This window comes from Altererythrobacter litoralis, assembly GCF_036324225.1.
In the GTDB taxonomy this organism is placed as follows: Bacteria; Pseudomonadota; Alphaproteobacteria; order Sphingomonadales; family Sphingomonadaceae; genus Erythrobacter; species Erythrobacter litoralis_A.
This window is the reverse complement of record NZ_JAZDQV010000007.1, coordinates 110861-153391: the sequence shown is the minus strand read 5'-3', so window position 1 is coordinate 153391 and position 42531 is coordinate 110861. Positions and strand designations below refer to the sequence as shown.

Sequence of the window (42531 nt, the reverse complement as noted above, 5' to 3'; positions counted from 1 at the left end):
ATTACGAGCAGTGTTGAGAAGACAGACCTGACCAGCAAATGCGCTTCGCGCGCTTCGCCCTCGTGGCTGAACCAGGCGATAAGGCCAATACCAATGATGGCGCTGACAAAGAGCGCAGCAAGGCCTCGCTGCCTCAACGTCAGGCCCCATACCTCGCGGCTTTTGTCAGACGTAGAGACAACAGGATAGGATATTAGAAGGGCAGATGCGGCTGCTAGTAGCGGACCTGGCCAAAACGTCTGCGTTCCGGCTATCAAGGCGACCTGGCTCGCTACGACTATCGCACCAATGCAGATCAGATATTGCCAGAAGAGACCAGGGTTCGCCAATCGTACCCAGAGAGCGGGAATAATAACGAGCATGATCAATGCTGTTACAAAGTTCGCTTGGGCAGGACCGACGCCAAAGTCAGGAAAGAGCAAATAGCGAAAACCGATTAAAGGATAATATCCAACGGTAAGCGCGAAAAAAGCGATCTTCGACAAGCGCTGCCACGCCTCGAGGCCGCTGCCTGCACGAGCCAAATCTGTTTGCAATCCCATGCTCGGAGCGTGGGCGACAGTCCAGAGCTTGTCAATAAATCAATCAAGCCTCTTGCTGCGCTCAGCCTTGGCCTCGAGCGTTTCTTGTCCGTGTCTATACTGCGGATGGTTTGCGCCCTTCCTGATCGTCTCAGGCTTTCTAGCGCCGTGATATCTGCAGGTCTTACACCCCCATGCGGCGGGGCTCTTGCAGCGTTCCTTGGTGCGCTTGGATTTGGCCTTACAGCGCGCAGTCCCTGAAAGCCAGCGGCTCACTTTCCACAACGTATGCCCCACCGTTAACCCGCCCCCCGGGGGGGGTTAAAGAGCGATAGGGTGGAGGGATAGATCGCCTTCTTCGGTGAGCGAGACCTCAAATCCCCAAGCGGTTAGACGGCTCGCCGAAGCGCAAACAACGGCTGACTGCGACACCCTATTTTACAGGATTTTTACAGGAAGAAGGCCGGTCTAGCGCCTAACTAATTGAAAAATTGGCGCACCCGACAGGATTCGAACCTGTGACCTCTGCCTTCGGAGGGCAGCGCTCTATCCAGCTGAGCTACGGGTGCGTGGCGCGGTCAGCGACAAGCGAGCGGCGCGCTTAGCAAAGCACCGTCCCACCTGCCAGCCGAAAATCGCGCGCCCTTACGGTTCGCGGTTAACGCAGCAGGCCCGCGCATCAGGGATTTGGCAATTCTGGCCCGCTAATCCGGCGGGGCCATGTCGGGAATCTACCACACCGAAACGACTGCAACAGCCCGCACCGAGGCACTTGCCGCGCGTTGGCAGGCCTTGCATGCCGCCGGACAGGAAATCGGCGCCATGGCCGTACTCGGGCCAGAGCCGTTCGATTGCGAACTTGAGAGCTTCCCGGCCCGGATCGAAGCCAGGGCGGTGTGCGGCTTGTGCTCGCCAGCGATGGCATTGCCGATCTCGACGCGATCCTCCGGCCGGGCCTCGTCTCGCTGCGCACGATCCGCGCCCGAGGCCAGGACGCCACCGCCCCAGCACTGGCGCTTTGGCGCGAATTCCATGCACTGCGCACGGGGCTGCTCAGCCTTGCAATAGAGACTGAACGCGAAACTGAGGCGGAAGCCGAAACCGCGAATCCGCAGGTCGCCGCCTGGCTCTTGACCGCGTTCGCGATCTGTTCCAGTCTGGCTCGATGCTGACGCCCCTGATCGCCAATCCCGATTCGCCACCATCGACGGTGCCTGACGCGGCAGCGGTCGCGCGCGGCGTGGGGCGGCTGTTCGCGCGCAACGACATCTGGTGCCTCACTGAAATGCCGCTGCGAAATGGCCGCCGCGCCGATTTGATGGGAGTCGATGCCAAGGGGCAGATCGTGATCGTGGAGATCAAGGTCGCGCGCGGCGATTTGCTGAGCGATGCGAAATGGGGCGAATATCTCGATTTCTGCGACCGGTTCTTCTGGGCCCTGCCCCCCTCGCTCGATCGCGCCCCGTTGGAAGGGGAGGCATTCCGCCCCGATTGCTGCGGCGTGATAGTGGCCGATGGCTATGATGCGGAGATATTACGCCCGGCCCCGCTGCAGCCGCTCAACGCTGCACGTCGGAACAAGGAGTTGCAGCGGCTCGCCCGTGCTGCGCTGCGCCGCCATGCCGGGCTGATCGATCCGCTCTGCGCGAAACTGTCCGGCGCACAATAAACCCTGCACCCGCGCCTTCTAACCCGTCGCCATTTGCGATCAGCGCGGCTAGAACGCCCTCATGCTGCTCGCGTTTGCCATTGCCGCGCTGTCGATGACTGCGATCGTCGCCTTGCGCTATTTCGCCAGCAGCGGGTTCTTCGCCTGGCTCACGGGACGCAAGCGCCCCGGCCAATATGCAGCGCTGGGCGCGCAGATCCGCCGCGAGATAGGCTGGTCGCTCGGCTCAGCAGCGATCTATGGCGTGCCCGCCGGGCTGGTGGCCTGGGCCTGGCAGAACCTTGGTTGGACGCAGATCTACAGCGACATTGGCGCCTACCCCCTGTGGTATCTGCCGCTTTCGCTGTTCATCTATCTCTTCGCGCACGACACGTGGTTCTATTGGACCCACCGCTGGATGCATGCGCCGCGGCTGTTCCGGCTGGCACATGCGGTCCATCATGCCAGCCGCCCGCCAACGGCATGGACCGCCATGAGTTTCCATCCACTCGAAGCGCTTACCGGCGCCGTCGTGATCCCCGCACTGGTATTCCTGGTGCCGATCCATCTGGGCGTGCTGGCGCTGGTACTGGCGATCATGACAGTGATGGGCGTCACCAACCACATGGGCTGGGAGATGTTTCCGCGCTGGCTCGTCCGCTCGCGCCTGGGAAACTGGCTCATCACGGCGAGCCATCACGAGCGCCATCATGAAGAATATCGCTGCAATTACGGCCTTTACTTCCGCTTCTGGGACCGCGTGTGCGGCACCGATCGCGGATTGACGGAGAAATTCGGATGAAACCTGTCGCCACACTCTGCCTTGCCGCCGCCTCTGCCGCCTTGCTGGTCGGAGCCACCCCACCCAAACCGGGCCAAGTCGCCGTTACGGTGACCGACCTGCGCTCCGCCAAGGGCGTGGTGCGCGCCTGCATGACCAGCAATGCCAAAGTCTTCCCCCGATGCCGCGAGGATCCGGCCTCGTATCGCGTCGTCGTTCCTGCGGGCACAAGGGTCGAACTGCTTTTCAGCGGTGTGAAGCCGGGTCGCTATGCTGTGGCCCTGCTCCATGACGAGAATGACAACGGCAAGGCCGACCGCACGCTGGGGATGATGCCGAAGGAAGGCTTCGGCTTTTCGCGCGACGCGAAGGTGCAGATGGGGCCGCCCAAGTTCGATAGCGCCGCCTTCGACTATGCAGGGGACGCGGCCACGCTGACGATCCGCATGCGCTACATGCTCTGACGCGGGCGGCTATAGGCGTGACGTCACGCCGCCGACAAACCGCGACATCATGCTTTTCTGCGCAACTTAACGGTAAGTTTACCATGTCGCGCCAAAACCCATGGCTGACTCACTAGTCAGGAGCATGATTGGGCCATGGATAGCTTGCGCGGCAGCTTCGATACGCCGGACTTTACCGACGTCTCGACTGATTTCGACCTCGCCGACGAGGATATCGCTCGCGACCTGCCGCCGGCAGCGATCGGCCAGGACGAGCGCCGCATGCAGGTGCGCGCCTATAATCATTGGGCGAGCCTGCTGGGCGAACGCAACTTCCCTTCGATCGAAGAGCTCGATCCAGAGAACCTGACCGATTTCGGCCCCTATAGCGTGCTGCTCGACTTCTCGACCGGGATCGAAGACCCGGCGATCCAGTTCCTGGGCGACCAGCTGGCGGCGGAATGCGGCGCAGAAGGGCGCATCGACAAGCTGTCGGACGTGCCCAGCCGCTCACTGCTGAGCCGCATCACCGACCATTATCTGCAGATCCTCGCCAACCAGGCACCGATCGGCTTCGAAGCCGAATTCGTGAACCAGCGTGGCGTGACGATCCTCTATCGCGGCATCCTGCTGCCCTACTCTTCCGACAATGACACGATCGATTTCATCTACGGCGTGATCAACTGGAAGGAGATGGCCGACCAGGCCGCTGCCGACGAGCTGCTGCTCGAAATCGACCAGGCTCTCGAAACCGAGGAAGACGAACTGGCCATGCGCGACAGCGACCCCGTGACCGACTGGGCCGATGGCCCGAGCGCCGACGATTCCGATGCCCCGGAGAGCGCGAGCGAAGCCAGCAATATCAGCGACATCGGCAATTTCGGCCAGTTTGGCGACGAAGACGAGGACGAGGATAGCTTCGAACTCCCCGAACCCGATTTCGGCCATTACGGCCTCGATGTCGATTACGAGGATGAGGAAGAGGACGAAGCGAATTACGATTTCGCCTCGCTCACCGATCACATCGCGCCGCCGACCAAGAAGGCACTGTCGCTCGACCTTGACGAGCTGGCGGCATTGCCGCCGCTGCCCGAAACCTCGGGCGAAATCGGCTATGACAGCAGCGCCTTCGATTCGGCGCCTGCCAACTTCTCATGGAGCGAAGAAGCGGATAGCGACGACAGTTCGTTCGACGAAGCTCCCGCCAGCCACTCCTGGAACGAGCAGGCCGAGAGTGACGCGGACAATGGCGCGGATAGCGGCAGTTTCGAAGCGGATGACGAGGACGAAGGGGACTTCGTCGCCGAACTTCCCGCAGACGCCGGCCTTTACGACTATCTCGCCGCCGCGCGCGAAGCCGCCAAAAGCGCCCGCAACAGCGAGGACCGCAGCCGCCATTCGCTCTATGTCGCAGTCGGCCAGGCCTATGACTTCTCGCTCGCGGCGCAGGAATCGCCAGAGGACTATGCCGAACTGCTCGACGAATGCGGCATCGCTGCGCAGGAACGCGCGCCGATGACGCCGGTGGTCAAGCTCGTGTTCGGCGCCGACTACGACAAGACCCGCCTCACCGAATATGCTGCGGCGCTCAGCTATGCGCACCGCGTCGGCATCGCGCATGGCGCGCTGTCGAGCTATCTCTCCGAGGCCGAAGGCGGCCTCAAGGGCGTGGTCAATGCCGAGCGCAAATGGCGCCGCGAGCAGGCCGGCAAGGAAGTCGAAGCCGCTGACGGCGTGCGCGAAGCGCTGGCGAAGAAGATGCGCGAACTCGAACCGCAGGATTTCGGCGACCTCGAGCCCGAAGGCGGCGAATTCGCACTGGTGATGATCCGCCGGACCGAAGACGGCGAGATCGTGGTGCTGGGCGAAGTCGAGCAGGACATCCCGCTGATCGAACGCGCTGCACGCAAGTTGCTCGGCTAAACAGCCGCCGCACACCGACGCGACGTCACTTCGCACTGGCCAGCCGTGCCGGTGCACGATAGGGCGCGCCAATGTCAGTTCGGACAAGGCGCGCGATGATCTGGATCCTTGGTACTCTGCTGGCGATTGCATGTTCGCTGGCCATCGCGCTGCTGATCGCGATCCGGATCAACGGAGCGGCAGTGCTCGACCGGGTCGACCGGATTGCCGGGGGCTCGCGCGAAGTGGAGCTGCTCGAACAGGCGCGCTTCGGGCCGGGCGGCACGCAAGTGCTCGACGTTTACGCAACCGCTGCCACCACATCCGAACCGAAGCCTGTGCTGCTGTTCCTCCACGGCGGCGGCTGGAACAGCGGCAACCCCGCAGATTACGGCTTCATCGGCCGCGCCTTCGCGCCCGAAGGCTTCGTGGTCGTCACCGCCGGATATCGCCTCCATCCCGAAGGCCTGTTCCCCGCCATGCTCGAGGATACCGCCAGAGCAATCGGCTGGACACGCGCCAATATCGCGCGGCTGGGCGGCGATCCGAACCGGATCGTGCTCGCGGGCCATTCGGCGGGCGCCTACAATGTGGTGATGAGCGTGCTCGACCGGCAATGGCTGGCGCGCGAGGGACTGGGGCCCGATGCAATCGCCGGGGTGATCGGCCTTGCCGGCCCGTATGACTTCTTCCCCTTCACCAGCGATTCCGCCCGCAACGCCTTCGGCCATGTTCCCGATGGCGAAACCACCCAGCCGATCCGGTTCGTGCGCCAGGGTGCCCCGCCGATGCTGCTGCTGCATGGCGACAAGGACACAGTCGTCCGCCCACGCAACAGCCATGCGCTTGCGGCGGAACTCGACGCGGCCGGCACAAGCGCCACTACGCGCATCTATCCGGGCATGGACCACACCGACGTGCTGGTTTCGCTCGCCAGCCCGTGGCGCAGCAAGCGCCCGGTGCTGAAAGACATGGTGGAATTCGCACGAACGGTGCGGGCTTCAGTTCCGGTTCAGGACAAAATCGGCTAGCTCTGCATCAACATGCGCCTGTTTTGCCATTTCGTCGCTTTCCTTGCCGCGTTGCTGCTGTCGGTCCATCCCGCCGCCGCACAATCTGTGCTGCGCGATGCGGAGACCGAAGCACTGCTTAACGACATGGCCGCACCGCTGGTGAAGGCAGCCGGGCTCGAACCAGGCAATGTCGACATCATTCTGATCAACGACCCGACGATCAATGCCTTCGTTGCCGGAGGGCAGGCCGTCTACATCCACAGCGGGCTGATCAACGCGGCCGACACCGCCAATGAAGTGCAAGGCGTGATCGCGCACGAGCTGGGCCACATCACCGGCGGCCATATCGTTCGTTTCGACGAAGGCATGGCCGCAGCCAGCAATATCTCGATCCTCAGCCTGCTGCTGGGAGTGGGCGCGGCGCTGGCCGGGGCAGGCGACGCCGCCATCGGCATCATGCAGGCCGGGCAGCGCGCGGCGCTGGGCAAGTTCCTCGCTTTCAGCCGCGTGCAGGAATCCTCGGCCGATGCGGCAGGTGCAGAATATCTTTCCAAGGCGGGCATTTCGGGCCGCGGATCGCTGGCTTTCTTCGGCAAATTGCAGAGCCTCGAATTCCGCTATGGCGTGAGCCAGGACGACGACGCCGCCTTCACCCGCACTCACCCGCTTTCGGGCGATCGCATCGCGCGATTGCGCGAGACCTATATCGTCGACCCGTCATGGAATGCACCCGACGACCCCAGGCTGCAGGCGCGCTTCGAACGGGTCAAGGCCAAGCTTTATGGCTATCTTGCCGAGCCGCAAAAGACGCTCTCGGCCTATCCCAAATACGACACCAGCATCCCCGCGCGCTACGCGCGCGCCTATGCCTATCACAAGAGCGCGCTGATCGATAACGCGATGAAAGAGGCCGAAGGCCTGCTCGCGACCGATCCGGAAAACCCCTATTTCCTCGAACTGGCCGGGCAAGTCCGGCTCGAATCGGGCGACCCGCAAGGTGCACTGCCCTATCTCCGCAAGGCCACCGACAACAGCGGCAGCCAGCCGCTGATCGCCGCCATGTTCGGCCATGCACTGATCGCGACCGAAGATCCGGCGCGCTTCGAGGAAGCTGAAAGGGTGCTCAAGTCCGCTGTCGCGCGCGACCGGCTCAACCCTTTCGCATGGTACCAGCTCGGCGTGGTCTACGCCGCGCGCGGCGACATGCCGCGAGCGCGGCTCGCCAGCGCCGAACAGCAGGTCATGAGCCGCCGCTATCCCGAGGCGCTGCGCAGCGCGCAGGCCGCCGAGATGGGGCTGGAGCGCGGCACGCCCGACTGGATTCGTGCGCAGGATATCGCACTGCAGGCACGCGCCGAGCTTGAGCGCATGCGCGACCGAAAGTGAGTTCGACCGGGGACAAGATGACCGACAATTTCAAGACTTTACTTCGCACCGCCGCGGTGGCGCTGGTATTCGGCTTCGCCGGAGCTGCAATCTGGTCCTATTCGGGCCTCGGCGACGCGCGCACCAAAAGCTACCTACTCGCCAATCCCGACATCCTGCCGCAGATGGCCGAAGCCTATCAGTCGCAGCAGGCGAAGGACCGGCTGGCAGGCATTTCAGAGCAGGTTATGACGCCGTTCCCGGGCGCGGTGCTGGGCAATCCCAACGGCTCGAAAGTGCTGGTCGAGTTCACCGACTACAATTGCCCTTATTGCGCGATGAGCCAGGCCGACGTGCACCGGCTGATCGAATCCGACCCCGAAGTGAAGATCGTGGTCCGCGAATGGTCGATCTTCCAAGGCAGCGAAGTCGCTTCGCAAATGGCGCTCGCCGCCGCGAAACAGGGCAAATACGCCGCCTTCCATGACGCCATGTTCCGGCTTGGCCCGGTCTCGCCCGAAAGCGTCGAGGCAGCCGCGCGCGAGGCCGGGCTCGACCTCGAGCGTGCCCGCGCCGACGCCGCCTCGGACGAAGTGGCGCAGGAACTGGCGCGTAATCAGGCGCTGGCCGGGCAGCTCGGCTTTTCGGGCACGCCCAGCTGGGTGACGAAGGATCGCGCCTTCGAAGGCGCAGTGGGATATGGCGCGCTCAAGGAGGCGCTTGAGCCCGGCGAGAGCTGATGGCTGGCAGGCCCAGCCTGGCCCTGATCGCTTCGGCCATGGTGCTGGCGCTCGCCGCGCCGAGCGGGGCGGCGGCACAGCAGGTCGGGTCCGCTCAGGCGCTGCAAATCTTCTCCGAACGGCAAGCGCTCGAACAAAGGCTGCAGGACATCGGCTGGAAACTTGCGGTCGCCAACGCCCCCTTTTGCGACAAGGCCATCCCCGCGGTGGGCCTGCAGCTGCACGACATGGCAAGCTATGGCGACCCGGAGACGATGCGCCGCCTGTTTGGCCTCACGCGCGATTTCGCGGTGCTGACGGTGGCATCGGGCTCGCCGGCGGCTGCGGCGGGATTGGCCCCGGGCAGCGAGATCGCCGCAATCGACGGGGAAGATCCCAATAGCTGGGAAATTTCCGGTTCGCGTGGCTGGCGGCGAACGGTCCGCGCGCACGATTTGATCGATGCGCGACTGGCGGAGCGCGGGACAGTCGTCGTGACGCCGAGTGGCGGCGCGCCAATCGCGCTCGCTCCGGTGATGGCCTGCGCCACGCGGTTCGAACTCGGCGGCAGCGGCAAGCGTGCAGTCGCAGAAGGATCGCGCGTGATCATCGACCGCGACTTTCCCGGCTTCGATTACGCCGAAGACGAGCTGGCCGCCGCAATCGCGCATGAGCTCGCGCACAATCTGCTCAGGCATCGCGCCTGGCTCGATAGCGAAGGCCGCAAGCAAAAGAATATCCGGCTGACCGAGCGCGAGGCCGACCGCCTGATGCCGTGGCTGCTTGCCAATGCCGGTTACGATCCCGGTGCCGCCATTCGCTTCATGCAGTTGTGGGGACCTCGCCATTCGGGCGGGATCCTGCGCAAGCGCAGCCATGACGGGTGGGACGAGCGCGCCGAAGCGATTGAGGCCGAGACGGCGCTGGTCCAGCAGCTGCAGCGCGATGAAGGCATTGCCGACTGGCGGGCGCACTTCCGCCGCGAGATCGAGCGCCGGTTAGGCGTCAATCCTCGGTGATCTTGGCGTACATCGAATTGATCGGCCGCTCCATCACCCGGCGCACCATCGGCTCGAAGAAGCTCAGCGGCGCGCTGTCGTAATTGGGGTCGAACGCCGCCTGGTCGTATTTCTCGCAGAAATGCGCGCAAGCTTCGAAATGCGGATGGCCGCGATATTGCTCGCGGATGTCGCGATCCATGCCGACGAGGTGGAAGTAATAATAGCCCTGGAAGGCGCCATGCTTCTCGCAGATCCAGTGATATTCCTCGGGCACGAAGGGCTTGATGATCGCTGCCGCCACATCGGGGTGGTTGTAGGTGCCAAGCGTGTCGCCAATGTCATGCAGCAGCGCCATCACCACATAGCGCTCGTCGCGCCCGTCGCGATGCGCACGCGTGGCGGTCTGCAGCGAATGTTCGAGCCGGCACACCGGGAAGCCGCCGAAATCGCCCTTGAGCAGCTTGAGGTGGTCGAGCACACGATCGGCGACGCCTTTCGCGAAATCGCGGTATTCGCGCCCGATGATCGCCCAATCCTCGGCAGTGCCTTCGGTCATGGCGGTGAATTTGGCGTGTTCGCCCGGATGTTCCAAAGTGGCCATCATACCTCTCCTTGCAGACGGACAGTGTAACCTGCGCGACGGCAAGCGGCAAAACAAACTGCACCCCGCCGCTCAAATCGGCTAAGGGATTAGCAATGGCCATGCTGCCTTTCCGCCCTACGCCCTTCTTCGCAAACAAGAATCGGGCATTCTGGAACCTCCAGCTCGCCGGCTGGGGAGGCGCATTCCTGCTGCGCGCGAGCGCGGCGATCGCCAACGGCCAGCCGTGGGACCTGGTGGCGGTGATTCTCGTCGCGACCATCACCGGCTTCTCGATCAGCCTGGTGCTGTCGGTGATCTATCGCCAGTTGATCAGCAAGCAGCCGCTTGTGACCTGGGGCACGACCGTGCTGGCGCTGATGGTGGCGGTGACGATCTATGCCTCGATCGACGCCTGGGTGCAGGGCATCTACTACGCAGGAATCCGGGAAACCACCTTCGCGCAGCGCTTCATCGGTCTCAGCTACATCCCGCTGACGCTGCTGGGCGGCTGGAGCGCGCTCTATTACGCGATCAACTACTTCCTCACCGTGGAGGAACAGGCCGACCGGCTCGAGCGGCTCGAAGCGCAGGCGACCAGCGCGCAGCTGGCCATGCTGCGTTACCAGCTCAACCCGCATTTCCTGTTCAACACGCTGAATTCGATCAGCACGCTGGTGCTGCTGAAGCAGACCGAACCGGCCAATGCCATGCTGTCGCGCCTGTCGGCCTTCCTACGCCACACGCTGATCATGGAACCCGGCAGCCAGGTGACTTTGGCGCAGGAGGTTGAAACGCTGCAGCTCTATCTCGATATCGAGCGCATGCGGTTCGAAGAACGGCTCAGGACCGAATTCAAGATCGATGACCCGGCGCGCGACGCGCTGCTGCCTTCGATGCTGCTCCAGCCGCTGGTGGAGAACGCCGTCAAATACGCCGTTTCCCCCCAAGAGGAAGGCGCGCGGATCTCGCTCAGCGCCCGCGTGCGGGGGCACCGCTTGCAGATCAAGGTCGAGGACACCGGCCCTGGGCTGGCAGGGCCGCGGCAGGGAGACATGCTGCGCATGCATGGCGTGCCGGGCCGCCCGACTTCGACCGGGGTCGGCCTCGCCAATATCCGCAACCGGCTGGCGCAAGCCTATGGCCCCAACCACCGGTTCGAAACCCGCTCCGGCGCGGGCGGCGGCTTCACCGTGGTGATCGAAATTCCTTACGAGACCGCTGCCGCCGAGCCACCCCAACCCGAAGCGGCACCCCCCACCCAGTCGGCATTGCCGGCCAAACAGACGCCCGCGGCAAGCCTTGCGCACGGGCGCAGTATGGAACCCAACGCATGACAATCCGCACCATCCTGGTCGATGACGAGAAACTGGCCATACAGGGCCTGCAGCTCCGGCTTGAACCCTTCGAGGACATCGAAGTGATCGCCACCTGTTCGAACGGGCGCGAAGCGATCCGCACGATCAAGACCGAGAAACCCGATCTGGTGTTCCTCGACATCCAGATGCCCGGCTTCGACGGCTTCGGCGTCGTCAAGGGCGTGATGGAGATCGAGCCGCCGCTGTTCGTGTTCGTCACTGCCTATGAAGAGCATGCGATCCGCGCGTTCGAAGCCAATGCGGTCAATTATTTGATGAAACCGGTCGACCCCGACAAGCTGGCCGACACGATCGAACGCGTGCGCCAGCGGCTGGCGGAAAAGAAGTCCGCCGAGGAAGCCGACAAGCTGATGAGCGTGCTGGCGGAAGTCGCGCCGGACAAGGCCGAGGAATTCTCAGCCGCCGACGGCGAAGCGAGCGACCGTTTCGAAAAGCTGATCAATGTAAAGGATCGCGGCCAGATTTTCCGCGTCGATGTCGACACGATCGAACGGATCGAAGCGGCCGGCGACTATATGTGCATCTACACTGCGGACAATTCGCTGATCCTGCGCGAGACGATGAAGGATCTCGAGCGGCGGCTCGATCCGCGCGTGTTCCAGCGCGTGCATCGCAGCTGGATCGTCAACCTCAACCTCGTGCGCCAGGTGCGCCCGCACACCAATGGCGAATGCTTCCTGGTGCTTGAGAGCGGAGCCGAGGTGAAGGTGAGTCGGTCCTACAGGGACGTGGTGGCGCGCTTCGTCCACTAAACCGTTCGCCCTGAGCTTGTCGAAGGGCTGCTTTTCCTGAAATGAAAGACAGGGCTTCGACAGGCTCAGCCCGAACGGAGCAAGAATGGCATTTGAACTTCCCGGTTTCGACCTCGCCGCATTCGTGCGCGACACGCTGGCCGAAGACCTCGGAACGGGCCTGCCCGGCGGGGGGCATGACGTCACATCCGAAAGCGTGATCCCGGCCGATGCGCGCTTTTCGGGCGTGATGGACAGCCGCGACGCGATCATGGTCGCGGGACTGCCGATTGCCGAAGCCTTCTTCCGTGCGCTCGACCCGGCGATGGAAATCGAAGTGCTGGTAGAGGAAGGCGCGCAGGTCAGCCCCGGCACAGACCTGATGCGCCTCAGCGGCAATGCCCGCGCCATGCTGACTGCGGAGCGCAGCGCGCTCAACACCGTGCAGCACCTCTCCGGCATCGCCACCTTGGTGCGCACCTATGTCGATGCGATGGACAATCCCCACTGCACCCTGCTCGACACGCGCAAGACAATCCCCGGCCTGCGCATGCTCGAGAAATACGCCGTGCGCATGGGCGGCGGCAGCAACCACCGCATGGGGCTGTGGGATGCAGCGATGATCAAGGACAACCACGTGCTTGTTGCCGGCTCGGTCGGCGAAGCGGTGAAGCGCGCGGTCGCAGCGGGCGTGACCGAGATCATCTGCGAGGTCGACCGGCTCGACCAGATCGAACCCGCGCTTGCAGCCGGGGCGACCCGCCTGCTGCTCGACAATATGGCCGCCGAAAAGCTGCGCGAGGCAGTGGGCATCGTTGCGGGCCGCGTCCCGACCGAGGCATCGGGCGGGATCAATCTCGACACGATCAAGGCCAAGGCTGCTAGCGGGGTGAATTACGTGTCCGTCGGGCGGCTGACGCAAAGCGCTCCCGCCGCCGATATCGGGCTGGACTTTACGCCCTTATGAATTCTCTCGCGGCAAATGGCCCAAAATTTTTTGGGGCCATTGCCTCCGAGGGGCGGCGCATAAGCGCCGACGCGCGGTTCGGGCCGAAAGACAGCACCCCCGCGAAGATCTGGCGAGGGTTGTAGGGAGAGTCCGGTATTGGGTGGAAAGCGGACAAGCGGCGGCAGAATCACAAGTGGTGACCGACAGGATCACAATCCGCGTGTAGCGGGTTTGAGCCCGTTCTCCACGCAGTTTGCGAAGCAATATCTACTATCGCTTGGCTAACCGCCCGATCGTTTCTTGCACCTGCTCTGGACGAGTGTCATGTCTGCCAATGCGATGGATCGAGTGAAGCGTTAGGGAGCGGACAATGTCCTGGATGGAGTGGTACAACAATCTTGTGAAGCCCTCGTGGACGCCTGATCCTGCCACGATCGGGATGGTTTGGCAGGTGCTTTACCCGATCATCCTCGCAACATTCTTTTTTGTCATGATACAGGCGGTGCGCAAGAAACTGCCATGGCGCGTTACTTGGCCATTCGTCATCAATCTGATCGCAAATTTTGCATTCACGCCAATCCAGTTCGGGCTTCAAAGCCTGATTTTGGCAGCACTAGATATCTTGTTGGTATGGGGATCGATAATCTGGATGATGGTTGCAATCTGGAAGCACTACAAATGGGTCGCGCTTGCGCAAATTCCTTATCTTGTTTGGGTGTCGATTGCCTCTGTGCTGCAATTGAGTATCAGTTGGTATAACTTGTAGTCTTGGGCGCGCATGGTGAGCCAATAAACAAGAACCTGTGAGCCACTTGCCGGGATCATCATCGTCCGCGTGCGGGGGCGAACCCCTGCTCCGCAACCAATCTTGCCAAAGGATCATGCGACAAAAGCGACGACGCTTCGTGTTCTGAGGATACCGACTTTCTTTCATCCGCAATTGGGTCGCTAGCAGCCATTCCGATTTTCCTACATGGCTGCGTTCTGGCAAGAGAGCCGGGCTCTTTGCCATCGTCGGATCGTCCCAAAGCCAGCCCTCGCGTCACATGCTGGGGGAGGGTTTTCTCTTTCAGGACTATGTCGCATGTGTCGCATCGTTCGGCGAGCCCCGCACGCAGGCTGAACAGCTCGATTCACCGCCGCGCCTTGAAGAAATCGCGCAGCAGCTCTGCCGCTTCGCTTTCGCCCATGCCGGCATAGACCTCGGGCTTGTGCAGGCACTGCTTCTGTTCGAACACAAGCGCGCCATGCTCCACCGCGCCGCCCTTGGGATCGGGTGCCGCATAATAGAGCCGCGCGATCCTTGCGTGGCTGATCGCCCCCGCGCACATGGCACAAGGCTCAAGCGTAACATAGAGGTCGCAGCCGATCAGCCGCTCGCTGCCCAGCTTAGCCGCAGCTTCGCGCAGCGCCACGATCTCGGCATGGCCGGTTGGATCGGGCGGGGTGCGGGTGCGGTTGGCGGCGACCGCCAGCACCTCGTCACCGCGGGTCACCACCGCGCCGATCGGCACTTCGCCTTCCGCCGCCGCCGCACGCGCGGCGTCGAGCGCCAGCTGCATCGCATGCGGGATCGGCCACTTAGTCATATCCGCGCGCTATACGCACTCGGGCAAAGCCGCAACTTTGCTTGACGATTCGTGAGGCCGCCGCTATGCGCGCCGCTTTCCGGGAAACCTGACGGTTTCATACCGATTGTGAATGGCTGTCCGATTCGCTCGGCTGCCAGCAATTAGAGAACGAACGAGAGATATCATGTCGCGTATTTGCGAACTGACCGGCAAGGGCCGCCAGGTGGGCCACAATGTGAGCCACGCCAACAACAAGACCAAGCGGGTGTTCCTGCCGAACCTGCAGAACGTCACGCTGCTGAGCGAAAAGCTGGGCCGCAGCTTCAAGTTCCGCGTGTCGACCCATGGCCTGCGCTCGGTCGAGCACAATGGCGGGCTCGACAACTGGCTGCTCAAGACCAGCGACGAAAAGCTTTCGGCCAATGCGCTGAAGGTGAAGCGCGAGCTGAAGAAGGCCGGCGAAGCCGCCTGATTCCCTGCCCGCAAGGGCACGGTTCAAAGCAATGGGCGTGCGGGGAAACTCGCGCGCTTTTTTGCGTCGGGATTTGACGGGCCGCTCAGTCCTGCTGGCTGACAAACAACAGAGGGTCGAGTCGCGCGTCGTGCCACTTCAGGCTCCAGTGCAGATGCGGGCCGGTTGCCCGCCCGCTCGCCCCGACATTGCCGATATGCTGGCCTTGCGTCACCCGGTCGCCCAGCTTCACCATCAGCCGCGAGGCATGGAGGAAGGCGCTGTTGAGCCCCTGCCCGTGGTCGATGATCAGCAACTTGCCTTCGAGCGAGAAATCGTCCGCCGCCAGCACCACCACACCATCGGCCGGAGCGACGAAGGGCGTGCCTGCGCCCGGCGCGATGTCGAGCCCGGAGTGGTAGCTGCCCGGCTCCCCGCGATAGACCCGCTGCGAGCCGAAACGCCCCGAGATCCGCCCCTTCACCGGCCAGCGGAAGCTTTGCCGCCAGCCTTGCGCGCCGGTCTCTTGTGCGCGCGCCGCGGCAATGGCCTCAAGCTCGGGCATGCGGCGCGCAAGGAAGGCCTCGCTCGCCGCGCCTCGGGGCCTGCGCGCGACAATGACGTGTTCGATGTTCCAGTCCCGCGGCGAAACCGCCAACGCCTCGCTGAAGCGCGAGCCATCGGCCAGTTCGCCCGACAATACCGCTTCACCCGCCGCGTCGCGATCGAAGGCGGCAAAGAAGCTGCCGTCGGGCGCAAGCTGCACTTCTGTCTTGCCCAGCCGCAGCGACCGCGTGCCCACCGTGGCTTGCCCGGTGATCCAGCCGCCCTGGGTCACTTCGCCGCGATAGCTCAGCTTCCGAGGCGCGGCGTTGTCGCTGGAAGGCAGTGCATCCATGGCCATGCTGGCGAGCGCGAGCGTCGGAAGTTGGCGCGGTGCCTCCTTGATTTCGGGATCGTCGCCACATGCCGCAAGCAGCGCCAGCGCGGCCACCGGCGGGGCCAGGCGGGCGGCACGCGCGCCGCTCATCGTTGCCCTAGCAGCCGCCGCGTCGCGATTTCGCAAGTGGCATAGGCCTCTTGCAGTTCGGCGCTCCAATAGCGCAGCTCTTCGAGCGCAATCGGCTCGCGGCTCACTGAACAGCGCACGAACTTGCCGCCGCGCAGCACCCTGAACGTGCTCGGCCCGTAGTAGAGCTTGGCCTCTCCATCGCTTGACGACATCAGCATGGGCTAGCCTTTAGCAAGTGCTTGCCGAACGGGCAATTAACCGAAGAGATCGTCCTGCCGGGACGAATCCGCTGCGGGTTTGCGCGCTCGCTTGCGTGGCGAGGGAGGCGGTGGTGGTGGGGCGTCCGCCGGGACCACGTCGAGCCGCCCGTCCGCGAATTGCAGCACCAGCGCGGCTTCCTTCGCGGCGAGCGCGCGGCTTGTCAGCGCCTTGTCATTGGCATCGCGCACGATCGCATAGCCGCGCCGCAGCGGTTCCTCGGGGTGGAATTGCTGGGCGAGCCGGGCAAGCGCGCCGAGCGCCTCACGCTTGCGCTCTATCGGTCGAGTGACGAGTTCGGGCACCAGCCGCACGCGTTCGAGCTGGCGCTGGGCATCCCCCGCACTGCGCCGCAAGAGCGCGGGCGAAAGCCGCGCCGAAGTGCCCGCCAATTGCTCGCGCCCACGGCCCGCGCGGTCCATCAAGCCGCGCCGCAAGCGTTCGCCCAAATCGTCGAGCCTTTGGGAGTGCGGTTGGAGCAGTTGGTCGAGCCGAGGCATGCGCTGCACCCGCGCCTCCAGCCGCTCGCGCCCCAGCTCGACCGGGCGCAACACCGCACGCCGCTGGCGATTGGCGAGATCGGCCACTGTGGCGACCAGGTCGGCACGCACCGGCACGGCGATCTCGGCCGCCGCCGTGGGCGTGGGAGCGCGACGATCGGCGGCATAGTCGGCCAGCGTCGTGTCGGTTTCATGCCCCACCGCCGAAATCACCGGGATGGTTGAGGCGGCGATCGCGCGGATCACGACTTCCTCGTTGAAGCTCCACAGGTCTTCGATCGATCCGCCCCCGCGCGCGACGATCACCACGTCGGGGCGCGGGATCGGCCCACCAACGCCAAGCGCGGAGAACCCGCGCAATGCATTGGCGACCTGCTCCGCAGCGCCCTGCCCCTGCACCAGCACAGGCCAGACCAGCACATGCGAAGGGAAACGATCGGCCAGCCGGTGCAATATGTCGCGGATCACCGATCCGGTAGGCGACGTCACCACCCCGATCACTCGCGGCAGGAACGGCAGCGCGCGCTTGCGCTCCCGCGCGAACAGCCCTTCGGCCTCGAGCTTGGCCTTGGTCTTCTCGAGCAGCGCGAGCAGCGCGCCTTCGCCTGCGATCTCCAGGCTGTCGATCACGATCTGGTATTTCGAGCGCCCGGGATAAGTGGTGAGCTTGCCGGTAGCGATCACTTCGATCCCGTCTTCGGGCGAGAATTGCAGGCGCTGGGCACTGCCGCGCCACATCACCCCGTCGAGCACGGCATTCTCGTCTTTCAGCGCCAGATAGAGATGGCCCGATGCCGCACGCTTGACCCCCGACAGCTCGCCGCGCAGCCGCACGAAGCCGAAGCGATCTTCGACCACGCGCTTCAGCATGTTCGAAATCTCGGTGATCGAGAGCGGCGCGGCGTTGTCGCCTTGCCGATTGCGCGCTACCAGCCCGCCATCTTCTTCACTCTCATCGGGGGCGGTCATGAACATCCTTCTTCTGGGCTCGGGCGGCAGGGAACATGCGCTGGCCTGGAAGCTGGCGCAATCCCCGAGCTGCACAAAGCTGTATGCCGCACCCGGAAATCCCGGAATTGCCGAGGAAGCAGAGCTGGTCGCGCTCGACGCTACGAACCACGCCGCTGTCATAGCTTTCTGCAAGGCCCATGAAATCGCGCTGGTGGTGGTGGGGCCGGAAGCCCCGCTGGTCGACGGGCTGGGCGACAGCTTGCGCATCGAGAGCGTCCCTGTGTTCGGCCCATCCAAGGATGCCGCGCAGCTCGAAGGCAGCAAGGGCTTCACCAAGGATTTGTGCGAACGCGCAGGGATCCCCACGGCTGGCTATGTGCGCACCAGTTCGCTCAAGCAGGCGCTGGAAGCGCTCGACCGCTTCGACCCGCCCTATGTGCTCAAGGCTGACGGGCTGGCCGCAGGCAAGGGCGTGGTGATCGCTGAGACATGGTCGGAAGCCGAAGCCGCGCTGGAAGACATGTTCGGCGGCACTTTCGGCGCGGCGGGCGCGGAAGTGGTGATCGAGGAATTCCTGATCGGCGAGGAAGCCAGCTTCTTCGCGCTCACCGACGGCAGCTCGATCGTGCCCTTCGGCACTGCGCAGGACCACAAGCGCGTGGGCGACGGCGACACCGGCCCCAACACAGGCGGCATGGGGGCCTATTCGCCCGCGCCGGTGCTGACCGAAGAGCTGCAAGCACGCGCCATGCGCAAAATCATCGAGCCGACCGTGCGCACCATGGCGGCCGAAGGCATGCCCTACTCGGGCGTGCTCTATGCCGGACTGATGCTGACCGCCGATGGCCCCAAGCTGATCGAATACAACGCCCGCTTCGGCGATCCCGAATGCCAGGTGCTGATGATGCGGCTGGACGACGATCTGGCCTGGATCATGTGGCTTTGCGCGCGCGGCGAGCTCGACCAGCTGGGCAGCGGCTCTCCGAAGTTTGACGCCGCCACGGCGCTCACCGTGGTGATGGCGGCCAAGGGCTATCCCGGCACGCCCGAAAAGGGCGGCACGATAGACCTCGACGGCGCGGAATCGGAAGGCGCCAAGGTGTTCCATGCAGGCACTGCACTGAAAGACGGGCAGTTGATCGCCAATGGCGGGCGCGTGCTCAATGTGACCGCTCGCGGCCGCAATGTTAGCGAAGCGCAGGCAGCGGCCTATCGCGCGGTCGCTGCGATCGACTTCCCTTCGGGCTTCTGCCGGCGCGACATCGGCTGGCGCGAAGTCGAGCGTGAGCGTAGTTAGGACCGGAACGAGGGAGAGAGCATCATGAAGGTCGAGAACCAGGTCACACCAACGCCCGAGCGAATGATGGAGTTCTTCGGGTCGCACGAGGATGGCCCCTTCGTGATGGTCAACCTGCTCAAGTTCAAGCAGAGGGCCGAATATCCGGACGGCACCGACCGGGGCATGTCGGGCGCCGAGGCCTATGCGATCTACGGCGTCGAAGTGACCGAGATAGTCCGTAAACTTGGCGGGCGTCCGATCTACAGCGGCGCGGTGACCGGCCTCATGCTGGGTGAAGTCGAGGAGATTTGGGACATGGTGGCGCTGGTGGAATATCCATCGCTCGCCGCCTTCCAGGGAATGGTCATGTCGCCCGATTACCAGGCGGTCGCGGTGCACCGTACTGCAGGCCTGGCAGGCCAACTCAATATCAGGACCAAAGCGGCTGGAGGAAAGGGTTGATCGCGGTCAATGCCCCGTGGTGCGGGGCATGCTCGAATGCGCGAGAAGCGAGGTTAGGCATATGCGGCGGAAAATGATCCCTGTTCTCATCCTGCTGGCAGCCACAGCGTGCCAGCAGGCCTATGGCGCGGGCAGCGTGGAAAGTGCCCCGCCGCCAGCGCCGGTCAGCGAGGCCGAGCATCACCGGCTAGCCTTCGTGCAGGCCGCGTGTGGCGGGTGCCACGCGGTCGAGGCTCCGGGTCTTTCGCCCAACTCCCAATCGCCGCCCTTTGCCGACATAGCCAATCGCGAAGGCCTGACCCGCGCAACGCTGGTCACCTGGCTCACCGATGCGCACAATTATCCCGAAGTGATGGATTTCGATCTCGACCAGCCGCAAGTGGAAGAGATTGCCGACTATATCCTCACACTGCGCAGCGATGGCTACAAACGGGTACCGGATTAAGCTCCGAAAAGCCCGTTTGGCTCTCACACACGCTTTGTGATACATCGCCGGCAGGGTCGCATCGAGGGGGGATTGCTCGATGCCTTATCGCTATGGCCACTATTACGTCGGCTTCGTCCTGCTGGTCATCCTGGTCGGTTTCTGGGCCAGCTACTGGTCGCCAATCGCCAATGTTCCGCTGGCATTCCATGTCCACGCGATCAGTTCGACCACCTGGCTGCTACTGCTGATTATCCAGAGCGTCGCGATCCATCGCCGGTCCAACGCCTTCCACAAGCAGATGGGCTTGGCCAGCTTCGCGCTGTTCCCATTCCTCATCCTTGGCTTCGTAATGATCATCGACGTCTCGGCGCAGCGCTATGCCAAGGGCGAAAGCGAATTCATCATGCACAACGGCCCCGCCTTCGGCATCGGCATGGTGATCGCGATCGCGGCCTACCTCACGCTGTTCTACCAGGCGCTCAAGAACCGCCGGAATATCAAGCTGCACGCCGGATACATGCTGGCGACTCCGCTGATCCTGTTCGAATCGCCCTTCAGCCGCGTGATGGACAGCCTGTTCCCATGGATGAACTTCATCGGAAGCGGAGGCCTGCACACGGTGCAGGATACGATCGTCATTTCTGACGGGATGGCGGTCGTCTTCGCGATGACGCTCTATTTCATGGACCGCAAGCATGGCGCACCATGGCTGGTTGCGTCGTTCTTCATGGCGCTGCAGGCGGTGGCGATGTGGAATGCACCCTTCATCCCGCAGTTCGGCTCGCTGTTCGGCGCCTATGCGCAGATCCCGCTCGGCGCGACTGCAATTGCTGGGATAGCTGCGGGCGGGCTGGCAGGATGGCTTGGCTGGCGCGCCGGGGGCGTTCCAGCCAAGAGAGCTACGGCAACCGCCTGAGCGGATTTAGGCGAGCTTTTCGTACATCAGCGCCTTGAGGTCGACCTCGGTCCGCGCGCCATAATGCGAGATGATCTCGGCCGCGGCAATCGCCCCGCGCCGCAGGCACCGCTCAAGCGGCTCGCCATTGACGTGGCCATAGAGGAAGCCGGCAGCGAAAAGGTCGCCTGCACCAGTGGTGTCGACCACTTCGTCGATCTGTTCGGCCGCGACTTCGGCGCGCTCGCCATTGCGGATCGCGACGGCACCGTCGGCGCTGCGGGTGACCACCAGCGTCGGCACCTTGCCATGAAGCGCGGCGATGCCGTCTTCAATCGTATCGGTGCCCGTCAAAGCAAACAGTTCGAGGTGGTTGGCGAACAAAATGTCGATCAGCCCGTCCTCGATCAGCGCGCGGAAATCGTCGCCATGGCGATCGATCACGAACACTTCGGACAGGGTGAAAGCCACTTCGCGCCCGGCAGCACGCGCCGCCTCGATCGCGCGGCGCATCGCTGCGCGCGGTTCTTCGGGATCCCACAGGTAGCCTTCGAGGTAGAGCACCTTGGCAGCCGCCACCGCTTCGGCATCGAGCGCCGAGGGCGGCAGGAACTGGCTAGCGCCCAGGAAAGTGTTCATCGTACGCTGCGCATCGGGCGTGACGAAGATCAGGCAACGCGCCGTATGGGGATTTCCCTCGCGCGGCGCGACGTCGAAATCGATCCCGACGGCGCGGATGTCATGCGCGAAGACTTCGCCCAGCTGGTCGTCCGCGACTTGGCCGATGAAGGCGCATTGCGCGCCGAGCGCCGAGAGACCCGCCAAAGTGTTGGCTGCCGAACCGCCCGAAATCTCGCGCGCCGGGCCCATCGCGTCGTAGAGTTCCTTGGCGCGCTCGGCATCGACCAAAGTCATCCCGCCACGATTGAGCTGGAGCTCTTCGATCAGCTCGTCGGAGGCGGGGGACATCACATCGACAATGGCATTGCCGATGGCGATCACGTCATAACGGGGTTTGGTCACGCGAATTCCTGATTCTGTTGCCGAAACTGATGCGGTCCGCGCCGCCTAGCGCCCCGCAGCGCGCGCGCCAAGGGCGGATTGTCGCTTGCAGCGTTGACTTGGCGCGAGATCGCTAGGAAACGGCGCCATGCCCGATCTGCGCAAACTCCTCATTTCGCTCGCTCCGCTACCCCTCCTAGCCGCCTGCGTTTCCGCTGGCAGCCCGCCGCCAGTAAGCCAGCCGCGCCCGGGGCCTGTCACTACCGCGCCGCCCGCCGTGCGCGTGCCCCCGAGCAATCCTGCGCCGCCCACTTCAGGCTTCATCGCGCCGCAAGTGATGCGCCTGCCCGGGCTCGAGAATGTCATCGGCGCGGGCGCAGCCCAGCTTGAGCGACGCTTCGGCAAGCCGCGCCTCGACGTGCTGGAGGGCGATGCACGCAAGCTGCAATTCGCGGGCGAGCCCTGCGTGCTCGACGTGTTCCTCTACCCGATGCAGCCCGGTGCAGCTCCCGTCGCGACCCATGTCGAAGCGCGCCGCGCCAGCGACGGTCGCAATGTCGATCGCGCAGCCTGCGTTGCCGCGCTCGGAGGCGGATGATCGCCGGATTTCGGCGGTAACCCCGTCTTAAGCCTGTTCTGCGATAGCGGTCCCCATGGAAATTCAGGGGATCCGTGCATCATGAGCATCCAGTTTGCCGATCTGGCCCGCCGCGTCGCCGAAGACGGCCAAGTGAGCGCCGAGGAACTGTTCTCGCTGCGCCAGCTGGGTTGGGGCGATGGCAAGATCTATCGCGAGGAAGCCGAAGCGATCTTCGCGATCAATCGCGCGCTGAAGCAGCCTTCGCCCGAGTGGGTCGACTTCTTTGTCGAAGCGATCGGCGAATTCGTGCTCAACGGCAGCGAACCCAGAGGCATGTGCAGCGATGACAAGGCGCGCTGGCTGATCGGGGCGATCGACCATGACGGCAAGGTCGACAGCATGGCCGAGCTCGAATTGCTCGTCCGCGTGATCGAGCGTGCGCAGAATGTGCCCGAATTCTTCAAGGATTACGTGCTGCGCCAGGTCGAACGCGAGATCATGACCGGTTTTGGCCCCACGCGCTGCGGTGGCGAACTTTCGGCCACACATATCAGCGCCGCCGAATGCCGCATCCTGCGCCGCGTGATTTTCGCCAGCGGGGGGCACGGCCCGGCGGCCGTCACCCGCAAGGATGCCGAACTGCTGTTCCGCCTGAAAGATGCAACCCTGCAGGATGAGAACTCGCCGCTGTGGGACGAGCTCTTCGTCGATGGCGTGGCGAACTACCTCAAGGGGTTCCAGCTCCAGAACGCCCAGCTAAGCCATGAGCGGGTGAAGGAACTCGAAAGCTTCGTCGCTGACAACCGCGCCCGCGTCGGCCGCTTCTTTGGCGCGATGGCGCGCGAAGTGCCGCAGGCGCGCAACCATTTCGGCAAGGTCTTCGGCAAGAACGACAAGGGCCAAAGCTATGTCGAAGCGGCTGCCGCCGGAAACCTGGTCGAAGATTTCGAACAGGAATGGCTCGAGAAGATGATCGGTGCCGATGGCGAGGTCGACGATCTCGAGCGCGCCCTGCTGGCCCGGATTATCGACGAGGGCTGAGAACGGGAACCTCCGAGGCAGGCGACGGTCAGACGATAAAACTCTCGCCGCAGCCGCATGCGCCCTTGGCATTGGGGTTCTCGAACACGAAGCCCGCGGTGAAATCGTCCTCGACCCAATCCATGGTCGAGCCGACGAGATAGAGCACGCTGGCGCCGTCGATGTAGAATGTGCCGCCCGGCGTTGCGATCTTCTCGTCGAACTTCGCTTCCTCGGTGACGTAGTCGACCGAATAGGCGAGGCCCGAACAACCGCGGCGCGGAGTCGACAGTTTCACGCCGATCGCGCCCTCGGGCGCCTTGGACATCAGCTCGGCAATCCGCGCTTCGGCGGCAGCGGTAAGCTTGACGGCAGCCGGGATCTGGCGGGTCTTGGTTTCGGTCATCACAGCATCCCCAGTTCGAGCCGCGCTTCGTCGCTCATCTTGTCGGGGCCCCATGGCGGGTCCCACACCAAGCTCACTTCCGCATCGCGAATGCCGGGCACGCTGGACGCGCGCAGCTCGACTTCGCCGGGCATGCTTTCGGCCACCGGGCAATGCGGCGTTGTGAGCGTCATGGTGATGATCGCATCGGCTTCATCGGTGATCTCGACCCCGTAGATCAGCCCGAGATCGTAGATGTTCACCGGGATTTCCGGGTCGTAGATTTCCTTGAGCGCAGCCACCACCGCTTCGTAAAGCTCGCCGCCCGGTTCGCCCGCGCCGAGATTCTCGGGCTTCTTCTGCAGGAACCCCTCGAGGTAATCGCGCTTGCGCTCAAGCTTCTCGGCAGGCGTCTCGTCGTTATCGACCGCGTCTTCCACGCGCGCGCGGGGAGGCTTGACCACCTCTTCATTGGGCGCTGGTGCGGCCACAAACTGCTTTTCCTCGGCCGGTTTGTTCATGCGAATATCCTCCGCGTGCGGGCGATGCCTTCGAGCAGCGCCACAATATCGCTTTCATCCGAATAGATCCCGAAACTGGCGCGCGCGGTTGCCGGCACGCCCAGATGGTCCATCAGCGGCTGCGCGCAGTGATGCCCGGCGCGGATCGCCACATCCGCTTCATCCAATATGGTGCCCAGATCGTGCGGGTGAACAGTCCCGCTCCCTTGGCCGAGCGCAAAACTGACGATTCCCGCGCTGTCGGCCGGGCCGAACAGCGTGATGTCGTTCATCGCGCCGAGCTCTTCGCGCAGCTTCGCCACCAGCGCGCGTTCGTGCGCGTGAACATTGTCGAGTCCGATGGCTTCGATGAAGTCTACGGCGGCATGCAGCGCGATGGCTTCGGCGATTGCCGGAGTGCCCGCCTCGAAGCGCTGCGGCGGCGGGGCATAGGTGGTCTTCTCGAAAGTCACGCGGTCGATCATCGAGCCGCCGCCCTGATAGGGCGGCATGGCGGCGAGGATCTCGCTGCGCGCCCACAGAGCGCCAATGCCGGTGGGGCCATAGAGCTTGTGCGCGCTGAACACGTAGAAATCGCAGCCAATCGCCGCCACATCCACCTTCAGCCGCGGTGCGGCCTGGCAGCCGTCGAGCAGCAGCTTCGCGCCCACGCCATGGGCGAGATCGGCAGCGCGCTTCGCATCGAGCACCGAGCCAAGCACGTTCGAGACATGCGCCAGCGCCACTAGCTTGTGCCGCTCGGTCAGCATGGCTTCCGCGGCGTCGAGATCGATGCAGCCATCGGAGGTGAGCGGGCAGATATCGATCTGCGCGCCGGTCCGCTCGGCCAGCATCTGCCACGGCACGATGTTCGAATGATGCTCGAGCACGGAAAGCAGGATGCGGTCGCCCGGCCCGATGTTCTCCATGCCCCAGGTCGCCGCAACAAGGTTGATCGCTTCGGTCGCGCCGCGCGTGAAGACAATTTCGTCCTCGCTGCCGCCAATGAACTCCGCCACACGCCGCCGTGCGCCTTCATAGGCGAGCGTCATTTCGGCCGAGCGGGCATAGACCCCGCGATGGACAGTAGCGTAATCCTCGCCCAGTGCGCGCGCCATCGCATCGATCACTACGCGCGGCTTCTGCGCGGTCGCGGCAGTGTCGAGATAATGCCAGGGCTTGCCCTCGCCCGTTATCATGCCGGGGAACTGCGCCCGTACATCGCCAAACCGCGCCAAGGTCGACAGCTCGTTCAAAGCGCCGCCTCGTCGAGCTTCGCCAGCGCGCGTTCGAGCATGGCTTCGGCCTGCGCTTCGTCGGCCATGGCGACAAAGGCATCGCCGATGAAGGCCTGCACCAGCAGCTTGCGCGCCACTTCGGGCGGAATCCCGCGCGCCGCCATGTAATAGGCCGCCTGCTGATCGAGCTGGCCGATCGCCGCGCCATGCGCGCATTTGACGTCGTCAGCGAAGATCTCGAGTTCGGGCTTGGCGTTGGCCGAAGCGCCCTTTTCGAGCAGGATCGCGCGGAAATTCTGCGCCGCATCGGTCTTTTGCGCGTGGCGGACCACTTTGATCCGGCCAAGGAAATTGCCCGTCGCATGGCCCCACTGCACCGCGCGCACGACCTGGTTCGAGGTCGCACCCGGATGCGCGTGAATCGTGCGCGTGACGAATTCCTGCCGATTGTCGCCGCCGCCGATCGTCACTCCGCCGAACTCGAAATGCGCGCCTTCTTCCAGCGTCACTTCGACTTCGAGGCGGGCATATGGCCCGGCAGCATTGATTGCATAGAGTTCGAAGCGGGCATCGCGCCCCACGGCGACACGCAGCCGCTCAACTCCTTCGCCGGCAAGGCGCGTTTCAACCAGCGCTTCGCCTGCGGGAACGGCAAGCTCCTTCCAGTGGGCCAGCGCCTCGGCATCGGCCGCGGCGAGCCAGCCGGAATCGGCATAGCGCCAATCCTCGTCCTGCGTGGTCGGAAGGGTAGCCAGTTCGCTCATGCCGCGACCGCTTCGTAGCCTTCCTGTTCGAGCTGGAGCGCAATTTCGGGCCCGCCCGACTTCACGATCCGGCCCGCGACCATCACATGCACTACATCGGGCTTCACGTAATCGAGCAGGCGCTGGTAGTGCGTGATCAGTAGCACGCCCTTGTCCGGGCGGCGCATGATCGCGTTGATCCCTTCGCCCACGATCCGTAGCGCATCGATATCGAGCCCGCTGTCGGTTTCGTCGAGCACGGCGAATTTCGGGTCGAGGATGCCCATCTGGACCATTTCGGCGCGCTTCTTCTCGCCGCCCGAAAAGCCGACATTCACATTGCGCTTGAGCATGTCCATGTCGAGCCGCAGCAGACCGGCCTTTTCCTTGGCCAGCTTGAGGAATTCGCCGCCCGACAGCGGCTCTTCGCCGCGCGCCTTGCGCTGGGCGTTGAGCGCTTCGCGCAGGAACTGGACATTGGACACGCCGGGGATTTCGACCGGATATTGGAAGCCGAGGAACAGGCCCGCAGCGGCGCGCTCATAGGGTTCGAGTTCGAGCAAATCCTCGCCCGCGAACTCGACCGAACCCTCGGTCACATCATAGCCGGGGCGGCCGCCCAGCACATAGGCCAGCGTCGATTTGCCCGCGCCATTGGGGCCCATGATCGCGTGCACCTCGCCCGCATTCACGGTGAGCGAGAGGCCCTTGAGGATTTGCTTGCCGTCGATCTCGGCATGGAGGTTGTCGATTGTCAGCATGTCAGCGGGTCATCATCCGTCGGCCCGAAGGCTCAAAAAAGCTCGAGAAACTGTGGCAGGAAATAAAGCGCGGCCAGCCCGCACACGACGATAAACACCACGCCCAGGGTCGAGAAACCACGGCTTAGGTTCATGGTGAGGCCGGCGACGAGCGCGATGGCAGGTACAACGAACAGCAGGATTTTCTGCATGTCGGGCGCCATGAGATCGTTGATTGTGGGCATCATTGCGCCTCTCCCTTACGGGCGGCGGGGCGACGCGGACGCGAGCTTGCCTGGTGCGCGCGGCGCGCTTCCTGCTTGTCGCCGATGCGCATGCGCATCCCGGCGGTGATCCGCTGCAGCACCGCATCCATGTTTTCGAGAATGTCCTGCGCCTTGATCCGCATCACGCGGATGCCAACCGCTTCGAGGCTCTTGTCGCGGCGCTTGGCGATAGCCTCGTTCGCGCCTTCCTCGTCGATGGCAATCGCCATGCCAAGGTTGTGGCAGCCGAAATCGACGATGGCCGAACCAATCACCGCATGGCGGGTGAATTTGTAGCGCCCCATGTCGGCCTTGGCGAAGCGCGCCGCCAGCGCCTTGTGCGCCTCGGAAGAATGGCGACGCATCTCGCGCGCCTGCTCGTGCAGCGCATCGAGCCGCTTCTCCGAGATTTCCCAGCCGCGCCCCTTCTTCTTAAGCGCGGGGGTCTCGGTGGGAGCCTCGGACGGATCACGAAGCTTGAGGGTTTTCTTTTCGCTCACCCCACGCTCCCTTCGAGACTGATCGCCAGCAGCTTCTGCGCCTCGACGGCGAATTCCATCGGCAATTCCTTCAACACATCCTTGGCGAAACCGTTGACGATCAGCGCCACCGCCTCTTCCTGCGGCAAGCCGCGTTGCATGGCGTAGAACAGCTGGTCGTCGCTGATCTTGCTTGTCGTCGCCTCGTGCTCGATCTGGGCAGAAGGGTTCTTCACTTCGATATAGGGCACGGTGTGCGCACCGCACTGGTCGCCCAGCAGCAGGCTGTCGCATTGGGTGAAATTGCGCACGCCGTCGGCATTGGCGGCGACGCGCACCAGCCCGCGATAGGTGTTGTTGCTCTTGCCCGCCGAAATGCCTTTGGAGATGATGGTCGATCGCGAACCGCGCCCGTTATGGATCATCTTGGTGCCGGTGTCGGCCTGCTGGTAATTGTTGGTGACCGCGACCGAGTAGAACTCGCCCACGCTGTCTTCGCCATTGAGCACGCAGCTGGGATATTTCCACGTGACCGCACTGCCGGTTTCGACCTGGGTCCAGCTGATCTTGCTGCGCGCGCCCTGGCACAGCCCGCGCTTCGTAACGAAATTGTAGATCCCGCCCTTGCCCTGCGCATCGCCCGGATACCAGTTCTGCACGGTCGAATACTTGATCTCGGCATCTTCGAGCGCGACCAGCTCGACCACGGCGGCGTGGAGCTGGTTTTCGTCGCGCATCGGTGCGGTGCAGCCTTCGAGGTATGAGACGTAGCTGCCCTTTTCGGCAATGATCAGCGTGCGTTCGAACTGGCCGGTGTTCTCCGCATTGATGCGGAAATAGGTGCTGAGCTCCATCGGGCAGCGCACCCCCTCGGGCACATAGACGAAAGTGCCGTCCGAAAAGACCGCGCAATTGAGCGTAGCGAAGAAATTGTCATGCTGCGGCACGACCTTACCGAGCCATTTCTTCACCAGCTCCGGGTGTTCGCGGATCGCTTCGCTGATCGACAGGAAGATGACGCCCGCCTTCTTCAGTTCCTCGCGGAACGTCGTCGCAACGCTGACGCTGTCGAACACGGCATCGACCGCGACCTTGCGCGCGCCCTTGACCCCGGCGAGCACTTCCTGCTCCGCCACGGGGATGCCCAGCTTGTCGTAAACCGCCTTGATTTCGGGATCGAGCTCGTCGAGCGATTCGAGCTGCACCTTCTTCTTGGGCGCGGCGTAATAATAGGCGTCCTGGTAATCGATCGCCGGATAGCCGAGCTTGGCCCAATCGGGCTCTTCCATCGTCTGCCACAGGCGGAAGGCCTTGAGCCGCCATTCGAGCATCCATTCGGGCTCGTTCTTCTTGGCGCTGATGAAGCGGACGGTATCCTCGGTCAGGCCCTTTTCGGCGAACTCGGTCTCGATATCCGCCGACCAGCCGTGCTCATACTCGGCGGCCTTGGCCGCGGCTTCGCGCGCTTCCCGGTCCTGGACTTCAGCGTCCTGCATGCTGGCGTTCTCGCTCATGCCGCTTCTCGCTGCACCACGAGCTGTGTCAGCGGAATTCCCGCCAGCGCGCCGCGCAGGGCCTGATTGATGAACGGCCAGTGCGGCTTGAGCGAACAGGCGTGATCGACCGCGCAATCCTGCCCTTCGACGCATTGGGTAAGCGCAATCGGCCCTTCCACCGCTTCGACGATATCGGCCACGGTGATCGCGGCGGCCGGGCGTGCCAGCTGCAACCCGCCGCCCGCGCCGCGCACGCTGCGCAGCAGCCCGGCCTTGCCAAGGATGCTGACAAGCTTCTGCACCGTCGGCAGCGGCAGGCCGGTCTCTTCCGCGAGCTCGGTCGCCGAAGTCCGTCCGCCGCCGCAATGGCGCGCGGCCGCACTCATCGTGACGACGGCATAATCGGCAAGGTTGGACAGGCGCATGACACTCCAGCTCAAATCGGACTGATTCGTTCCGATTTGCAGTTAGGAGCGCAAATGCGAGGTTTCAATGCGAATCGCCTGTTGCGAGTCACTCTCAAACGAGCCTAGCCGGGCTCCTTGCCGAGCTGTTCCGCCTCTTCGCCCGCGAACAGTTCAACGACGCCATAGCCTTGCGGGCCGAGCGTCTCGACACCCACGGCATCCTTCCTGCTGGCAAGCAGCCGCGGCGTGCGCCCGGTGAATTCGCGAATCTCGCGAATCATATGCGCCTGGTCATAGAAGGACTGGAGCACTTCGATCCGCCGCGCGTCGCTGAGTCCGGGATCGGCCAGCAGCGTCGCGGCCCGAATCGCGCGATAACGCCGACGTAGGCGCGAAGGGGCGAGGCCGAAGAACCGTTTGACCAGCCGCTGCACCTGCCGCTCCGAAAGTGGCAGCGACGCGTAGAGCCTTTCGGGTTCCGGGTTCAGGCTGCTGCTGAGCCAGTCATATGTCGCCTGAATCAGGTCGGCATGGCCAGCCGGTAGCGGCTTGATCGCCGTGCGCAGGATTGCACCGAGTTCGCCTAGCGCCGCCTGCGCGTCGATCTCGCCTGCACGCACACGCCTGGTCAGGGAAAGCGCATCTCCCCCTGCCGGGCCGCCGAGCCCCTGCTCGGCCGTCAGGAAGCGGTCGCTGTTCTGGACCGTCGGCAGCCGGGTCAGCGCCGCCCATCCGTGGAAGGTGAACGAAGCGCCGAGCAATAGCGCAGGTCCGTCAATCGAGAAGGGTCGCGCGGCTGTAAGCGGGCCGGTGAAGAACGCGTCTTCAGGCGCTTCGACAAAGCCGTCCCCGAAATCCATTCGGCCCTTGCCGGAACTCGCCAGCATCAGCTGGCCCGAATAGGCGGGAAGGACCTCTTCGATCCGATGCGGGCCGATCCGTAGGACGTAGAGCGAATTCAGGTACGGCGACAGGTCGGCCGGAGCCGGTACGAACTCAAAACTGAATGGCTGCCCACCAACCATGGCTGCGGTCAATATCTGCGACGCAGCCGAGACGAAAGCTCATATTTTTGTGATCTGGAAAACGAAAGTCAGCCTGCTCCGTCCAGCGTGGGCATGCGGATCTCTCGCAAGTTCTTGGGATCGAGCATCTCATTGAGATAGGGGCTTTCTTCATCCCCCAGCCGCGCGGGCGTGCGGCCAACGAACAATCGGATTTCGCGGATCATGTGCGACTGATCGAAGAAAGCCTCCGCCAGTTGCGCTTCCCAATCGGGTGTCAGCACCGGGAAGGACAACAGGGTCGCGGCGCGGATCGCGCGGTATTTGCGCGCCAGCGCTTGCGGCGGAAGCCCGAAATAACGCTCAACGAGCCGCTGCACCTGTCGGTCGGAATAGGCGGCCCGCTCCATCAAATCAGAGAGTTTCGGGTTGAGCGACGAGCCTAGCCAGTCGTTTGTGATTCGGATCAGCTCGGCATGGCGTTCGTTCACCGGGCACGCCACGCGACCAATATAGTCGCAGAGCGCCATGGCGCAGTCATGCCCCGATATCTCGCCGGCCCGATAGCCATCGCACAATTGCGCCCCGAGCTGCTCGATCTCTTCGCCCAGCCAATCGGCGGCACGCACCAGCCGGTTGCCGTCCTCCGCAGCATGGCGCCCGGTCAGGGCGGCCCACCCCAAGGGAGACAGCGCCGCGCCGATAGCATGGAAGGGCCCGTCCACCATAAAGGGCGCGGCCACCGAAAAGGGCGTCAGGAGATTGGTCTAGTGGCTCGGATCGATCCGGCCATCGCGAAACTGCATTTCCCCGACCCCGCATGGAAACAGCGCAAGCTGGCCGATCGCCGCAGGCTGGATGTCGCGGATTTCCGACTCGTCGCAGCGAAAGTGATAGAGCGTAGTGATGTAGTCGCTCAGCGCCGGCGGCGGGGCGATATAGTCGATCTCGAACGGGTTGCGCGGCGTGAGAGCGCAGGGGCATGTCCGCCCTGCCGCAGCTGCGCTCCGACTGTCTCGCCCACATCCACCATCAAGCCCCACCAACGAAAAAAAGGCGGCCCCTTTCGGGACCGCCCTTGAAGTTGAGGAACTCTTCGCATCGCTGCTCCGAGCCCTTCGGGTCGCAGGTCCCAACTAACCGATTCATTGCCACACGAATTGTATGCAAACGACAAGAGTTGATTTGAATCACAAGTTTCTTGGTCATCAAATTGAAATATTTAACTAAAAGGGTCAAGCATCACGATCTCTCGACAGCGCGCCACACGCTTGCCATAGGCACTGCGTAATGATCTTCAGCCTGCTTCGCCCTGCACTTTTCGCGCTCGAGTCGGAATCGGCCCATCGACTCGCGATCGAAGGCCTCAAAATGATGCCGCACCGCGCACCTCCGGCGCCAGGTGCGCTCGCCACGAAGGTGGCTGGTATTACCTTTCCCAACCCGGTCGGCGTGGCCGCAGGGTTCGACAAGGATGCCGAGGTGCCCGACGCACTTCTCGGCCTGGGCTTCGGTTTCGCCGAGGTCGGCTCGATCACGCCCCTCCCTCAAGTGGGAAATCCCAAGCCGCGCCTGTTCCGCCTTTCGGAAGACCGTGCAGTGATCAATCGCATGGGCTTCAACAATGGCGGCGCAGAAGCCGCGCTTGAGCGACTGGCGCGGCGGAAGGGCTGCCAAGGCGTGCTCGGCATCAATATCGGCGCGAACAAGGATTCAGCCGACCGGATCGCCGATTACGTGCTGATGACGCTGCTGATGGCGCCCCACGCCAGCTATCTTGCGGTCAATATTTCGAGCCCCAATACACCCGGCCTGCGTGCGCTGCAGGACGAGGCAGCGCTGACCGCTTTGCTGGACGCTGTTTTGGCCGCGCGCGACGAGGCAATGCCCGAGGGTGCGCCGCCGGTGTTCCTCAAGGTCGCTCCCGACCTCGAACCAGCGGATATCGATGCTATCGGGCGGATCGCGCTCGAAAAGCAGCTCGGCGCGCTGATCGTCTCCAACACCACCATCTCGCGCCCGGCACTCCTTTCGCGCCATGCGAGCGAGACGGGCGGGCTCTCGGGCGCGCCGCTGCGCCCGCTCGCGCTCCAGCGCGTGCGCGATTTCCGCAAGGCGACCGGCGGGGCGATCCCATTGGTCGGCGTAGGCGGGATCGCCAACCCCGAAGACGCATGGGAACGGATCAAGGCCGGGGCCAGCCTCGTCCAGATCTACAGCGCGATGGTCTATGAAGGACCAGGGCTGGGCGCACGCATCGTTTGCGGACTCGAGCGGCTGATGCGGCGCGAAGGCTTCGCGAGCATTGCCGAAGCCGTCGGAAGCGAATAATCCAGCGTTCATGCACGCCAAGCCCATCGCGCGATTGATCGCCGCTCCGCTGATATTCGGCCTTGCCCTTTCGGGCTGCGCCACCACTGCCTCATCTCCCGCCATTGCCGAAAGCACTGCGCCGCAATCGGCCCATGGCGTGGTGAGCGCCGCCGACCCGCGCGCACAAGCGGCAGGCGAGGCAATGCTGGCAGCGGGCGGCAACGCCACCGATGCGGCGATCGCAGTGATGCTGGCGCTGACTGTGGTCGAGCCGCAAAGCTCGGGGATCGGGGGCGGCGGGTTCTTCGTGCGCGGTGCGGCCGATGGCGATGTGACGTCTTACGACGGTCGCGAGAAGGCTCCGGCAGGCGCGAGCCCCGACTGGTTCCTGCGCGCGGACGGCTCGCTGCCGAGCTTCGAGGAATCGGTGCAGAGCGGCCTGAGTGTCGGCGTCCCGGGCAATATCCGCATGGCGGCGATGGCGCACCACGAACATGGCAAGCTGCCCTGGGCCAAGCTTTTCGAACCGGCGATCGCCCTTGCGCGCGACGGGTTCCAGATCAACAACCGCCTCTACAATGCGCTGAGCTCCCGCCCCGAGCATTCAGGTTTCACCGCCGAAGCGCGGCAGCTCTATTTCGACGCCGACGGCAAGGTCCTGCCCGCTGGGAGCCTGGTCAAAAACGAGCAGCTGGCGAAGACATTCGAGCGGATTGCCAGCGAAGGCCCTGACGCATTCTATCTTTCCGACATGGGTGAGAAGCTTGTCACCGAAGTGGCGCAGGCCACACCGCGCGATGGCGCGATGACCATGGACGACCTGACGGCATACGAGCCCAAGCAGCGCGATGCGGTGTGCGGCAGCTACCGCAAATACCGCGTCTGCAGCATGGGCCCGCCCAGTTCGGGCGGCGTCGCCGTGCTGCAGATCCTCGGCCAGCTCGAGCGCTTTGATCTCAAGGCATTGGGCAAGGACAATCCGGCCACCTGGCACCTGTTCATCGAATCGCAGCGGCTCGCCTATGCCGACCGCGAACTTTACATGGCCGATCCGGATTACTTCGACGTGCCGGTCGCAGGGCTGATCGCGCCCGACTATATCGCGATGCGCAGCGCATTGATCGACCCGGCAAAGCGCAATGATAAGGTTGCCGCCGGAACTCCAGTTGGCGCCAAGATCGCACTCGCGGATGGCGACGAGCCCGAAGAGCATGGCACGTCGCATTTCGCCGCGGTCGATGGCGAAGGAACGATGGTCAGCTACACTTCGACCATCGAGAGCTCGTTCGGATCGGGCCTGATGGCGAATGGCTTCTACCTCAATAACGAGCTGACCGATTTCAGCCGCGCGCCCGAAGTGAACGGGCGGATCGTCGCCAATCGCGTCGAAGGCGGCAAGCGCCCGCGCAGCTCGATGTCGCCCACGGTGGTGTGGGACCCGCAAGGCCACCCCTTCATGGCGGTGGGTGCAGCGGGCGGCCCGACCATTCCGGTGACGACGACGCGCGCAATCATCGGCGCGATCGATTTCGGCCTATCGGCACAGGATTCGCTCGCGCTCCCGTTCCTGATGTCGGTTGGCAATGCGCTGATGCTCGAGCAGGGAACCTGGCTTGCAGCCGCCGCGCCGCAATTCGAAGCGCTGGGGCACGCGCGAATCGTGCTGCGTGAGGCGCCGATCAAGGGCAATGCGATCGTGCGCGAAGGCGAGCAATGGATGAGTGCGCGCGACCCGCGGATCGAAACCGGCCTCGACGTGCCCTGAGCCGGGGCACCCACTTGCCGACTTTGGCGGCTGGGCCTAATCCCCGACGATAAACAGAAAAACGGCGCGAGGAGCCTGAGGTGCTGCAAGACATCGATTCTGCCAATAATCTCGTCGAGCTTTTCCTGAAGCGCGCCGATGAGAAGGGTGACGCACCCTTCCTCGGCAGCAAGCGGGGCGGACAGTGGGTGACGCAGAGCTGGCGCGAAGCCGCTGAGCGGGTCTGCCTGCTGGCGGAGAGCCTGCGCGGCCTCGGCCTCAAACCCGGCGACCGCGTTGTGCTGGTGAGCGAGAACCGCCCCGAATGGTGCATTGCCGACCTCGCGATCATGGCAGCTGGCTGCATTACGGTACCGGCCTACATCACCAACACCACCCGCGATCACAGCCACATCCTCGACAATTCGGGCGCGCGCGCGGTGTTCGTTTCGGACGAGAAGCTGCTTGGGCCGCTCCACCCCGCGATCCAGACAAGCGGGCTGGTCGAGCATGTCATCGGGATCGAGGATTTGCATCGGCACCAGTCAGGCAGCTTCGATTACCATTCATGGGAACGCATGACCTCAGGCGACGCAGCGGCCGCTCGCAAGGCGGTGGAAGAGCGGCTTGCGGGAATCGGACGCGAACAGACTGCCTGCATCATCTACACCAGCGGCACCGGCGGTGCGCCGCGCGGCGTGCTGCAGCACCACGGCATGATCCTGTGCAATGTGGCGGGCGCAGCCGAAATCCTGATCAACGACTTCGGGATCAAGGACGACCGCTTCCTGTCGTTCCTCCCGCTAAGCCACGCCTATGAGCACACTGGCGGGCAGTTCCTGCCGATCGGGGTGGGCGCCGAAATCTATTACTCGGAAGGGCTGGAGAAGCTCGCCAGCAATATCGAGGAAACCCGGCCCACGATCATGGTGGTGGTGCCGCGCCTGTTCGAAGTGTTGCGCACGCGGATCATGAAGCAGGTCGAAAAGCAGGGCAAGTTCGCCAACTACCTGATGGACCGCGCGCTGATCATCAGCGAGGCAGGGCGCAAGCGGCTGCGCGACAGGCCAATGAACTTCATTCTCGAGAAAACGCTGCGCCCCAAGATTCGCGCGCGTTTCGGCGGGCGGATCAAGGCTATGGTCAGCGGCGGCGCACCGCTCAACCCCGACGTCGGCACTTTCTTCGAAGCGATGGGCCTCACCATGCTGCAGGGCTATGGCCAGACCGAGGCCGGACCGGTGATCAGCTGCAACCGCCCCTCGGCAGGCCTCAAGATGGACACTGTCGGCCCGCCGATGCGCGGCGTCGAAGTGCGGATCGCAGACGACGGCGAGATCCTCGTGCGCGGCGAACTGGTGATGCACGGTTACTGGCGCAACGATGCCGAAACCGCACGCACGATCGTCGACGGCTGGCTCCATACGGGCGACATCGGCCATCTCGACGAAGTCGGGCGGATCGTCATCACCGACCGCAAGAAGGACATGATCGTCAACGACAAGGGCGACAACATCGCGCCGCAGAAGATCGAGGGCATGCTCACGCTGCAGCCCGAGATCGCACAGGCGATGGTGAGCGGCGACAAGCGGCCTTACGTCGTCGGGCTGATCGTGCCCGACGCCGAATGGGCGGTCGACTGGGCCAAGGCAAACGACGAAAAGTTCGACATGAAGGCATTGCAGGACTTGCCCGCCTTCAAATCCGCGGTTCGCGCCGCGATCGACCGGGTCAACCAGGATCTCTCGGTGATCGAGAAAGTACGCGGCTTTGCCTTCGCGGACGAGGCCTTCTCGATCGAGAACGAGGAAATGACCCCGAGCATGAAGATTCGCCGGCACAAGATCCGCGAACGCTACCAGGATCGAATCGACGGGCTCTATCGGGGCTAGCGGGCAAGCCTTTACAGTGATCGAAGCCGGTTTGTCAGCGCGACGTTCGATCTGAGGCCACGAATATGGTCGCAAATCGAGCGTCCGTCACTGGCGACCTGTCTCTGCAGTTCCGCCCTGTCGGCCGCGCTCCACATTCGGCCCGGGCTGACATCCTGGGCATCGCGAGGAAGATGTCGAGTAACGACAACTTCTTCACCGTCAGCATCATGTAACAATGTGATTGTCGCGTGAGCCAGCAAATGTCTGATCGGACGATTGTTGCTCCATCGACCGATCCGCGCATCCAGCAATCGGCACTTCCGGTTTTCGCTTGCCTTCAGTTTGCGCCGCAAGGCGTCAAGCTGAGACAGGGATCCATTGTTAATGGGCAAACCCAACATCACTGAAAGATTGCCAATCTCCTACTCGGCTGCTGCGAAGTGCGTCAGCACCTGTCCCATCCAGGCGAAAGGGTCGGGACTGACCGCCTCCGCAGCCCTCGCAATTGGTCTCACTTCCATTTGCTATCACGCCGCTTCGGCTGCTTCGATATATTCCGGATAGAAGCTCGGTGCGCGGTCGGACCAGCCTGGTGCGGTCGCGGCGGCCTCGCTGAGGCTTTGCAGCAGAACCTTGCGCTGTTCGGGGCGAATCTGCGGCAAGGCGGCGGCTGCGCAGAAGCCGCTTGGCAGCCACGGGCGCACATCGGCGCCAAGCAGGCGTTCGTAGAGGAAGCGGAAGGCCGAAAAGCTGCCGATGCGCTCCTGCGAGAGATCGAAAGCGGCAACGCGCACCAGTTTGCCGATGAAGCCTTCGACTTGCGCGATCGTGGCATCGTGCGGGATCGTGGCGCGGAGCGCCTTCAATTCTTGATAGGCGACATACTGGCTGCGGATCGCGGCGTTTTCGCCTTCGCTGCGCGCCCAAAGCTTGAAAGCGTCCTGCCGCCCCAGCCCGATGTCAAGGCTGCGCTTGATGTAGCGCTGTTCCGCGGCCGAGAAGCTCGCGAATTCGCGCATCTCGTTGATCGTCATCGATGCGGTGCCGGCAATAGCCATGGCGAATGCTCCCTGTTGCAAGCAGCAGGTTCGCGCAATGTGGTTAATTTAGCGTTAGCTATCGATCAGATAAGTCCCGCGAGCGGCGAACTCGGGTCGGCATACATGCGGCGACCCATCCGACCCGCGAGATAGGCCTCACGCCCGGCCTCTACGCTGAGTTTCATTGCGCGAGCCATGCGGATCGGGTCTTTCGCTTCGGCGATCGCAGTGTTCATCAGCACCCCGTCGCAGCCCAGCTCCATTGCCACTGCCGCATCGCTCGCGGTGCCCACGCCCGCATCGACCAGCACCGGAACATTGGCGCCTTCGACGATCAGGCGGATCGTGACGCGGTTTTGGATGCCGAGGCCCGAGCCGATCGGCGCCCCCAGCGGCATCACCGCCACTGCGCCGGCATCCTCGAGTTGCTTCGCGGCGATCGGATCGTCGACGCAATAGACCATCGGCAAAAAGCCCTCTTTCGCGAGGATTTCGGTCGCCTTGAGCGTCTCGCGCATGTCCGGATAGAGCGTGCGCGCTTCGCCCAACACTTCGAGCTTCACTAGGTCCCAGCCGCCCGCTTCGCGCGCCAGCCGCAGCGTGCGGATCGCATCATCCGCAGTGAAGCAGCCCGCCGTGTTGGGCAGGTAGGTGATCTTCTTCGGATCGATGTAATCGGTCAGCATCGGTGCTTTGGGGTCGCTGACATTGACCCGGCGCACCGCTACCGTGACGATCTCGGCCCCGCTTGCTTCCACTGCCGCAGCGTTCTGTGCGAAATCCTTGTATTTCCCCGTGCCGACGATGAGCCGGCTGCGGAAAGTCCGCCCGGCCACGCTCCAGCTGTCGTCGCCTGAGCCGCCGCCCACGAAATGTACGATTTCGAGCGTGTCGCCATCTTGTAGCTGCACATCGGCCAGCGTCGAGCGCGGCACGATTTCGCGATTCCGCTCGACCGCTACCTTGGCGGGATCGAGCTCTAGCTCGCGCACCAGCGCGGCAATGGTCTCAGCGGAGGTTCGGCGGCTTTCGCCGTTGAGGGTGATGGTCTTGGCGGCGCTCATACCAGCGCCACATAGCCCTCAATGCGCGTGACGCAAGTTGAGGATGTGTCCGGTCGACACCAAGGTTACGCCAATCATGGTCAGCACCACTTCGTAGAGCCCATGCGGCACGGCGAGCGCACCACCCATGAAGGTGAGGCCCATCATTGCCGTAACGAAGGGCAGGCGGCGGCGATGCCTCAACGCGCCCCAGCCGATCGCGACCGCGGCGATGATCAGCGCCAGCGCCAGTCCGAAACGATGGATTTCGGGAGCGAGCAACAATTGCCCGCCAAGCCCCAGTACGGAAACCAGCAGGATCGTGAGCACGCAATGCAGCAGGCACAGGCTCGAAAGCCAGATGCCTGCGCGGTCGAGCCGCCGCCGAATCGAGATGGAGTTGTGCGCCATGGCGAGCCTGCCATTTATGTAACGGTGTAACATCTTGCAAGTGTTGCAAGCGATAGTGCGGCGATTCGGCTTGCACTTTCGGCGGGCAGTGCCGATTAGCTGCGCCATGTCAGCAAGCGCAGGCCAAGCAGCGATGAGCGAAACCCCCAACCATGCAATGTCGCGCCCGCTGGCGCTGGTCCGCTGGCTAAATGCCGTCGCGGCCATGGTGGTGGTGATTGTGGCGGTGGGCGGGATCACTCGCCTCACCGAAAGCGGTTTGTCCATCACTCAGTGGAATCCGATCACCGGTGTGCTTCCGCCGATCGGCGAGGCTGCGTGGCAGGCCGAATTCGAGCTTTACCGCAAGACGCCCGAGTATCTCTATGAGGCGGGGCCCGCGGGAATGACGCTGGCGGACTTCAAGTTCATCTTCTTCTGGGAATGGTTCCACCGCCTGATCGGTCGGTTGATTGGGCTGGCCTATGCGCTGCCGCTGGCATGGTTCTGGATCAAAGGCGCGATCCCGCAAGGGTACAAACCGCGCCTGCTGGCGCTGCTGGCGCTTGGCGCGCTGCAGGGCACCTTCGGCTGGCTGATGGTGCGATCGGGGCTGAGCGGGCAGATGACCGATGTCAGCCATTTCTGGCTTTCGATCCACCTGCTGACCGCTTTCTTCACGCTGGGCGGTCTGGTTTGGACCGCGCGCGACCTGCAGGCGCTGGCGCAGGATCCGGCCGAGCGACCCGCAAGGCTGACGGGACCATCCCTGATCGTGGCACTGCTGTTGTTCGCGCAATTGCTGCTGGGCGCATGGGTGGCCGGGCTGAATGCCGGCCATGCCGCCTATGACTGGCCATTTATGAATGGGGAATTCTTCCCTCAGCCCGATCTGTCGCGCGGATGGATATGGGCGCTGACTCATGATCCGTTCCTGCTCCATTTCCTGCATCGCTGGTGGGCATGGGTAGCTGTTGGCGCGCTCATCTGGCTGGCGCGGCGCGTGCGGAAGGAAGAACGCAAGGCTTCGATCGCGATCCACAGCGCTTTCGGGGTGATGGTGATACTCGGCATCGCCACCGTGCTGACCGGGGTTTCGCTTTGGGTCGCGGTGGCGCATCAGCTGACGGGCGCATTGCTGGTCGCAAGCGTCGCCTGGGGCATGCATGCCGACGGACGGCGAAAGGCGCTTCGCGCGTGAGCGCGCTGATCTGGTGCCCCTTCCCAGACCGGGACAGTGCCCGGGCTGCGGCCCGGACATTGCTCGACGAGAAACTCATCGCCTGTGCCAATCTGCTCGGCCCAATCGAATCGATTTTCGATTGGCAGGGAGAGCGCGGAAGTGCGGAGGAAATCGGCGCGCTGTTCAAGACCAATGAGGATCTGCTCGATCGCGCGATCACGCGTTTGGAAGTGCTGCATCCCTATGATACTCCAGCCATTCTCGGCTGGCGCTGCGATTCCTCCGCAGACGGAACGCGCGCCTAGCTAGGCCTGTTGGGGCAGGGAGGATAGTAATGGGGATGTGGTCGCGCCGCTCCGCCTTGGGTTCGATTGCCGGATTATCGCTGGTTGGCCTTTCCGGGCTGGCGCGGGCCGAAGAGGTCCTGCGCTTTCCGCGGGTGCCTATGCGGCTGGTCCGGCGCCTCGTGCGGCAATTGCACGATGGCGCGCAAATAGTGGTCGAACGCGAATGGCTGGTGAGCTTCTCCGAGCATGCCGAAGGGATCGCCGTCCATGGTCGCCAGCTGCCCGCCGACGTCGAGGCGCCGCCCCGCATCGCCTCAATTGCCGAAGTCGAACGCGGCCGCTCGACCGACCACATGTTCCCGATCCTGCTCGACAAGTCGGGCATGATTGTCGCGGCAGGAACATCCGAAACCCGGGAAGACGTTGATGCCGCGATGAAAGCGGCCGAAGAGATCATCGCCCGCGCTGCCATATCCGGATCGGAAGCGGCGCAGCACAGGCCCTTCTCGCGCAATTGCAGCAGGCGGGAAGCTCGATGCTTGACCAGATGCCAAGCGACCTGTTTTTCCCGCGTCACCTTGGCTTGAACGAAACCCGCGCGCTTGCCCTGCCCGATGGCACTGCTGGCGAATTCGAACTGGCCCATGCTGCGCGCACCACCCCGGGTGCGACCTGGCTGGAACGGGCCGAGCGACGTGTCACGACCCGGCTGGCGGGCAGCGAGAAATTCTCGTCCGAGACGTGGAGCCTGGCCGAAACCTGATCCCACCCGAAGTGCGCGGTATTATTTTACCTCCTCTGAAAAGCGCGGTTTTGCTTGACTTGCACGCCTCTAAACGACATTTGCGCCGCGATCTCGCACCTGCGGCATTGCGCCGTGGGGAGGATTCGGGCCGGAGCGATGCAGCTGCAGCCCATAGATATCTAGGAATATGAACCCATGAAGGCGCTCAGCAAGCAGACCCGGTCCGTGAAGCCGGCCGAGGTCGAAAAGAAATGGCACCTGATCGATGCCGACGGCCTGGTTGTTGGCCGCGTCGCTACGATCATCGCCAATATCCTGCGCGGCAAGCACAAGCCGAGCTACACCCCGCACGTCGACTGCGGCGACCACGTCATCGTCATCAATGCCGACAAGGTGAAGTTCACCGGTCGCAAGATGGCCGACAAGACCTATTACAAGCACACCGGCCACCCGGGCGGCATCAAGGAAACGACCCCCGCCAAGGTGCTGGAAGGCCGCTTCCCCGAGCGCGTGCTCGAAAAGGCAGTCGAACGCATGATTCCGCGCGGCCCGCTGGGCCGGGCGCAGATGAAGGCGCTACACCTCTATGCCGGCACCGAGCATCCGCATGACGGCCAGAAGCCCGAAACGCTCGACGTCGCTTCCATGAATCGCAAGAACAAGGTCACCGCATAATGGCTGACGAAACCAACAACGAAACGGTCACCGATCTGGCCGATCTGAAGACCATCGCCGGCGACGCCCCTGAAGGTGACGCAGCGGTGATCGCCGTTGCCACTGCGCCGCTGCGTGAGCAGGAGCTCGACGCGCATGGCCGCGCCTATGCCACCGGCCGCCGCAAGGACGCCACGGCTCGCGTGTGGCTGAAGCCCGGCACCGGCAAGGTCATCGTCAACGGCCGCGACCAGGAAGTTTACTTCGCTCGTCCGACGCTGCGCCTCGTCATCGACCAGCCTTTCGCGATCACCGATCGCCAGGGCCAGTACGACGTCGTCGCCACCGTCAAGGGCGGCGGCCTCTCGGGCCAGGCTGGTGCTGTGAAGCACGGCATCGCCCAGGCGCTGAGCAAGTACGAACCGGCCCTGCGGTCGACGGTCAAGGCCGCCGGCTTCCTCACCCGCGACAGCCGCGTGGTCGAGCGCAAGAAGTACGGCCGGGCCAAGGCTCGTCGCAGCTTCCAGTTCTCGAAGCGCTGATCTTTCGGCACTTCGGTA

The 42531-nt window shown here is 63.7% G+C and carries 51 protein-coding genes and 1 tRNA gene; 29 read left to right on the top strand and 23 right to left on the bottom strand.

All coding sequences use genetic code 11. The features are described from left to right. Together VRS74_RS09005 and VRS74_RS09000 are read right to left on the bottom strand one after the other, a co-directional pair. The coding region (locus VRS74_RS09005; RefSeq protein ID WP_354144923.1) for a hypothetical protein at nucleotides 1–542 on the bottom strand (542 nt) is incomplete at its 3' end. Nucleotides 543–1013: 471 nt separating this feature from the next. Beyond that, nucleotides 1014–1090, bottom strand: a tRNA-Arg gene (locus tag VRS74_RS09000). 327 nt (nucleotides 1091–1417) lie between these two features. On the opposite strand from VRS74_RS09000, the gene VRS74_RS08995 reads away from it, so the two are divergent. The 9 genes from VRS74_RS08995 to VRS74_RS08955 all read left to right on the top strand — a co-directional run bounded on the left by VRS74_RS08995 (nucleotide 1418) and on the right by VRS74_RS08955 (nucleotide 9411). Beyond that, nucleotides 1418–1693, top strand: coding sequence for a hypothetical protein (locus VRS74_RS08995; protein ID WP_354144922.1), 276 nt, complete (start codon nucleotides 1418–1420; stop codon nucleotides 1691–1693). Then, nucleotides 1687–2190 carry an MmcB family DNA repair protein gene (locus tag VRS74_RS08990; RefSeq protein WP_354144921.1) on the top strand — a complete coding sequence of 168 codons (504 nt, stop codon included), beginning with the start codon at nucleotides 1687–1689 and terminating at the stop codon, nucleotides 2188–2190. Before VRS74_RS08995 ends, VRS74_RS08990 begins: the two co-directional genes overlap by 7 nt. Before the next feature lie 61 nt (nucleotides 2191–2251). Then, on the top strand, nucleotides 2252–2971 hold the full coding sequence (locus tag VRS74_RS08985; protein ID WP_354144920.1) for a sterol desaturase family protein: 720 nt from the start codon (nucleotides 2252–2254) through the stop codon (nucleotides 2969–2971). Continuing rightward, nucleotides 2968–3414 carry a DUF2141 domain-containing protein gene (locus VRS74_RS08980; protein WP_354144919.1) on the top strand — a complete coding sequence of 149 codons (447 nt, stop codon included), beginning with the start codon at nucleotides 2968–2970 and terminating at the stop codon, nucleotides 3412–3414. Before VRS74_RS08985 ends, VRS74_RS08980 begins: the two co-directional genes overlap by 4 nt. 135 nt (nucleotides 3415–3549) lie before the next feature. Continuing rightward, a complete protein-coding gene (locus VRS74_RS08975) occupies nucleotides 3550–5316 on the top strand; it encodes a PAS domain-containing protein (RefSeq protein ID WP_354144918.1) in 1767 nt (588 codons plus the stop codon). A 71-nt stretch (nucleotides 5317–5387) separates the two neighbouring features. Continuing rightward, nucleotides 5388–6326: an alpha/beta hydrolase gene (locus VRS74_RS08970; RefSeq protein WP_354144917.1), complete on the top strand. Its 939-nt coding sequence runs from the start codon at nucleotides 5388–5390 to the stop codon at nucleotides 6324–6326. Between the two features lie 12 nt (nucleotides 6327–6338). Next, entirely contained in the window at nucleotides 6339–7694 is a 1356-nt protein-coding gene (locus VRS74_RS08965) for a M48 family metalloprotease (RefSeq protein ID WP_354144916.1), read from the top strand. Continuing rightward, nucleotides 7691–8413 carry a DsbA family protein gene (locus VRS74_RS08960; protein WP_354144915.1) on the top strand — a complete coding sequence of 241 codons (723 nt, stop codon included), beginning with the start codon at nucleotides 7691–7693 and terminating at the stop codon, nucleotides 8411–8413. Before VRS74_RS08965 ends, VRS74_RS08960 begins: the two co-directional genes overlap by 4 nt. After that, nucleotides 8413–9411, top strand: coding sequence for a M48 family metalloprotease (locus tag VRS74_RS08955; RefSeq protein WP_354144914.1), 999 nt, complete (start codon nucleotides 8413–8415; stop codon nucleotides 9409–9411). Before VRS74_RS08960 ends, VRS74_RS08955 begins: the two co-directional genes overlap by 1 nt. Here VRS74_RS08955 and VRS74_RS08950 read toward each other — a convergent pair. Further along, nucleotides 9398–9994, bottom strand: coding sequence for an HD domain-containing protein (locus VRS74_RS08950; protein WP_354144913.1), 597 nt, complete (start codon nucleotides 9992–9994; stop codon nucleotides 9398–9400). The genes VRS74_RS08955 and VRS74_RS08950 overlap by 14 nt on opposite strands. A 95-nt stretch (nucleotides 9995–10089) precedes the next feature. On the opposite strand from VRS74_RS08950, the gene VRS74_RS08945 reads away from it, so the two are divergent. From VRS74_RS08945 to VRS74_RS08930, 4 genes are all read left to right on the top strand, one after another. Continuing rightward, a complete protein-coding gene (locus VRS74_RS08945) occupies nucleotides 10090–11310 on the top strand; it encodes a sensor histidine kinase (protein WP_354144912.1) in 1221 nt (406 codons plus the stop codon). Continuing rightward, the gene (locus VRS74_RS08940) at nucleotides 11307–12104 is read left to right on the top strand and encodes a LytR/AlgR family response regulator transcription factor (RefSeq protein WP_354144911.1); all 798 of its coding nucleotides are present in this window, start codon (nucleotides 11307–11309) and stop codon (nucleotides 12102–12104) included. Before VRS74_RS08945 ends, VRS74_RS08940 begins: the two co-directional genes overlap by 4 nt. 85 nt (nucleotides 12105–12189) lie before the next feature. Next, complete coding sequence (gene nadC / locus VRS74_RS08935; protein WP_354144910.1) at nucleotides 12190–13050, top strand: carboxylating nicotinate-nucleotide diphosphorylase; 861 nt, start codon at nucleotides 12190–12192, stop codon at nucleotides 13048–13050. Nucleotides 13051–13402: 352 nt separating this feature from the next. Further along, a complete protein-coding gene (locus VRS74_RS08930; protein WP_354144909.1) occupies nucleotides 13403–13798 on the top strand; it encodes a TspO/MBR family protein in 396 nt (131 codons plus the stop codon). 367 nt (nucleotides 13799–14165) lie between these two features. Here VRS74_RS08930 and VRS74_RS08925 read toward each other — a convergent pair whose 3' ends face one another. Continuing rightward, nucleotides 14166–14621 carry a nucleoside deaminase gene (locus VRS74_RS08925; protein WP_354144908.1) on the bottom strand — a complete coding sequence of 152 codons (456 nt, stop codon included), beginning with the start codon at nucleotides 14619–14621 and terminating at the stop codon, nucleotides 14166–14168. 166 nt (nucleotides 14622–14787) lie between these two features. On the opposite strand from VRS74_RS08925, the gene rpmB reads away from it, so the two are divergent. Further along, a complete protein-coding gene (gene rpmB / locus VRS74_RS08920; protein WP_354144907.1) occupies nucleotides 14788–15075 on the top strand; it encodes a 50S ribosomal protein L28 in 288 nt (95 codons plus the stop codon). Nucleotides 15076–15160: 85 nt separating this feature from the next. Here the strand turns inward: rpmB and VRS74_RS08915 are convergent, their stop codons facing one another. The 3 genes from VRS74_RS08915 to xseA are packed head-to-tail and all read right to left on the bottom strand — an operon-like array spanning nucleotide 15161 to nucleotide 17793. Continuing rightward, on the bottom strand, nucleotides 15161–16084 hold the full coding sequence (locus tag VRS74_RS08915; RefSeq protein ID WP_435521394.1) for a M23 family metallopeptidase: 924 nt from the start codon (nucleotides 16082–16084) through the stop codon (nucleotides 15161–15163). Next, a complete protein-coding gene (locus VRS74_RS08910; RefSeq protein WP_354144906.1) occupies nucleotides 16081–16284 on the bottom strand; it encodes a DUF2093 domain-containing protein in 204 nt (67 codons plus the stop codon). The genes VRS74_RS08915 and VRS74_RS08910 overlap by 4 nt, the downstream gene beginning before the upstream one ends. Before the next feature lie 36 nt (nucleotides 16285–16320). Next, nucleotides 16321–17793 carry an exodeoxyribonuclease VII large subunit gene (gene xseA, locus VRS74_RS08905; RefSeq protein WP_354144905.1) on the bottom strand — a complete coding sequence of 491 codons (1473 nt, stop codon included), beginning with the start codon at nucleotides 17791–17793 and terminating at the stop codon, nucleotides 16321–16323. Between xseA and purD the strand changes: the two genes are divergently transcribed. The 4 genes from purD (at nucleotide 17792) to VRS74_RS08885 (ending at nucleotide 20859) form a co-directional block, all read left to right on the top strand. Continuing rightward, nucleotides 17792–19072, top strand: a complete 1281-nt coding sequence (gene purD, locus VRS74_RS08900; RefSeq protein ID WP_354144904.1) for a phosphoribosylamine--glycine ligase — start codon at nucleotides 17792–17794, stop codon at nucleotides 19070–19072. The two genes, xseA and purD, sit on opposite strands and share 2 nt — an antisense overlap. A 24-nt stretch (nucleotides 19073–19096) precedes the next feature. Then, complete coding sequence (locus VRS74_RS08895; protein ID WP_354144903.1) at nucleotides 19097–19516, top strand: DUF1330 domain-containing protein; 420 nt, start codon at nucleotides 19097–19099, stop codon at nucleotides 19514–19516. Between the two features lie 73 nt (nucleotides 19517–19589). Next, nucleotides 19590–19961: a cytochrome c gene (locus VRS74_RS08890; protein ID WP_354144902.1), complete on the top strand. Its 372-nt coding sequence runs from the start codon at nucleotides 19590–19592 to the stop codon at nucleotides 19959–19961. Between the two features lie 79 nt (nucleotides 19962–20040). Next, nucleotides 20041–20859: a hypothetical protein gene (locus VRS74_RS08885; protein WP_354144901.1), complete on the top strand. Its 819-nt coding sequence runs from the start codon at nucleotides 20041–20043 to the stop codon at nucleotides 20857–20859. A gap of 6 nt (nucleotides 20860–20865) precedes the next feature. Here the strand turns inward: VRS74_RS08885 and VRS74_RS08880 are convergent, their stop codons facing one another. Beyond that, nucleotides 20866–21861 carry an adenosine kinase gene (locus tag VRS74_RS08880; protein ID WP_354144900.1) on the bottom strand — a complete coding sequence of 332 codons (996 nt, stop codon included), beginning with the start codon at nucleotides 21859–21861 and terminating at the stop codon, nucleotides 20866–20868. Between the two features lie 127 nt (nucleotides 21862–21988). Here VRS74_RS08880 and VRS74_RS08875 point away from each other — a divergent pair, with 127 nt between their 5' ends. Both VRS74_RS08875 and VRS74_RS08870 read left to right on the top strand, forming a co-directional pair. Next, the gene (locus VRS74_RS08875; protein ID WP_354144899.1) at nucleotides 21989–22438 is read left to right on the top strand and encodes a hypothetical protein; all 450 of its coding nucleotides are present in this window, start codon (nucleotides 21989–21991) and stop codon (nucleotides 22436–22438) included. Nucleotides 22439–22519: 81 nt separating this feature from the next. Continuing rightward, nucleotides 22520–23461 (top strand): hypothetical protein, encoded by a 942-nt coding sequence (locus tag VRS74_RS08870; protein WP_354144898.1) that lies wholly within the window; start codon nucleotides 22520–22522, stop codon nucleotides 23459–23461. A 28-nt stretch (nucleotides 23462–23489) separates the two neighbouring features. On the opposite strand, the gene VRS74_RS08865 is transcribed toward VRS74_RS08870, so the two are convergent. The 12 genes from VRS74_RS08865 to VRS74_RS08810 form a co-directional block, all read right to left on the bottom strand. Continuing rightward, complete coding sequence (locus tag VRS74_RS08865) at nucleotides 23490–23846, bottom strand: HesB/IscA family protein (protein WP_354144897.1); 357 nt, start codon at nucleotides 23844–23846, stop codon at nucleotides 23490–23492. Continuing rightward, a complete protein-coding gene (locus VRS74_RS08860; RefSeq protein ID WP_354144896.1) occupies nucleotides 23846–24346 on the bottom strand; it encodes an SUF system Fe-S cluster assembly protein in 501 nt (166 codons plus the stop codon). The genes VRS74_RS08865 and VRS74_RS08860 overlap by 1 nt, the downstream gene beginning before the upstream one ends. After that, nucleotides 24343–25581, bottom strand: coding sequence for a cysteine desulfurase (locus VRS74_RS08855; protein ID WP_354144895.1), 1239 nt, complete (start codon nucleotides 25579–25581; stop codon nucleotides 24343–24345). The genes VRS74_RS08860 and VRS74_RS08855 overlap by 4 nt, the downstream gene beginning before the upstream one ends. Next, on the bottom strand, nucleotides 25578–26327 hold the full coding sequence (locus tag VRS74_RS08850) for a SufD family Fe-S cluster assembly protein (RefSeq protein ID WP_354144894.1): 750 nt from the start codon (nucleotides 26325–26327) through the stop codon (nucleotides 25578–25580). The genes VRS74_RS08855 and VRS74_RS08850 overlap by 4 nt, the downstream gene beginning before the upstream one ends. Beyond that, on the bottom strand, nucleotides 26324–27067 hold the full coding sequence (sufC, locus tag VRS74_RS08845) for a Fe-S cluster assembly ATPase SufC (protein ID WP_354144893.1): 744 nt from the start codon (nucleotides 27065–27067) through the stop codon (nucleotides 26324–26326). The genes VRS74_RS08850 and sufC overlap by 4 nt, the downstream gene beginning before the upstream one ends. A 32-nt stretch (nucleotides 27068–27099) precedes the next feature. Further along, nucleotides 27100–27294, bottom strand: a complete 195-nt coding sequence (locus tag VRS74_RS08840; protein ID WP_354144892.1) for a hypothetical protein — start codon at nucleotides 27292–27294, stop codon at nucleotides 27100–27102. After that, on the bottom strand, nucleotides 27291–27812 hold the full coding sequence (locus tag VRS74_RS08835; RefSeq protein ID WP_354144891.1) for an endonuclease domain-containing protein: 522 nt from the start codon (nucleotides 27810–27812) through the stop codon (nucleotides 27291–27293). The genes VRS74_RS08840 and VRS74_RS08835 overlap by 4 nt, the downstream gene beginning before the upstream one ends. After that, complete coding sequence (gene sufB, locus VRS74_RS08830) at nucleotides 27809–29305, bottom strand: Fe-S cluster assembly protein SufB (RefSeq protein ID WP_354144890.1); 1497 nt, start codon at nucleotides 29303–29305, stop codon at nucleotides 27809–27811. The genes VRS74_RS08835 and sufB overlap by 4 nt, the downstream gene beginning before the upstream one ends. After that, nucleotides 29302–29712: an SUF system Fe-S cluster assembly regulator gene (locus VRS74_RS08825; protein WP_354144926.1), complete on the bottom strand. Its 411-nt coding sequence runs from the start codon at nucleotides 29710–29712 to the stop codon at nucleotides 29302–29304. The genes sufB and VRS74_RS08825 overlap by 4 nt, the downstream gene beginning before the upstream one ends. Before the next feature lie 104 nt (nucleotides 29713–29816). After that, nucleotides 29817–30719, bottom strand: a complete 903-nt coding sequence (locus tag VRS74_RS08820) for a helix-turn-helix domain-containing protein (protein ID WP_354144889.1) — start codon at nucleotides 30717–30719, stop codon at nucleotides 29817–29819. Nucleotides 30720–30787: 68 nt separating this feature from the next. After that, entirely contained in the window at nucleotides 30788–31381 is a 594-nt protein-coding gene (locus tag VRS74_RS08815; protein WP_354144888.1) for a helix-turn-helix domain-containing protein, read from the bottom strand. Between the two features lie 84 nt (nucleotides 31382–31465). After that, nucleotides 31466–31744 carry a hypothetical protein gene (locus VRS74_RS08810; protein WP_354144887.1) on the bottom strand — a complete coding sequence of 93 codons (279 nt, stop codon included), beginning with the start codon at nucleotides 31742–31744 and terminating at the stop codon, nucleotides 31466–31468. A gap of 244 nt (nucleotides 31745–31988) precedes the next feature. Here VRS74_RS08810 and VRS74_RS08805 point away from each other — a divergent pair, with 244 nt between their 5' ends. The 3 genes from VRS74_RS08805 to VRS74_RS08795 all read left to right on the top strand — a co-directional run bounded on the left by VRS74_RS08805 (nucleotide 31989) and on the right by VRS74_RS08795 (nucleotide 36647). Continuing rightward, nucleotides 31989–33029, top strand: coding sequence for a quinone-dependent dihydroorotate dehydrogenase (locus VRS74_RS08805; RefSeq protein ID WP_354144886.1), 1041 nt, complete (start codon nucleotides 31989–31991; stop codon nucleotides 33027–33029). A 10-nt stretch (nucleotides 33030–33039) separates the two neighbouring features. Continuing rightward, the gene (ggt, locus tag VRS74_RS08800) at nucleotides 33040–34776 is read left to right on the top strand and encodes a gamma-glutamyltransferase (RefSeq protein WP_354144885.1); all 1737 of its coding nucleotides are present in this window, start codon (nucleotides 33040–33042) and stop codon (nucleotides 34774–34776) included. Between the two features lie 80 nt (nucleotides 34777–34856). Next, nucleotides 34857–36647, top strand: a complete 1791-nt coding sequence (locus tag VRS74_RS08795) for an AMP-dependent synthetase/ligase (RefSeq protein WP_354144884.1) — start codon at nucleotides 34857–34859, stop codon at nucleotides 36645–36647. Nucleotides 36648–37156: 509 nt separating this feature from the next. Here VRS74_RS08795 and VRS74_RS08790 read toward each other — a convergent pair. From VRS74_RS08790 to VRS74_RS08780, 3 genes are all read right to left on the bottom strand, one after another. Continuing rightward, complete coding sequence (locus VRS74_RS08790) at nucleotides 37157–37687, bottom strand: hypothetical protein (protein WP_354144883.1); 531 nt, start codon at nucleotides 37685–37687, stop codon at nucleotides 37157–37159. Nucleotides 37688–37752: 65 nt separating this feature from the next. Next, nucleotides 37753–38733 (bottom strand): sulfur carrier protein ThiS, encoded by a 981-nt coding sequence (gene thiS / locus VRS74_RS08785; protein ID WP_354144882.1) that lies wholly within the window; start codon nucleotides 38731–38733, stop codon nucleotides 37753–37755. A gap of 18 nt (nucleotides 38734–38751) precedes the next feature. Beyond that, the gene (locus VRS74_RS08780; RefSeq protein ID WP_354144881.1) at nucleotides 38752–39123 is read right to left on the bottom strand and encodes a MerC domain-containing protein; all 372 of its coding nucleotides are present in this window, start codon (nucleotides 39121–39123) and stop codon (nucleotides 38752–38754) included. A gap of 106 nt (nucleotides 39124–39229) precedes the next feature. On the opposite strand from VRS74_RS08780, the gene VRS74_RS08775 reads away from it, so the two are divergent. The 6 genes from VRS74_RS08775 (at nucleotide 39230) to rpsI (ending at nucleotide 42513) form a co-directional block, all read left to right on the top strand. Continuing rightward, nucleotides 39230–40303, top strand: coding sequence for a COX15/CtaA family protein (locus VRS74_RS08775; protein WP_435521393.1), 1074 nt, complete (start codon nucleotides 39230–39232; stop codon nucleotides 40301–40303). Next, the gene (gene cutA / locus VRS74_RS08770) at nucleotides 40300–40590 is read left to right on the top strand and encodes a divalent-cation tolerance protein CutA (RefSeq protein WP_354144880.1); all 291 of its coding nucleotides are present in this window, start codon (nucleotides 40300–40302) and stop codon (nucleotides 40588–40590) included. Before VRS74_RS08775 ends, cutA begins: the two co-directional genes overlap by 4 nt. Nucleotides 40591–40619: 29 nt before the next feature. Continuing rightward, on the top strand, nucleotides 40620–41159 hold the full coding sequence (locus VRS74_RS08765) for a hypothetical protein (protein WP_354144879.1): 540 nt from the start codon (nucleotides 40620–40622) through the stop codon (nucleotides 41157–41159). Further along, nucleotides 41156–41335, top strand: coding sequence for a hypothetical protein (locus VRS74_RS08760; protein ID WP_354144878.1), 180 nt, complete (start codon nucleotides 41156–41158; stop codon nucleotides 41333–41335). The genes VRS74_RS08765 and VRS74_RS08760 overlap by 4 nt, the downstream gene beginning before the upstream one ends. Nucleotides 41336–41512: 177 nt before the next feature. After that, nucleotides 41513–41992 (top strand): 50S ribosomal protein L13, encoded by a 480-nt coding sequence (gene rplM / locus VRS74_RS08755; protein WP_354144877.1) that lies wholly within the window; start codon nucleotides 41513–41515, stop codon nucleotides 41990–41992. Next, entirely contained in the window at nucleotides 41992–42513 is a 522-nt protein-coding gene (rpsI, locus tag VRS74_RS08750; RefSeq protein ID WP_354144876.1) for a 30S ribosomal protein S9, read from the top strand. Before rplM ends, rpsI begins: the two co-directional genes overlap by 1 nt. Nucleotides 42514–42531: the final 18 nt, after the last annotated feature.

Excerpts from the sequence above, each read along its gene's own strand:
- VRS74_RS08990 (WP_354144921.1), top strand. The coding sequence starts at position 1,687 with ATGCTGACGCCCCTGATCGCCAATCCCGATTCGCCACCATCGACGGTG.
- VRS74_RS08985 (WP_354144920.1), top strand. The coding sequence starts at position 2,252 with ATGCTGCTCGCGTTTGCCATTGCCGCGCTGTCGATGACTGCGATCGTC.
- VRS74_RS08980 (WP_354144919.1), top strand. The coding sequence starts at position 2,968 with ATGAAACCTGTCGCCACACTCTGCCTTGCCGCCGCCTCTGCCGCCTTG.
- VRS74_RS08975 (WP_354144918.1), top strand. The coding sequence starts at position 3,550 with ATGGATAGCTTGCGCGGCAGCTTCGATACGCCGGACTTTACCGACGTC.
- VRS74_RS08970 (WP_354144917.1), top strand. The coding sequence starts at position 5,388 with ATGTCAGTTCGGACAAGGCGCGCGATGATCTGGATCCTTGGTACTCTG.
- VRS74_RS08965 (WP_354144916.1), top strand. The coding sequence starts at position 6,339 with ATGCGCCTGTTTTGCCATTTCGTCGCTTTCCTTGCCGCGTTGCTGCTG.
- VRS74_RS08955 (WP_354144914.1), top strand. The coding sequence starts at position 8,413 with ATGGCTGGCAGGCCCAGCCTGGCCCTGATCGCTTCGGCCATGGTGCTG.
- VRS74_RS08950 (WP_354144913.1), bottom strand. The coding sequence starts at position 9,994 with ATGGCCACTTTGGAACATCCGGGCGAACACGCCAAATTCACCGCCATG.
- VRS74_RS08945 (WP_354144912.1), top strand. The coding sequence starts at position 10,090 with ATGGCCATGCTGCCTTTCCGCCCTACGCCCTTCTTCGCAAACAAGAAT.
- VRS74_RS08940 (WP_354144911.1), top strand. The coding sequence starts at position 11,307 with ATGACAATCCGCACCATCCTGGTCGATGACGAGAAACTGGCCATACAG.
- nadC (WP_354144910.1), top strand. The coding sequence starts at position 12,190 with ATGGCATTTGAACTTCCCGGTTTCGACCTCGCCGCATTCGTGCGCGAC.
- VRS74_RS08930 (WP_354144909.1), top strand. The coding sequence starts at position 13,403 with ATGTCCTGGATGGAGTGGTACAACAATCTTGTGAAGCCCTCGTGGACG.
- VRS74_RS08925 (WP_354144908.1), bottom strand. The coding sequence starts at position 14,621 with ATGACTAAGTGGCCGATCCCGCATGCGATGCAGCTGGCGCTCGACGCC.
- rpmB (WP_354144907.1), top strand. The coding sequence starts at position 14,788 with ATGTCGCGTATTTGCGAACTGACCGGCAAGGGCCGCCAGGTGGGCCAC.
- VRS74_RS08915 (WP_435521394.1), bottom strand. The coding sequence starts at position 16,084 with ATGAGCGGCGCGCGTGCCGCCCGCCTGGCCCCGCCGGTGGCCGCGCTG.
- VRS74_RS08910 (WP_354144906.1), bottom strand. The coding sequence starts at position 16,284 with ATGCTGATGTCGTCAAGCGATGGAGAGGCCAAGCTCTACTACGGGCCG.
- purD (WP_354144904.1), top strand. The coding sequence starts at position 17,792 with ATGAACATCCTTCTTCTGGGCTCGGGCGGCAGGGAACATGCGCTGGCC.
- xseA (WP_354144905.1), bottom strand. The coding sequence starts at position 17,793 with ATGACCGCCCCCGATGAGAGTGAAGAAGATGGCGGGCTGGTAGCGCGC.
- VRS74_RS08895 (WP_354144903.1), top strand. The coding sequence starts at position 19,097 with ATGAAGGTCGAGAACCAGGTCACACCAACGCCCGAGCGAATGATGGAG.
- VRS74_RS08890 (WP_354144902.1), top strand. The coding sequence starts at position 19,590 with ATGATCCCTGTTCTCATCCTGCTGGCAGCCACAGCGTGCCAGCAGGCC.
- VRS74_RS08885 (WP_354144901.1), top strand. The coding sequence starts at position 20,041 with ATGCCTTATCGCTATGGCCACTATTACGTCGGCTTCGTCCTGCTGGTC.
- VRS74_RS08875 (WP_354144899.1), top strand. The coding sequence starts at position 21,989 with ATGCCCGATCTGCGCAAACTCCTCATTTCGCTCGCTCCGCTACCCCTC.
- VRS74_RS08870 (WP_354144898.1), top strand. The coding sequence starts at position 22,520 with ATGAGCATCCAGTTTGCCGATCTGGCCCGCCGCGTCGCCGAAGACGGC.
- VRS74_RS08865 (WP_354144897.1), bottom strand. The coding sequence starts at position 23,846 with ATGACCGAAACCAAGACCCGCCAGATCCCGGCTGCCGTCAAGCTTACC.
- VRS74_RS08860 (WP_354144896.1), bottom strand. The coding sequence starts at position 24,346 with ATGAACAAACCGGCCGAGGAAAAGCAGTTTGTGGCCGCACCAGCGCCC.
- VRS74_RS08850 (WP_354144894.1), bottom strand. The coding sequence starts at position 26,327 with ATGAGCGAACTGGCTACCCTTCCGACCACGCAGGACGAGGATTGGCGC.
- sufC (WP_354144893.1), bottom strand. The coding sequence starts at position 27,067 with ATGCTGACAATCGACAACCTCCATGCCGAGATCGACGGCAAGCAAATC.
- VRS74_RS08840 (WP_354144892.1), bottom strand. The coding sequence starts at position 27,294 with ATGATGCCCACAATCAACGATCTCATGGCGCCCGACATGCAGAAAATC.
- sufB (WP_354144890.1), bottom strand. The coding sequence starts at position 29,305 with ATGAGCGAGAACGCCAGCATGCAGGACGCTGAAGTCCAGGACCGGGAA.
- VRS74_RS08825 (WP_354144926.1), bottom strand. The coding sequence starts at position 29,712 with ATGCGCCTGTCCAACCTTGCCGATTATGCCGTCGTCACGATGAGTGCG.
- VRS74_RS08820 (WP_354144889.1), bottom strand. The coding sequence starts at position 30,719 with ATGGTTGGTGGGCAGCCATTCAGTTTTGAGTTCGTACCGGCTCCGGCC.
- VRS74_RS08805 (WP_354144886.1), top strand. The coding sequence starts at position 31,989 with ATGATCTTCAGCCTGCTTCGCCCTGCACTTTTCGCGCTCGAGTCGGAA.
- ggt (WP_354144885.1), top strand. The coding sequence starts at position 33,040 with ATGCACGCCAAGCCCATCGCGCGATTGATCGCCGCTCCGCTGATATTC.
- VRS74_RS08790 (WP_354144883.1), bottom strand. The coding sequence starts at position 37,687 with ATGGCTATTGCCGGCACCGCATCGATGACGATCAACGAGATGCGCGAA.
- thiS (WP_354144882.1), bottom strand. The coding sequence starts at position 38,733 with ATGAGCGCCGCCAAGACCATCACCCTCAACGGCGAAAGCCGCCGAACC.
- VRS74_RS08780 (WP_354144881.1), bottom strand. The coding sequence starts at position 39,123 with ATGGCGCACAACTCCATCTCGATTCGGCGGCGGCTCGACCGCGCAGGC.
- VRS74_RS08775 (WP_435521393.1), top strand. The coding sequence starts at position 39,230 with ATGTCAGCAAGCGCAGGCCAAGCAGCGATGAGCGAAACCCCCAACCAT.
- VRS74_RS08765 (WP_354144879.1), top strand. The coding sequence starts at position 40,620 with ATGGGGATGTGGTCGCGCCGCTCCGCCTTGGGTTCGATTGCCGGATTA.
- rplM (WP_354144877.1), top strand. The coding sequence starts at position 41,513 with ATGAAGGCGCTCAGCAAGCAGACCCGGTCCGTGAAGCCGGCCGAGGTC.
- rpsI (WP_354144876.1), top strand. The coding sequence starts at position 41,992 with ATGGCTGACGAAACCAACAACGAAACGGTCACCGATCTGGCCGATCTG.